This is a genomic window from Kiritimatiellales bacterium (assembly GCA_041656295.1).
Classification (GTDB): domain Bacteria; phylum Verrucomicrobiota; class Kiritimatiellia; order Kiritimatiellales; family Tichowtungiaceae; genus Tichowtungia.
The window spans coordinates 1-57,671 of the sequence record JBBADV010000012.1 but is presented as its reverse complement, the minus strand read 5'-3'; the positions used below and the strand labels follow the sequence as shown (position 1 = coordinate 57,671).

At 49.9% G+C, this 57,671-nt stretch carries 50 protein-coding genes and 1 pseudogene (1 of these 51 running past the window's edge); 24 read left to right on the top strand and 27 right to left on the bottom strand.

Going from position 1 to position 57,671, the window contains the following annotated elements:
- The 7 genes from WC959_08870 to WC959_08840 all read left to right on the top strand — a co-directional run.
- Window positions 1–814: the 3' end of a beta-galactosidase gene (locus tag WC959_08870; GenBank protein ID MFA5689242.1), read on the top strand. 3,575 nt of this gene lie to the left of the window's left edge; only the last 814 of its 4,389 coding nucleotides appear in the window; the start codon falls outside the window, past its left edge; its stop codon occupies window positions 812–814.
- A gap of 10 nt (window positions 815–824) precedes the next feature.
- On the top strand, window positions 825–2,912 hold the full coding sequence (locus WC959_08865) for a sulfatase-like hydrolase/transferase (protein MFA5689241.1): 2,088 nt from the start codon (window positions 825–827) through the stop codon (window positions 2,910–2,912).
- Window position 2,913: 1 nt separating this feature from the next.
- Complete coding sequence (locus WC959_08860; protein ID MFA5689240.1) at window positions 2,914–5,019, top strand: hypothetical protein; 2,106 nt, start codon at window positions 2,914–2,916, stop codon at window positions 5,017–5,019.
- Window positions 5,020–5,072: 53 nt separating this feature from the next.
- Entirely contained in the window at window positions 5,073–6,470 is a 1,398-nt protein-coding gene (locus WC959_08855; GenBank protein ID MFA5689239.1) for a sulfatase, read from the top strand.
- Window positions 6,471–6,612: 142 nt separating this feature from the next.
- On the top strand, window positions 6,613–6,852 hold the full coding sequence (locus WC959_08850) for a hypothetical protein (protein ID MFA5689238.1): 240 nt from the start codon (window positions 6,613–6,615) through the stop codon (window positions 6,850–6,852).
- Window positions 6,849–8,300 carry a sulfatase-like hydrolase/transferase gene (locus tag WC959_08845; GenBank protein MFA5689237.1) on the top strand — a complete coding sequence of 484 codons (1,452 nt, stop codon included), beginning with the start codon at window positions 6,849–6,851 and terminating at the stop codon, window positions 8,298–8,300. The genes WC959_08850 and WC959_08845 overlap by 4 nt, the downstream gene beginning before the upstream one ends.
- 38 nt (window positions 8,301–8,338) lie before the next feature.
- Window positions 8,339–8,533, top strand: coding sequence for a hypothetical protein (locus tag WC959_08840; GenBank protein MFA5689236.1), 195 nt, complete (start codon window positions 8,339–8,341; stop codon window positions 8,531–8,533).
- A gap of 388 nt (window positions 8,534–8,921) precedes the next feature.
- Here WC959_08840 and WC959_08835 read toward each other — a convergent pair whose 3' ends face one another.
- From WC959_08835 to WC959_08785, 11 genes are all read right to left on the bottom strand, one after another.
- A complete protein-coding gene (locus tag WC959_08835) occupies window positions 8,922–10,316 on the bottom strand; it encodes a hypothetical protein (GenBank protein ID MFA5689235.1) in 1,395 nt (464 codons plus the stop codon).
- A gap of 122 nt (window positions 10,317–10,438) precedes the next feature.
- Window positions 10,439–11,263, bottom strand: coding sequence for an aldolase/citrate lyase family protein (locus WC959_08830; GenBank protein ID MFA5689234.1), 825 nt, complete (start codon window positions 11,261–11,263; stop codon window positions 10,439–10,441).
- A gap of 28 nt (window positions 11,264–11,291) precedes the next feature.
- Entirely contained in the window at window positions 11,292–13,565 is a 2,274-nt protein-coding gene (locus WC959_08825) for a sialate O-acetylesterase (GenBank protein ID MFA5689233.1), read from the bottom strand.
- A gap of 70 nt (window positions 13,566–13,635) precedes the next feature.
- A complete protein-coding gene (locus tag WC959_08820; protein MFA5689232.1) occupies window positions 13,636–14,376 on the bottom strand; it encodes a glucosamine-6-phosphate deaminase in 741 nt (246 codons plus the stop codon).
- Window positions 14,377–14,438: 62 nt separating this feature from the next.
- Window positions 14,439–15,419, bottom strand: coding sequence for an amidohydrolase family protein (locus WC959_08815; protein ID MFA5689231.1), 981 nt, complete (start codon window positions 15,417–15,419; stop codon window positions 14,439–14,441).
- Window positions 15,420–15,421: 2 nt separating this feature from the next.
- Complete coding sequence (locus tag WC959_08810) at window positions 15,422–16,978, bottom strand: sodium/solute symporter (GenBank protein MFA5689230.1); 1,557 nt, start codon at window positions 16,976–16,978, stop codon at window positions 15,422–15,424.
- Window positions 16,965–20,489, bottom strand: a complete 3,525-nt coding sequence (locus tag WC959_08805; GenBank protein ID MFA5689229.1) for a sialate O-acetylesterase — start codon at window positions 20,487–20,489, stop codon at window positions 16,965–16,967. The genes WC959_08810 and WC959_08805 overlap by 14 nt, the downstream gene beginning before the upstream one ends.
- Before the next feature lie 73 nt (window positions 20,490–20,562).
- Window positions 20,563–21,576 (bottom strand): hypothetical protein, encoded by a 1,014-nt coding sequence (locus tag WC959_08800; protein ID MFA5689228.1) that lies wholly within the window; start codon window positions 21,574–21,576, stop codon window positions 20,563–20,565.
- An 80-nt stretch (window positions 21,577–21,656) separates the two neighbouring features.
- Window positions 21,657–22,670, bottom strand: a complete 1,014-nt coding sequence (locus WC959_08795; GenBank protein ID MFA5689227.1) for a hypothetical protein — start codon at window positions 22,668–22,670, stop codon at window positions 21,657–21,659.
- A 95-nt stretch (window positions 22,671–22,765) separates the two neighbouring features.
- On the bottom strand, window positions 22,766–23,767 hold the full coding sequence (locus WC959_08790) for a hypothetical protein (GenBank protein ID MFA5689226.1): 1,002 nt from the start codon (window positions 23,765–23,767) through the stop codon (window positions 22,766–22,768).
- A gap of 330 nt (window positions 23,768–24,097) precedes the next feature.
- On the bottom strand, window positions 24,098–24,652 hold the full coding sequence (locus WC959_08785) for a cupin domain-containing protein (GenBank protein MFA5689225.1): 555 nt from the start codon (window positions 24,650–24,652) through the stop codon (window positions 24,098–24,100).
- A gap of 682 nt (window positions 24,653–25,334) precedes the next feature.
- Between WC959_08785 and WC959_08780 the strand changes: the two genes are divergently transcribed.
- Together WC959_08780 and hpt are read left to right on the top strand one after the other, a co-directional pair.
- On the top strand, window positions 25,335–25,628 hold the full coding sequence (locus WC959_08780) for a transposase (GenBank protein MFA5689224.1): 294 nt from the start codon (window positions 25,335–25,337) through the stop codon (window positions 25,626–25,628).
- A gap of 76 nt (window positions 25,629–25,704) precedes the next feature.
- Window positions 25,705–26,244, top strand: coding sequence for a hypoxanthine phosphoribosyltransferase (gene hpt / locus WC959_08775; GenBank protein MFA5689223.1), 540 nt, complete (start codon window positions 25,705–25,707; stop codon window positions 26,242–26,244).
- A 265-nt stretch (window positions 26,245–26,509) separates the two neighbouring features.
- Here hpt and WC959_08770 read toward each other — a convergent pair whose 3' ends face one another.
- Complete coding sequence (locus WC959_08770) at window positions 26,510–27,118, bottom strand: outer membrane beta-barrel protein (protein ID MFA5689222.1); 609 nt, start codon at window positions 27,116–27,118, stop codon at window positions 26,510–26,512.
- 357 nt (window positions 27,119–27,475) lie between these two features.
- On the opposite strand from WC959_08770, the gene WC959_08765 reads away from it, so the two are divergent.
- A complete protein-coding gene (locus WC959_08765; protein ID MFA5689221.1) occupies window positions 27,476–27,643 on the top strand; it encodes a ribbon-helix-helix protein, CopG family in 168 nt (55 codons plus the stop codon).
- 348 nt (window positions 27,644–27,991) lie between these two features.
- On the opposite strand, the gene purH is transcribed toward WC959_08765, so the two are convergent.
- Window positions 27,992–29,605: a bifunctional phosphoribosylaminoimidazolecarboxamide formyltransferase/IMP cyclohydrolase gene (gene purH, locus WC959_08760; GenBank protein ID MFA5689220.1), complete on the bottom strand. Its 1,614-nt coding sequence runs from the start codon at window positions 29,603–29,605 to the stop codon at window positions 27,992–27,994.
- Window positions 29,606–29,945: 340 nt separating this feature from the next.
- Between purH and efp the strand changes: the two genes are divergently transcribed.
- Both efp and epmA read left to right on the top strand, forming a co-directional pair.
- Window positions 29,946–30,512, top strand: a complete 567-nt coding sequence (efp, locus tag WC959_08755; GenBank protein ID MFA5689219.1) for an elongation factor P — start codon at window positions 29,946–29,948, stop codon at window positions 30,510–30,512.
- A gap of 176 nt (window positions 30,513–30,688) precedes the next feature.
- On the top strand, window positions 30,689–31,591 hold the full coding sequence (epmA, locus tag WC959_08750; GenBank protein ID MFA5689218.1) for an EF-P lysine aminoacylase EpmA: 903 nt from the start codon (window positions 30,689–30,691) through the stop codon (window positions 31,589–31,591).
- Window positions 31,592–31,593: 2 nt separating this feature from the next.
- On the opposite strand, the gene WC959_08745 is transcribed toward epmA, so the two are convergent.
- The 4 genes and pseudogenes from WC959_08745 to WC959_08730 form a co-directional block, all read right to left on the bottom strand.
- Window positions 31,594–32,367: a macro domain-containing protein gene (locus WC959_08745; GenBank protein MFA5689217.1), complete on the bottom strand. Its 774-nt coding sequence runs from the start codon at window positions 32,365–32,367 to the stop codon at window positions 31,594–31,596.
- A gap of 237 nt (window positions 32,368–32,604) precedes the next feature.
- Window positions 32,605–33,169, bottom strand: a pseudogene (locus WC959_08740) (IS5 family transposase).
- A gap of 381 nt (window positions 33,170–33,550) precedes the next feature.
- Window positions 33,551–34,234 (bottom strand): IS1595 family transposase, encoded by a 684-nt coding sequence (locus WC959_08735; GenBank protein MFA5689216.1) that lies wholly within the window; start codon window positions 34,232–34,234, stop codon window positions 33,551–33,553.
- Between the two features lie 35 nt (window positions 34,235–34,269).
- Window positions 34,270–34,761, bottom strand: coding sequence for a hypothetical protein (locus WC959_08730; protein MFA5689215.1), 492 nt, complete (start codon window positions 34,759–34,761; stop codon window positions 34,270–34,272).
- Window positions 34,762–35,661: 900 nt separating this feature from the next.
- Between WC959_08730 and WC959_08725 the strand changes: the two genes are divergently transcribed.
- The gene (locus WC959_08725) at window positions 35,662–36,630 is read left to right on the top strand and encodes a WYL domain-containing protein (GenBank protein MFA5689214.1); all 969 of its coding nucleotides are present in this window, start codon (window positions 35,662–35,664) and stop codon (window positions 36,628–36,630) included.
- 241 nt (window positions 36,631–36,871) lie between these two features.
- Here WC959_08725 and WC959_08720 read toward each other — a convergent pair whose 3' ends face one another.
- The 4 genes from WC959_08720 to WC959_08705 all read right to left on the bottom strand — a co-directional run bounded on the left by WC959_08720 (window position 36,872) and on the right by WC959_08705 (window position 40,212).
- The gene (locus WC959_08720; GenBank protein MFA5689213.1) at window positions 36,872–38,122 is read right to left on the bottom strand and encodes a PEGA domain-containing protein; all 1,251 of its coding nucleotides are present in this window, start codon (window positions 38,120–38,122) and stop codon (window positions 36,872–36,874) included.
- A gap of 92 nt (window positions 38,123–38,214) precedes the next feature.
- The gene (locus WC959_08715) at window positions 38,215–39,057 is read right to left on the bottom strand and encodes an EamA family transporter (protein MFA5689212.1); all 843 of its coding nucleotides are present in this window, start codon (window positions 39,055–39,057) and stop codon (window positions 38,215–38,217) included.
- Between the two features lie 92 nt (window positions 39,058–39,149).
- Window positions 39,150–39,686, bottom strand: a complete 537-nt coding sequence (locus WC959_08710) for a hydrolase (protein MFA5689211.1) — start codon at window positions 39,684–39,686, stop codon at window positions 39,150–39,152.
- Window positions 39,687–39,765: 79 nt separating this feature from the next.
- A complete protein-coding gene (locus WC959_08705; protein ID MFA5689210.1) occupies window positions 39,766–40,212 on the bottom strand; it encodes a hypothetical protein in 447 nt (148 codons plus the stop codon).
- Window positions 40,213–40,434: 222 nt separating this feature from the next.
- On the opposite strand from WC959_08705, the gene WC959_08700 reads away from it, so the two are divergent.
- A complete protein-coding gene (locus tag WC959_08700; GenBank protein MFA5689209.1) occupies window positions 40,435–41,034 on the top strand; it encodes an HAD family phosphatase in 600 nt (199 codons plus the stop codon).
- Window positions 41,035–41,437: 403 nt separating this feature from the next.
- On the opposite strand, the gene WC959_08695 is transcribed toward WC959_08700, so the two are convergent.
- Window positions 41,438–42,094, bottom strand: a complete 657-nt coding sequence (locus WC959_08695; protein ID MFA5689208.1) for a hypothetical protein — start codon at window positions 42,092–42,094, stop codon at window positions 41,438–41,440.
- A 465-nt stretch (window positions 42,095–42,559) separates the two neighbouring features.
- Here WC959_08695 and WC959_08690 point away from each other — a divergent pair, with 465 nt between their 5' ends.
- Both WC959_08690 and htpG read left to right on the top strand, forming a co-directional pair.
- Window positions 42,560–44,482, top strand: coding sequence for an ABC-F family ATP-binding cassette domain-containing protein (locus WC959_08690; protein ID MFA5689207.1), 1,923 nt, complete (start codon window positions 42,560–42,562; stop codon window positions 44,480–44,482).
- A gap of 129 nt (window positions 44,483–44,611) precedes the next feature.
- A complete protein-coding gene (gene htpG, locus WC959_08685) occupies window positions 44,612–46,432 on the top strand; it encodes a molecular chaperone HtpG (GenBank protein ID MFA5689206.1) in 1,821 nt (606 codons plus the stop codon).
- Between the two features lie 81 nt (window positions 46,433–46,513).
- Here the strand turns inward: htpG and WC959_08680 are convergent, their stop codons facing one another.
- Window positions 46,514–47,002, bottom strand: a complete 489-nt coding sequence (locus WC959_08680) for a YhcH/YjgK/YiaL family protein (GenBank protein MFA5689205.1) — start codon at window positions 47,000–47,002, stop codon at window positions 46,514–46,516.
- Window positions 47,003–47,224: 222 nt separating this feature from the next.
- Complete coding sequence (locus WC959_08675; GenBank protein MFA5689204.1) at window positions 47,225–47,437, bottom strand: hypothetical protein; 213 nt, start codon at window positions 47,435–47,437, stop codon at window positions 47,225–47,227.
- Between the two features lie 213 nt (window positions 47,438–47,650).
- On the opposite strand from WC959_08675, the gene WC959_08670 reads away from it, so the two are divergent.
- The 5 genes from WC959_08670 to WC959_08650 all read left to right on the top strand — a co-directional run bounded on the left by WC959_08670 (window position 47,651) and on the right by WC959_08650 (window position 52,455).
- Window positions 47,651–48,913, top strand: a complete 1,263-nt coding sequence (locus tag WC959_08670; GenBank protein ID MFA5689203.1) for an L-rhamnose isomerase — start codon at window positions 47,651–47,653, stop codon at window positions 48,911–48,913.
- Window positions 48,914–49,012: 99 nt separating this feature from the next.
- Window positions 49,013–49,165, top strand: a complete 153-nt coding sequence (locus WC959_08665; GenBank protein ID MFA5689202.1) for an L-rhamnose mutarotase — start codon at window positions 49,013–49,015, stop codon at window positions 49,163–49,165.
- 209 nt (window positions 49,166–49,374) lie between these two features.
- On the top strand, window positions 49,375–50,430 hold the full coding sequence (locus tag WC959_08660) for a class II aldolase/adducin family protein (GenBank protein MFA5689201.1): 1,056 nt from the start codon (window positions 49,375–49,377) through the stop codon (window positions 50,428–50,430).
- Window positions 50,431–50,467: 37 nt separating this feature from the next.
- The gene (locus WC959_08655; GenBank protein MFA5689200.1) at window positions 50,468–51,919 is read left to right on the top strand and encodes a rhamnulokinase family protein; all 1,452 of its coding nucleotides are present in this window, start codon (window positions 50,468–50,470) and stop codon (window positions 51,917–51,919) included.
- Window positions 51,920–52,008: 89 nt separating this feature from the next.
- Window positions 52,009–52,455, top strand: a complete 447-nt coding sequence (locus WC959_08650) for an OsmC family protein (GenBank protein ID MFA5689199.1) — start codon at window positions 52,009–52,011, stop codon at window positions 52,453–52,455.
- Window positions 52,456–52,478: 23 nt separating this feature from the next.
- Here the strand turns inward: WC959_08650 and WC959_08645 are convergent, their stop codons facing one another.
- The 3 genes from WC959_08645 to WC959_08635 are packed head-to-tail and all read right to left on the bottom strand — an operon-like array spanning window position 52,479 to window position 54,946.
- Window positions 52,479–53,195 carry a hypothetical protein gene (locus WC959_08645; GenBank protein ID MFA5689198.1) on the bottom strand — a complete coding sequence of 239 codons (717 nt, stop codon included), beginning with the start codon at window positions 53,193–53,195 and terminating at the stop codon, window positions 52,479–52,481.
- Complete coding sequence (locus tag WC959_08640) at window positions 53,192–53,410, bottom strand: hypothetical protein (protein ID MFA5689197.1); 219 nt, start codon at window positions 53,408–53,410, stop codon at window positions 53,192–53,194. Before WC959_08640 ends, WC959_08645 begins: the two co-directional genes overlap by 4 nt.
- 6 nt (window positions 53,411–53,416) lie before the next feature.
- On the bottom strand, window positions 53,417–54,946 hold the full coding sequence (locus WC959_08635; protein MFA5689196.1) for a glycine--tRNA ligase: 1,530 nt from the start codon (window positions 54,944–54,946) through the stop codon (window positions 53,417–53,419).
- A 173-nt stretch (window positions 54,947–55,119) separates the two neighbouring features.
- On the opposite strand from WC959_08635, the gene WC959_08630 reads away from it, so the two are divergent.
- The 3 genes from WC959_08630 to WC959_08620 all read left to right on the top strand — a co-directional run bounded on the left by WC959_08630 (window position 55,120) and on the right by WC959_08620 (window position 57,467).
- The gene (locus tag WC959_08630) at window positions 55,120–55,425 is read left to right on the top strand and encodes a hypothetical protein (GenBank protein ID MFA5689195.1); all 306 of its coding nucleotides are present in this window, start codon (window positions 55,120–55,122) and stop codon (window positions 55,423–55,425) included.
- A 264-nt stretch (window positions 55,426–55,689) separates the two neighbouring features.
- Window positions 55,690–56,193, top strand: coding sequence for a hypothetical protein (locus tag WC959_08625; protein ID MFA5689194.1), 504 nt, complete (start codon window positions 55,690–55,692; stop codon window positions 56,191–56,193).
- Entirely contained in the window at window positions 56,193–57,467 is a 1,275-nt protein-coding gene (locus WC959_08620) for a glycosyltransferase (GenBank protein ID MFA5689193.1), read from the top strand. Before WC959_08625 ends, WC959_08620 begins: the two co-directional genes overlap by 1 nt.
- Window positions 57,468–57,671 lie beyond the last annotated feature (204 nt).

Genomic DNA, 57,671 nt, shown 5'->3' with positions numbered 1-57,671 from the left:
TGATTATCTGCGCGGCGAATTTTATTCGCCGGAAGTTCTCGTGGTCGGCTGCCGCACGGACGCATTGGTTAACGGTGAGCGCCGCGGTGTCTTCGATGACATCGCCGGAAAACAGGTTTATTCTGCGCTGTTCGAATGGGCGCAAGTGCCGGCGCACTTTGCGGATGAATATTGCGACTGGGTCGATTTCTCAAAATTCAAGCTCATTTTTGCTGAAGGCGAAATCATGCCGCAGGCGTTGATTGATAAAATTACCGCCGCCGCCGAAGCCGGCATCAAAACCGTGGTTGTCGGCGATGCCGGACATATTGCGGCGGAATCCGTCAACTCTACCGGCGTACTGAAAAAAGCGCTGCGCGGAATTTCAAATGTAAAATATATTGATCCGCCGGCGCGCATCACCGCCAGTACATCGTGGGATTCGCCGGTCGGCTGGAATGTCTCCATCGTAAACGAATGGCTGAACTGGGCCGGTGTTGAACGTCCGGTATTTGTCACGGCAGACTCACAGCCCGGCTTTCAGGTGCAGCATCGCACTGCAAACGACGGAACAGTCTATCTCGCCGTTTTCCGCAACTATTACGGCTGGTACCGTAACAACATAGAGTTTGAAGAAGAGCTGCTGGAAAAATACGGACAGGTTGCCGGAACAGTAAAACTTCCGGTGGCTGACGGCGGCATCTGGATCGTTGAAAAACTCCACCGCGACGAAAAGCTCATCGGTGAGTTTACAGCGAAAAACGGCGCGATTGAATTTTCAATCGATCCCGCCGTCGCCGGCGAAGTCCAGTTAATTCGCGTGCAGAAAAAATAAGGATACCGAAATGAATGTTGCAAGTCTGATGATCTTTGCCGCGGCAACTCCGGCTGATGATCTATCCGCCCGTCCGAATATTATCATTATTGAATCGGATGACCACCATTTCCAGGCGCTGGGCTGCATGGGCGATCCGGTGCATACACCGAATCTTGATGCGCTGGCTGCCCGGGGCATTCTCTTTCGAAATCACGTCTGTCAAGGTGCTCAGTGCTCACCTTCGCGCAATGCGCTGCTGACCGGATCTTATCCGCATAATACAGGGATTTACCATAATCAGGACGGACCATTGGCGGCGGGCGTCTGGACCTTCCCGCTGGCTCTCCGGCGGGCGGGGTACACTACGGCGTTGATCGGGAAAGATCACTTCAAGCCGGCGAAGGGCGGGTTTTCGGGGAGTCCGATGGAGATTAGAAAACAGGAACTGCAAACGATCGGGTTTGATTACACGTTCGGTATGAGCGGAAAAGTTTCGGTCGCTACAGCGCAATATATGCCCGGGAATGATCCGTATCAGGACTATCTTCATGAGAGGGGACTGCTGGAAGTATTGCAGGCGCACTATCAGGAGCATTTCACCAGTTTTTCAGGACGCAGAGGTTTTACACCGGCGGCTCTGACGGAAGAAGACCGGCAGGATACGTTTATAGCCGGTCATGCGGCGGACTGGATCGCATCGTACGATCGGCAGAATCCGTTTTTCCTATGGGTGGAATTTTTGGATCCGCATCCGCCGGCGGATCCACCGGAGCCATACGCCGGCATGTATGATTGGGAAGAGATGCGGCTTCCTCTGGGCGATACGCCGCATCCGCAGTTAAGTGTCGAGCACATCCGGCGGTTCCGCGCCGGGTACTACGCAATGATCACTGCGCTGGACGCACAGGTCGGACGGATTCTTGAGGCGTTGAAAGAGTCCGGGCAGATCGATCATACGGTGATCGTTTTTGCCGGGGATCAGGGCTCTATGCTGGGCGATCACGGGTTGTGGGGCAAAGGCGATTATTACAAAGGCTCCGTCAACTCTCCGCTCATTATCGCCGGACCGCCGGGATGGTTTATTCCGGGACAGGTGATTGACCGTCCGGTTGAAACTCTGGATCTTGCCCCGACGATTCTGGAGCTGGCCGGAGCCTCTGCCGCAGATCAGCGGAAAAGTTACGGAGAGAGCCTGCTTCCGCTGCTGACGGGAAAAGGCACCTACAGCCGGACGGCGGCGTTTGCAGAGACGGCGGAGTGGAAGGTCGCGGTGACCGACCGGTTTAAATATGTCATTCATCCCAAAGGAAATATTCTTTTTGATCTTCAGGAGTGTCCGGACGAACTGGTGAATCTCATCGGGCAGCAACCCGGCACAGAGGCAGCGATGGCGGGAGTGATCGAAGCGTGGATCTGCAACACAACGCCGCAAGCCGGCGAAGCGGGTGTCACATACACATTCGCCGGTCCGGACACCTGTAAGGCACGCCTGGAACAGATGAACGGCGTTGCAGTTTCGGAGGTCGCTTATATTCAAGGAACAGCGGCTTCCGGCGGAGGGCTTTCCGCCCCGGCATACAGGCTTGCTGATCCGGAAAACCGCCTGTTCGCCCTAAGCTCCCGGGATATCGCAGATCCTGTGGCGGCGTATGATGAAACGCACTCCCGGTTTGTGTTCAGTCTGACCGCCGCGCCGGATGTATCCATCGATTTCCGGGCGGCCTCGCTTTCGATGACCCTGCTGGGTATGGTGGCAGATACGAACGCATATACGGTGTCTGCCTATATTGCATATAACATCAATCAGACCGGATGGGTGAGCCAGGGTATCCGGCAGCGGGTCCGGAATGTTGAATATGATCGTACGGATACTATGGGCAGCGTTTTATATGACGCACAGACCGGCGCACCGCTCTCCGAATACGGGTTGCCGCCCGAAGCCAATGTGTATGCCCGGACCGTGTCTTGGTCTTTAGCCCAGGCCGATGCAATGGCGCCGGGAAGTACGGTTGAATTCGCAGTCTTTGTTTTTGATGACAAAAACGGGAACGCGCGTTACTACGCCGGGGCGGATAACATCTGTGTGGACGGGATACAAATTATAAAGGGAGATTGATATGATGCACAAAGTGATGCTGATGACCGCTTTCTTACTGACGGCACAGGCGGACGATCCGAATGACGTTTACGTCACCCGTTTTTCTGTTACCGGACCCGGAACGGCCGTGTTCCGGCTGGAAGGAGACCATGCATCCAGGGTGCATATTGTTCGTGCGGAGCCTGTGAAGGAGGGAGCTCCTGCATTGATGTGGCGCTGCAACGGGGAGGGGCTTTTCCAAATTGCTTTTCCGGAGAACACCCCGGATGGGTTTTTCCGCTTGAAACCGGAATCGGGAGATACGGTTCTGGGCATGGTTCACCGTCGAAACAACGGCCGCAGCATTCAGTTCACCTCTGAACGTGAAAAAAACACTGCGTATCCCCCGGAAATCGCGGGGTGGAGCGAAGAAGAAAAGAGCAGGCAGACCGCGGCCGCCCGGACTATGGTGGCGGACTTGAATCGACGGATTCAATCCGGAGAGAAGACGATTGTTGTTCCCGCAGACAACTACCGGTTTAAAGGATTTATGGATAACGGGAAGGACGCTCTGCTCTTTGACGGGCTGGAGGGAGTTTCCATCGATTTTTCCGGATCGACGTTCTGGGTGGCCGGAGTGAAGCAGCGGATTCTTACGATCACCGGCTGTTCAGATTTTACAATCAGCAATTATACGGTCGACTATGATCCTCTGCCCTGGGTGCAAGGCCGGGTGATTTCAGTCGGCGAAGGTGCGTATCCGCCGGTACGCTTCGAGCTGGATCAGGGGTTTGAAGAGGCTCTGGCTCAGTTTCAGGCCACTCCTCCGAACGGGTATGCACGGATTCATGTTTTTAAACCGGAACCGGGACACCCGTATAGTGCAACGTTTGTTGCGGGCCATGACCGGGGGCAGCCCGCCGTGTATGATGAAACAACCCGTACCGTGACTGTTTCCCTGCAAGGGCGCGACACCGGTCTGCCCTGGTTCGGTATCGTTGAAGGCGACGGAATTGTTCTGGCGCCGCGTTATAACGGAAACTATATGATGCTGACCAAAAGCTCGAATGTGACCTTTGACAGAGTCAATATTTACGCATCGGCCCGCCTGGGATGGATCGGCGAGTATGACGGGGAGAAACCGTATCGCCTGCAGAATGTACGGCTGATCCGCCGGCCCAATACCGCGCGGCTGATCTCCAGCTGCCTGGATGGTTTCCGCGTGAACTTCTGTAAGCACGGCCTGCAGATTTCAGACTTTGAGCTGGAAGGAGTCATGGACGACGCGGTTGCGCTGCCGTCTCATAATTCGATCGTTTTAAAATCCTCTTCATCGACGACGATGACGGCGGCTGCCCGCGATTTGGCATCCAGCTTTAATGTGGACGCCGGATCGACCATTGATGTGTATGACAGCCGGACGTTTGTCTATCGCGGATCGGCCACGGTTCTTTCGGCGGAAAAGTTGAGCGATCAGGAAGAAACCGTTCCGGCGGAGCACCCTACCAGATTGTATAAAGGGAAGAAGACGACTCCCTGGAAGCTGGTGCTTGACCGGCCTCTGGCGGTAGAGCGGGGAGACACCATTATTTCCGATCGCTGGCGAAGCGACGGATACCGGATTGAGCGGGGGTATTTTCACGTTAATTTTGCCTGTGCCATTCGGGCGACTGCGAAAAACGGAATGATCCGTGGTAACGTTTTCGAACAATCCGGCGGTATTCGCATGGAAATGGATAACGACTGGATCATAAATACGCCCATGGAGAATATCGGGATTGAGAATAATGCATTTTACGGTATACAGAGGGATCCGTCGATTACGGTTTCTGTTCTCCCTCACAGCATCTCCAATCCCCTTCACCGGCAGGTCTCTATTCGGAACAATGTTTTTTATAATACAATCCATCCCGTGATCTATGCTACTCACACTGACGGGCTGCAGATTCAGGCCAATCGCTTTACCGGAATTTCAGGAGACAGCGCCGCTTTCTTTTTACCGCCGCCTCTCCCCGGCGAGCAGGGGGCTCCCCTGAGTGCTGCGGTAATTCAGCTGGAGCGGAACGGATCCGTTACGCTTGAGAATAATGACTTTAATGATATCGCTGAAGGAGTGGAGTTTATTGCAGAAGGAAGCGCTCCCTGACGGGAACTTTTAACCGGGGAACAAACAGAACTGAAAACGGAACGGAGGAAACGATGCAAAAAAATCTGATGAAATGCGCGGCGGTTTGTACGTCGATTGCGGCGGGGTGCATACCGGCTGCGCAGGAGAAACCGAATATTCTTTTTATCTTAGTGGATGATCTGGGCTGGAATGATGTGCAGTTTCTGCCGGACTCAACGTCGCCGTATTCAACTCCGAATATCAGACAACTTGCTCGGCAGGGCATGGTGTTTACTGATGCATATGCGGCGTCTCCGGTCTGCTCGCCGACACGCGCCAGTCTGCTGACGGGAAAATCACCGGCCGCGCTGCGATTGACATCGCACATCCCCAGAACCCTGGACGGCAACTGGGCCAGAATTCCGGACAATGCGACCATGATGCCGGCGGAATTCAGAGACAGGCTGCCTCTGCCAGAGATCACATTCGCGGAGCTTTTGAAGAAAGATGGATATCGAACCGGATTTTTCGGAAAATGGCATCTGGCGGGGCAGAACGCGCTGGCATACCCCGAGGCTCAAGGAGTTATGCTCCCTGATTACCATCCCGATCGACAGGGATTTGATATTAATATCGGCGGGGCTTCCGTGGGAGCGCCGCCTACCTATATCTCTCCTTACGGGCTTGGCATGATCCGCAGCGGTCCGGAAGGAGAATATCTGACCGACCGGCTGACGAATGAGGTGATGGACTACATCAAAACATCCGGAGAAAATCCCTTTCTGGCCTATCTGTGTTATTACTCGGTTCACCGTCCGCACCATCCAAGACCGGATCTTGTGGATTCATCGTACGGGGCATTGGCGAATTATGCCGCCATGATTGCTGCTGTTGACGAGAACATCGGACGTTTAATGAAATTCCTGGATGAATCCGGGCTGACAGAGAATACGCTTCTCATCGTCACCTCCGACAACGGGGGCCTTGAAGGGAATCTTCCATTGCGCGGAGTGAAAGGAAGCCTGTGGGAGGGCGGAATCCGGGTGCCGACGCTCGTGCGCTGGCCCGGGGTGATCCGCCCCGGATCGGTATGCAATGAGCCGGTCATTTCGTATGACTTTCTACCGACTCTGCTTGCAATCACCGGCTCCGATCAGCCGGTTCCGAATGATGTAGAGGGGGTCAGCCTGCTGCCCTTATTCACCGGATCAGATTTCAAACGTTCTGAGCCGCTTTACTGGCATTTTCCTCATTATCATAATGATGGAATGTCGACGGCCATTCGTGACGGTAAATGGAAGTTGATTTATTCCTATGTGACTGAAGAGATGTTTCTGTTTGATCTGGAAGACGATTTCCGCGAACAGCGAAACCTTGCTGCGCAGTTCCCGGAAAAAGCGGAACAGTTGAAAACAAAGCTGTTCCGCTGGCTGAAAGAGGTTGATGCTTTAATGCCGGTGCGTGCGGTTGACACGGATAAAAAATCATGACACCGTCTTACAGCCATTGAAACAGTTAAGTTTCTGATCCGTTGAATATCTGAATTAGGTGCATATTATACGGTTTTTATAAAAACGGATCGGGAACATTATGAGTAAGAAAAAAGTGGATATTCTGTAGCTGATGCGAGACATGGGCGTTATTGATCCGCACGTCGGATTTTATCTGAGTCCGCCGGATGGGTTACACTGGTCAGAGCCGCAACCCGGGGATGGAAAATCGGATCTGTATTTCGGCGGCAAGCCTGAACGGTTTGAACGCCCGCAAATACTAATGAAAGACGGGCCGGCGGAATACCTTTTCTGCGCTTTGATGGGTGGGAAATATAACACATCCACCGGAGCAGTTTTAAAAACCGGAGAATGGCAATGAAACCGAATGTGTTAATTATAATGGCGGATGATATGGGGCACTGGGCGATGCGGTGCGCCGGAAATGAAGATGTGCTGACTCCGAATCTCGACCGGCTGGCAGCATCCGGCATCCGCTTCGAAAATTTCTTCTGCGTGTCGCCGGTCTCCTCACCCGCGCGCGCGTCGTTTCTCACCGGACGGATTCCGTCGCAGCACGGCGTTCATGACTGGTTGAAAAAAGGTAACATCGATGATCCGGACGGAATGTATCGCGGTGTTGACCGGCCGGTTGAATATTTAAACGGCATCCGCGGCTTCACCGATTATCTGGCGCAAGACGGTTATGTTTGCGGAATTTCCGGCAAATGGCACCTCGGCGATAACGGCGCGCCGCAAAAAGGCCATACATTTTGGAAAACTCACGCGTTCGGCGGCGGGCATTATTACGACTGGCAGATGTTTGAAGATGGAAAACTGAAAACTGAAACGCGCTACGTTACAGATGTGATCACAGAAAATGCCGTTGAGTTCCTCGAAGCGAACCAGGCCAACCGGTTTTGCTTAAGTGTTCATTATACCGCGCCGCACAGTCCATGGGATAAAGCAGAGCATCCGGAAGAAGTCTGGGACCTGTATGACTGTTGTGATTTTTCGGCCACGCCGGATCTGCCGCTCAGTCCGCTTCAGATCAACTCCGCTCCTGCCGGAGCCGGTGAACGCCGGAAAGAACTGCTGCGCGGTTATTACACGGCGATCACAGCTATGGATCACGGCATCGGCACGCTGCTCGACTGGCTGGAGGAAAGCGGATTGCGTGAAAATACGCTCATCATTTTTTCGAGCGACAACGGCATGAACATGGGACATCACGGCGTTTGGGGCAAAGGTAATGCAACCTTTCCGCTGAACATGTGGGATACCTCCGTCAAAGTTCCCGTTATTTTTTCACTGCCTGGTACCTTTGCGGGGAATGCCATCTGCAGCTCCATGCTCAGCCACTACGACGTCTTTCCCACCCTGCTGGATCTGCTCAGGATCCCGCACGATGAAGACAGTCTTCCGGGCAGCAGCTTTGCCGGCTATCTGCGGGGCGGAGAGCCGCCCGCTGATCAGGATGTAATTATCTACGATGAATACGGACCCGTCCGCATGATCCGCACGGATGAATATAAATATGTTCACCGGTACCCTTACGGCCCGCATGAATTCTATGATCTGAAAAACGATCCCGATGAAATGTATGACCAGATTTCAAATCCGCAGTTTACACTGGAAATTCAAACGCTGCGGGCAAAACTTGATGACTGGTTTTTCAAATATGTAAATCCGGCCATCGACGGCACGCGTGAAGCGGTCTACGGCAAAGGGCAGCTCAACCTCGCAGGAATTTCGGCCGCCGGAAACCCTGCTTACGCCAATGACGTTTGTTTCTATACAGACGAAAAGGCATTTCACGAAGAAGCTTAATTATAAGATGACAGCCTTGTGATCCCGAAATCCGGCAGATGGAATCCCTCCGTATTTATGAAATAGACGTAAAAATGCGCCGGCAGAAGTTCTTCAGCCCATTTCAATTTTTACTCAATCGGGTTCTGTTTAAAACGACGTCCGGTGAATCAGAAGGAATTGGATCGATAGGATTCCGGAAGCACATCTGCCGGACGCTGGATGAACTGCAGACCGATCTGGATGAACTATAACACCGGGCGAACGCATTAGGGCAAGATGTGCTATGAATGTACGTTAGAGCGTATTGAGAAAAATTATAGTCGCAAAATAAACAAAGGTGTAATGTACCGCAGGCATCCTTGCCTGCCTTGAGAAATCCGCAGATGACGCAGATGTTTAAACCACGATTCGAAACGGAGTGAAGAAAGGCTCCCAAAGGCGGACAGTGAAAACGGCAAATACACCGAATACACGGATTTTTCACAAAGAGGCAATGAAGCGCTGCATCCGTGTTCATGCGTGGTTTATCAATCATTCGGCTCATAATTATTTTGCGATTTTTGCGCATTTTTGCGGCTTTTTTTAATTTAAAATGCTTTAAAAACAGTCCGGCGCTGCGGCGGCATACCGCAACGCGGGTTATTTTCTTAAAAAATCAATGAGGCTTAATCCGGTATGATATGCCGGATCAGCATCCGGAGTTGCCGGAATGGTATTCACCGGAATTCCGTTTTTATCAATCACCTGAAACGCCATCTGATTCAGCTCCGGCTGAACATAGTTTTGAATAAATGCATTCGAGCATTTGGCGATGATCTCCTCAAAACAGGCTTTTTTTTCTGCCGGAACATAATGACGGGCAAATGCCGCGGCCCGCATTGTTTCCGGAAGAGACCACCATGGCATATCGGAGTTTATTGTTTTCCGCGAAATTAAATCAACGGCTTTAGAGATTCCCCGCCCTTCCGCAGAAAATCCGTTTGAAAAATTTTTCTTTATCATTTCAGGAAGAATCTGCTTATACATCTTAATTTTGTTTTGTTCTGCTTCGTTCAGCGCCGTGTGGTTTTCCATGGCATCGATCATGTCCATCGAAATGCCCGAAAATTCGCAGGCATGGCCCGGATCGTTCAACAGCACATTTCTCTCATCAATAAACGGATCACCGTTTTTATTCACAAATTCCCACATATCATATTTTTCCGACAGAGGTGATTTCCCGTCCAGGTTGACATAGTTGCTGAGAACATGGTCAAGGAATTCGAAGCCAGCCTGTTTAAATTCCGGATTCCCGCCGCATTTTAAAAATAATGCAATTGCACTAATGGAAATCATATACACGCCATGAGCGTTGCGATCCTCGACAAATCGGGCGGCGGTATTTTTTGGATCCAGCTGCTGCTGGTCGGTAACAAAATTGCCGGTTTTAATATCGTTGTGCAGCTTCTGAAACCACTGCATGCTTTCGATCAGTTTTTCTTTCAGCCCAAGCGTGTATGCCGCCGCCGCCATTCCTTTTATATAAAATAGATCGCTGAAATTGGACGGCGAGTCCGGCTGTAAATTATAAGGAACAACATGGCCATGGCTGTCCATGCGGAGCGCCTGACCGGCAGGCGTCATAAAAAAATAGAGACGCCCGCCGTTGAGGCTTCTCAAAGATTCCATGCTGGAAAATACTTCCGCAAGAACACGGCGGCTGCGGCGGATTAACGGACCGGTCTCTTCCGGACAAAATTCCGGATCCTGCTGGAGCCAGCGGATATGTCCCGCCAATGCTTCCAGCCCCCGCCCCTGAATCCAGGAATAGATTGTGTTTTTACCCCGGACCGGATCGTCGTCAGCAAAATCCTGTCCGGTGATCAGGCTGAATTTTGTATCGATAAAGTGATATTCCGGATTCCGATCATACCGGTCCAGAATCGTTTCCAGAATGTTAACCAGCATCGCCCTGTACCCGCTCCTGACGGACGCCATTTCACGATCGTATGAAGAACGGCCGACAAGAGAAAATAAAAATTTATCTGTATTCATTTTTTATATCTCAACGTTGCATCAAATTTACATTTTCAGGACAACCGCAAATAAACGTAAAGAACATGGCATTCATTCACTGCGAATGAATGCAAGTTCTTTACGCACGCGATGAAAGGCTCTTAATATACAGAGCAAACTTTTGTTTCTGCTTTTGCAGAACCGGCAAAAGAGCCGTCCGTCAGCGCCTTACGACAGGTTTGCGAGACAGATAATGAATTTCCGGCCAGAAGAGCGCTGTCGCCTGAACTGACGAGCATGTGATAGCCCAGCTCAATTCCTTTTTTAATTCTCTCCGGAGTTACAAAAATTCCGCCGGCAATCTTGCCGTACTTTTGCGCCGCTGCACCGACGGCGGCGATTTCACAATCGAAATGGTTTTCCGAACGGGGCTGATCCATCGGCATATTCCGTGAAAGCGCCATATCATCTGGGCCGAAAAATAATGCATCAACGCCGTCTGTCGATGCAATGGCATCGACCTGCTCAAATCCTGCCGGAGTTTCAATCTGGCAGACAACCATCGGCTGGGTACGGCCGGAACAGGCGTATGCCCTGCCGTAGAGATCGATCGGACGGCGGCCGCCATATGAGCGCTGACCCATCGGCGCAAAGCGGGCGGCGGCAACCACCGCTTCCGCTTCTTCCCGGCTCTCAATCATCGGGATCATAATAGCATGGCAGCCGGCATCCAGAATTTTGCCGATTGCGTCCCGGCTATGCCCCGGAACCCGTACCAGCGCATAGATGCCGATCAGATTACAGGCGCGTATCGCCTGAATCGTATCATGCATTCCCCATTCGCCATGCTGCATATCGATCCAGCACCAGTCCCAGTGCTGTCCGATGCGTTCAATAATTCCGGGAGACGAATACATAGAACCGAAACCCAGCAGCGGTTTTTCTTTAAGTGTTTTTTTAAAATTTCCGAAATCTCCAAAACTCATCTTCTCTCTCCTTCTTTCTGGTTAATAATCAGTTTGTTGTAAAAGGTGATGCCGGCAGGTTGGCATTCACGTTAAATAAATTTCCTTCCGCATCATTCCGCCAGCAATAACGCACGGCAACCGGCGTGCCCACACGGTCGCTGGAAACAAGAACACTGCCGCCATCAATGATTGCCGCGGCCGGATAAAACACCATGTCGGCGCCGGCAATTGTAAATTCCTTCGGAGCCTGTCCATCGTTGGTTTTTAATCCTCCATCGACCTCGTCGAATAAAATTCTGGCGGAGGAACCTTCAACGTTCATCTCCCGATAAACCGGTCCGGAATAGAGAACGTCGTGTCCATAGGTTTTTGCCAGCGCCCAGAGCGCCAGCCGTATACCGACATCAAATTTACTTTTCGGGTGGATGTCTTTCAGATCTCCGACATCCATCGTGACCGCCATACCGGTATTCGGCACAGTTTTCATGGCGTACAACTGGGCGTTCTGAAGCTCAGGAATCGGGGTTTTCCCGCCTTCCGTTTTAATGGTAAGCGGAGCAATCTGTACAAAATAAAATGGGAAATCGCCCTGGTTCCACGCATCCCGCCAGCTTTGAATCAAAGCAGGAAAAAGAATTTTATACTCCTCTGCCCGCCCCCGGTTGGACTCGCCCTGATACCAGATAGCGCCCCGGATTTTAAACGAATTGAGCGGGTGAATCATTCCGTTATACAAAGCTCCGGGAATGTGCTTACACCCTTCCGGATCGCGGGTTAAAATTTCAGAAAGCCGGGGGGCCGCCGCAATTGTGCTCAGCGGCGTCCACGGTTCGGCCGTTGTGCCACGCCATGAGCTGTGTATAAGCCCGATCGGAATATCAAGCGTATCCGCAAGCTCCCGTCCGAAAAAGAAAGCGACCGCACTGAACGAACCGATATTGTGAAGACCGGCCGTCTGCCATGTGCCAATGCAGTCATCAACAGGATTTACAGCAATATTGTTTTCAACAGTAAACAGCCGGATATTCGTGTTGATTGAAGCCTTGGCCTCGCTGGCTCCGGCGGAGCGGTCAATCGGCCACCACATATTAGACTGTCCTGAACAGACCCACACTTCGCCGATCAGCACATTGGATAGTGTTATCGCATGGCCGGCGCTATCCGTAACAGACAAGCTGTGTTTTTCTTTAGATGCCGCCGGAGTGGCTACAACAACACGCCATCTACCATCCTGATCTGCCGTGGCAACAACCGGCACGGAAAGCCAGCTCGGCTGAACCGTCACCGCACTGTTCGCAGCCGCCCATCCCCGGAGTTCGACATCGCTTTGCTGCTGCAGCACCATGTTGTCTGAAAATATCGAAGCCAATCGTAACTCCGGCGACTTCAGAATGGTTAGTCTTCTGTAACTCATCCCGTCTTCGCGATATGTATCCAACATATAATGAACGCCTTCTGCGCCGCTTGTAATATTCGCCCACCGGGAACCGGAAAGGAATTGGATATTATCCGTTCCTTCAACCAGCCGGAGAAAATCGGCCAGCGTATCGCCCTTCAAATCAGCATCATTCAGCGCCAGCATTCCGCCGGGCTCCATCCGGACAAAACACTCTTCCATCGTTAAACCGTTATTCTCGCCGATATTGATTTTAAGCGCCGTACCGGCACAGACGAGCGCCCCGTCTTTAATATACAGAGCGGCAGCGCCATAACGACCGACATAAAATTTGTCGACACAGGAAAGCTTCGAGCCGCGGCCTTCCACAGTAACGACGCCGGCGGAACCTTTGTCGAAACCGATATACACACAGTTGCCGGCGTTCGCGGCGGCGCCGGCGGAAATCGTAAGAGCGCCGGAACCTTCGCGTCCGACGGCGATGCTTTGTCCGGTTTTTAATAACGAGCCGCGCCCGTTAACCGTAACCATTCCCTTCGCACCGTCATAAAAACCTACCGTAGCGGTTTTCCCAACGTCCAGAACGGATCCCTGCTCAATGGAAATCTCAGCAGTTCCTTTGCGTCCGGCGGTTATCGACTCCTCGACCAACAGGCTTCCTTTTATAATCCGTAAAGCGCCTGAGGTTCCCGGCTCCGCCGCCAGAGACATATTATATGCTGTTCCGTTACCGCCCAGCTGCACGATTCCGCTATTGCTGATATCCACTGCATCTTTCGCAGAAGGAACACTGCCGGGATCCCAGTTATACTCTTTCGACCAGTCAGCCGTACCGGTTTTTTTCCATTTGATATTTTCAGCAAACGTAAACCCTGTTGTTAAAACAATCGCACTGAGTAGATAAACCTTTAAATTAAATTTCATATTTTCTCCTGATCTTGCTGTTAACGCTCCCGTTTTTGTTAATCTGCGCTATCAAAATATCCGTCTGTTTTTATTTCAATAAAGAGGCGGAATGACGATCCAGATAAAACGTTGCGTCGCGATGCGTCTTCAAAATAGTTGCAGGAATCTGCGGAGAAATTTCGCTGGAAAGCGTGTTATCAACCGCAACTGCTTTTTGTTTTCCCGGTATCGTACAGATGATTTTTTCAGATTTCAGCATTTGCTGAATCGACATGGAAATTGCTTTTTCCGGAACATCATTCAGCGCAGGAAACCAGCCTTCACCCAACTGCTGCTGACGGCAGGCATCATCCAGTTTCACTAAAATATAAGCACTGTCAGTTTCAAAATCCGCCGGCGGATCGTTGAATGCCAGATGCGCATTTTCTCCAATCCCGCAAAAGCAGACGTCGATGGAAACAGTTTTGATCAATTCACTGAGCCGACGGCATTCCGCTTCGGGATCGTTTTCTGTATCAATATAATGAAATGTTTTCACCGGAACGGGCAGTTTCGAATGAAATCGCTCCCACAAGTAGCGGCGGAACGATGCCGGATGAGTTATCGGAATTCCGATATATTCATCCAGATGAAAAACATTGATCCGGTTCCAGGCAATGTCCGGCTGCCGGATCAGCGCTTCCAGCATACGGAACTGCGACGCTCCGGTTGCGACAATAATGGATGCTTCACCGCGGTTATGAATGGCGGCGCGAATCGCGTTCGCACCCGCTTCGGCCGCAGCGCGCCCTGCCTCCGCCTCGGTTTCAAATTTATTTATTTTTATCATATCTGCACTTTTTTATTATGTGTTGCTCTATCGCGTGCCTTCACGCGCCACTTTTCTCTCTTCTATTGTATGAGTTCAAACATCCGCCGGTGTTCGTCCCATCTCATCGCCGGCTGACAATTAAGTTCATCCGGTTCGACACCGATCATTTTCAATGGATTATAGAATCCGACATTCAACAGCTCTTTCAGCGGCAATATGTTCAGCGATGCAAGATGGTTCATGCATTCCAGCATGGTTGACGCGGATCCGGCCATGCACTGTTTTTCCGGATTATGAAGATAGCCGTTTTCCTCAAGCACAATTGCGCTCCCGCCAACATTGTATGTTCCCGGCGGACATCCGGCGATTGACGACGCATCGCTTGTTACAATGATATCCGCCGTTTCTTTCGCATTAAAAACGGCGCGGATCACCTGTTCGGGGAGATGATGGCCGTCGGTAATAATCATTGCTTTAAGCGCTTTTATCGCCAGGCCGGAGATCAGCTGATTCCGGTGCCGCGGCACTTCATTCGGCATGCCGTTTCCAAGATGCGTCATGGCGCAGGCGCCGGCATCATAGCAGCGGCGGATCTGCCCATACTCCGCCATTTGGTGACCCAAAGAAACCGCCACGCCTTTGCTTACGGCATGAGCAATCAGTTTTTCTGCATCCTCACCTTCCGCGGCAATAGTCAGCAGTCTGATGCGGCCCTCAGAAAGCTCCCGGAGTTTATCAAAGGATGCGACCGACGGCTGTTTAGTATTCTCCGCAGCATGAGCGCCTACCGCTCCAGGACAGCTTGAGATAAACGGTCCCTCGAGGTGGATTCCCGGAATGATTTTTTTAAAATATTTTCCGGACGCTTTCGCAATGAGCGGAAGCGTCCGGGCATAGGCGTCTGAGGCGCTGGTTACCAGCGTCGGCAGGAACGCGGCGGTTCCGGTTTTCAGCAGCTCTTCACAGGCAAAGCAGAATCCCTCTTCGGCCAAATCCGCTGCAGAAAAGTTAATGCCTTTGTAGCCGTTAACCTGCAGATCTATAAATCCGGAAATCTCCATGATTAATCCCTGTCTAACGGTGGACCGCTGGTTCCAACCACCAGACTTGCAAGCACACCGGTTACAATCTGCACCAGCAGACACACAGGCATTGCCCACAGAATGCTGATCCCTTTAAGTCCGGTCGGTCCCAGAAAGAGGTCTTCCCAGAAACTGATCACGAAGACGGTGATGACGCCCGCGGCTGCGCCGATGAGCGTGCCGGCGCCGGTCGCCCGGCGGACAAATATTGCCATAAAGAAAAGGCCGAACAGCGGCGCCGTCAGCAGGTTGCAGATTTTGAACGCCATATCCAGCAGATTGCCTTTAACCATTCCGACAACAACGCTGAAGAGAACAACGACAATTCCAATACATACTGTAATTAATTTCGCCATTTTCACCGGATTGATGCTGTCTTTTTTATCTCCGCGGAACCGGCCGATAAAATCGACCATGACAACGGAACAGGATGAGTTCAGCCCGGACGAAAGGCTGGACATTGCCGCCGCTAACAGCCCTGATAATACAAGACCGCTCAGTCCGGCGGGAAGCTGGCTGGTTATATAGAGCGGAAATACTTTATCCGCTCCGGTTGTAAATCCTGCGCCCATGCCAAGCAGTTCCGGTTTTGTCTGATAAAACGATAAAAGACATAAACCAACGATGGTCAATAAAATGCCTGCAAATCCGCTGGCGGCCATGGCATAGGTCAGCGTCCGGCGTGCGGTTTTAACATCCTGAGTGGATAAATAACGCTGGATCGCGGTTTGATCCGATCCGTTTGTGCTGACAAACCAGACCACCGTTGAAATCAGCGCCGCCATAAATGTCCGCGCGCCCGGCGCTGAACCGAATCCCCACTGGAATTCCGGCCAGTGAGCAGGCCGCTCAGAAGGAATGCAGTTGCCGATGCCGCCGAGTTTAAAGGCAATGATTCCGATGGTCAGAAATGTTCCGCCGAACAGAACAAAGGACTGTACAACGTCCGTATATACGGTTGCTTTCAGGCCGCCCATAGACGTATAGGCAATGGTAATCAGTGTAATAAGAAAACAGAAATATATGGAAACGGATTCCGAAAGGCCGAAGATCGGTATCAGAACCTTCGCCGATGTGGTGTATACAATTGCGGCCATCCACATCAGGCGCAGCAGCAGAAAGAAGACTGATCCGAGCATCCGGACACCAAGCCCGAGCCGTGTTTCCAGCATTTCGTAGGCGCTGGTGATTTTTAATTTCATAATCACCGGAATCAGAAAGAAACCGACAATCAGCACAACAATCGGATACGCCGCGATTTTCCCGAGCATGAACGCCGGACCGTTTTGAATCACTTCTCCCGGGACCATCAGATACGAGATCGCGCTGAGTAAAGTGGCAAACAGCGAGAGTCCGACCCAGGCGGATTTCATCTGACGCCCGCCCAGCAAATAACCTTCAGCTGTTTTTGCCTCTTTTGAAAAAAACCACCCGATAAAAATCATGCCGAACAAATAACCGGCAATTACAAGCCAATCCAGAATGCCAAGCCCGGATCCTGTCGCGGCAACATCCATTATCACTTCATTGGCATCCATTATTTCCCGCTTCTTTTTTTACTAATTCATCCAACTCTGTTAGAGAAAAGCGCATGCTGATAATATAAGGAGCCTCTCCGCGAACCCAGTGGCCGTAGGACGTACAAATCACGGTATTATCCTGAAGCGTCTCAACGCCCGGATATCCGCAATCGTATCCCGGATACCGGGAGTCCCAACCATGCGTATTTCGGAAATTTTTTTTCAGCCGTACAATATATTGTCCCTCGCGGCCTTCTACGATGTCTTCATAGGTGCCGACCCAGCCGACCCAGTCTTTTTCAAAAATACGGGACGGGCGGGCAGACACCGGAGAGTTTGCACGAAAACTGATAAACAGCCGGCCGTCGGAAGTATATCTTCCGGTATGCCGGTCGCCCGTCAACGACAGTGGAAGTTCTCTGGGCTTGCTCCACGTAATTCCTTCATCATCTGAAAAAATAACATGAGAGCTTTTCGTCCGGCTTGAATCGCGCAGTAAAACGGCCAATTGATTCCCATCCGGAGAACGGAGTGCATAGGGTTCACAAAGAGCAGTATCCGTCGATGTAAGAACCAGCTCCGGCATAGACCAGGTCAGCCCGCCGTCGCGGCTGAAGGTTTGATACAGCCGCCGCCCTTTGATGGCTTCTCCCTTGCCTGTGAAAAGCTTTCCGTTATCATGAAACATTGCAATGTAGCACCCTTTCGTTTTCAAGGGTTCGACAAATCCCATCACCACGATTCCGCCCCAGTCACCCGCTGCGGCCAGCTCAGACCACGTTTCTCCCTTATCCTCACTATGGGCCATACGTGCCGGATAAAGTCCCGACCAGAGAATCAGCCGTTCAACACCATCAGCATCAATCACACTGTGAATGGTGGGCGTTTCCCGGCTGCTCTCAAAACTGGCGGGTGTCTTCAGGCGCCCGCTCCAGGTGAACCCGCCGTCATCACTGCGTTTAAGAACAATAGGACCGGCCCCATGTCCTTTGGGATAAGCGGCAAAAATTATTTCGCTGTCCTTAAGCCGGGTTGTTGAAACCTGGCCAAGGTATTGATCCTTCTCTTTATCAACAATCACTATCCGGTGCACATCCGAATCAAGATCAATAGCCGGAACAGTAATTGCCGGTATTATATCTGTTCGTGCATTCCGTATCTGGAATAGAACGCCCGGTTTAAGAATATCTGTTCTAAATGATGACGCAGGCAGATTGGCGTTTACATTAAACAGATTTCCTTCCGCCGCATTCCGCCAGCAATAACGCACTGCAACAGGATGCTCTACATCATCGCTGGAAACGAGAACAGTGCTGCCGTCAATTATTGCAGTCGCCGAGTAGAACACCATGTCGGAACCTGCAATAGTAAATTCATTCGGAGCCTTGCCATCGTTAGTTTTTAATCCTCCATCAACATAGTCGAATAAAATTCTGGCCCGGCTGCCCTCAACAACCATCTCCCGGTAAACCGGTCCGGAATAGAGCACATCGCGGCCATAGGTTTTCGCCAGTGCCCACAGCGCCAACCGTTGACCAACGGGCAGTTTATTCCTTGGATGAATATCCGTGAGATTTCCAACATCCATTGGGACAACCATCCCTGTATGCGGTACAGTCTTCATCGTGTATAACTGCGCCTCCTGCAACTCAGGAACTTTTGTGCCGTTCGGCTGCGGATTATTCGGATGCCCAAGAATAAAAGGTGCAATCTGTACAAAATAAAACGGTAGATCGTTTTGATTCCATTGCGTGCGCCACGAGTTGATCATCGCGGGAAACAATGCTTTATACTCCTCGGCACGGCTGCGATTGTTTTCGCCCTGATTCCAGATCACTCCTTTGATAGCATACTTCACTAACGGATGGATCATTGCGTTATAAAGACTGCTACACTCATGTTTTGCTTCTGTAACCTTGCGATCCAGAATAGGACGGAGTACGGGATCAGCCAAATATACATCCTGCGGTGTCCATGCTTCCGCCGGAGTTCCGCCCCAGGAGCTGTGTATCAGCCCGATCGGAACATCCAGCTGTTCAATCAGTTCCCTGCCGAAGTAATAGGCAACGGCGCTGAACTCCGGAAGTGTATTGTTGTCCGCGACTCTCCATGAACCGCCGCAGCTGACCAATAGTTCTTTCGATGGTTTTTGAGGCACAGTGAATAGCCGGATATTTGGATTTGCCGAAGCGATTGCGGCGGCGCCATCATCGGTTAATCTCAGCGGCCAAAACATATTGGATTGACCGGAACAGACCCATACCTCGCCAACCAGTACATTGGTAAGCGTTACAGAGTTTCCCTGATCGTCATCCAGCGTCAGCGTGTGCGGAGTAAATGACGCGGCGGGAGTCAACACCGTTGCGCTCCACCGGCCGGCGGCATCCGCAACCACAGAAACCGGAGCGGTCCAGTCGGGAGTAACCGTCACCGTACTGTTTGCTTTGGCCCAGCCCCAGATTGCAATATTACGCTGCTGCTGCAGAACCATATTGTCTGAAAACAGAGACGCCACTCTGAAATCTGTGGACGCCTGCACGGTTAACCGGCGGTACGTGACACCGTCTTCACTGTAACGATCCAGAAAATAATTTACGCCATCAATGCCGGTTTCAATATCAACCCAGTCCGAACCGGCCAGATACAGAATCTTTGAAGTCCCTTTAATGAGAGCCATGAAATCGGCCAACGAATCTCCGACGCTGCTGGTTGAGCTGTATTTAATGGCCAGCGCACCGCCGACACCAATTCGAATCGAACCCTTCTCGCCGATCGTTATTTCCCCGGCGCTCACCAGTCCGCCGTTTTGAATCGTCAGGGTTCCGGTGCCGCTGTTGCCGATAAAAAGTTTTTTCTCAACCTTCCATGCGGAGCCGGCGCCGTCAATCAACGCTGTCGCGCTCGTATTGCCTGTGTTGCCAAGATAAGCGTTGCCGCCGTTACTGATCAACTGCCCGCCATTTGTGAGATTAACCGTTGCTGAAACGGTGCCGCCGCGCCCGAAAACAGTCGAATTACCGCTGGTGGTATTAACGGTAATTTTTGAACCGCTCCCGTCAATCGTAAGCTGTTGCGAACCTGCCTGGTATCCAAAATATAACGCTGACACTGTAATCGTGCCGCCATTTAATACATTTACCGCTCCGCTTCCGTAATTGGTTCCGGTATACAGACCGGCCGCGCTGGTTACCGTTCCGCCATCAACGGTAAACGTTCCGATTGCTCCGCGGTTAATGCCGGCGCGAATCGAATCTTCGCTGTTCAGCACGCCATTGGCAGTCACGATAATTGTACCGGCGGCATCATACCCTGCCGTGGCGCTGCGCACAGATTGAGTATCTTCAACGGTTGCCGTTCCTTTGTTGTCAACATAGGCATCATCATTCACCGAGGGTTTCGTGCCGGTGTCCCAGTTCTTACCAACGGACCAGTCACCCGTCGGGCTTTTCCATCGAACATCCGCTGACGCATTCACCGACAGAAAACAACAGATAGAAACAATTCCTAATCTACATACAAATGTCTTCATATAATTCTCCTGATAAAAAGTGACAGACAACCCGAGCACCTTTGCCGCGTTTATTTACGTGAACCGCCCTCTGTTAATGCATAATAAAAAGTCCGATACGCACACCCCGCACAGTCAACTTTGTATACGTGTCGCTGCCGTGAGTATATGTATCCAGCGTATAATCACTTCCCTGAGCAGCCGTAATATCGGCCCAGCCCGTTCCGTTCCAATACTGAATCTTCTGCGCACTGCCAGTCACCAAATTCATGAAGCCGGACAGTGTGCTGACATTTCCTTTAAGCGCCAGCGCACCGCCGGCGCGGATTCGAATCATGCCCTTCGCGCCAATTGTTATTTCGTCAGCACTCACAAGTCCGCCGTTTTGAATCGTCAGAGTCCCGGAACCCGTTCCGACAGTAAGCTTTCTGCCAACCGTCCATGCTGAACCGGCGCCATCAATCACTGCTGCAACTGTCGTATTGGCTCCATTAGCAAGAAAACAATGACCGGTAGCAATCAACTGACCGCCATTCGTAATCACAAGCGCTACTGAAACGGTACCCCCTCGGCCAAAAATGACTGCATTACCGTTGGTGTTAACAGCAACTATTGACCCGTTCCCGTCAATCGTAAGCTGATGTGAACCGGATCCCGCATAGCCTGAATATAATCCTGATGATAACGTAATCGTGCCGCCGTTTAACACATTCACCGTTCCGCTTCCGTTACCGCTTCCGGAATGAAGACCGGAAATACCGGTTACCGTTCCGCCATCAATCGTCAATATTCCGGACGCGCCGGCGTTACGGCCGATATGAATGAAGTCCGTGCTGTTAAGCGTACCGCCGGTATTTACGGCGATTGTGCCGGCAACATCATGACCGGCTGTGGCGCTGTTTACAGATTGCGAATTTGTAATGGTTGCTGTTCCGCCGTTGTCAATATGAGCATCATCAGCCGATGCCGGTAATCCGCCGATCCAGTTTGAACCGTTCGACCAGTCTCCCGTGCCAACGTTCCATCGATTTGTCGCCGCAAACGTGAGATTTGCTGCTGTCACAACAAACGCAGCAAGAAACACCTGCCGGCATTTTTTATAGTTCATCAACGTTCCTCCATCTCAAAGCCGGGCAACGTGTCTGTTTCTTATAAACAGGCACGCGTATGGCATGAATAAAAAATATGTCAGCGCTTTAGCGTTACGGTTAAGCGGGAATAGCTCGTAGAATCTTCCCGAAAAGTATCCAGCGTATAATCGGTATTGATCACCGCTTTAGAAATATGAACCCACTCCGAGCCGTTCCAGTACTGAATATTACCTGAGCCGGTAACAAGCCGTTGCAGAAAGTCTTCCATCGTTTTTGCCGGTTTACCGCCATCAGCAACCGCAAGCATACCGCCGCCGCCCATCCGGACAGAACCGGGCTCGCCGATGAATATTTCCTTGGCGCTTACAAGCCCGCCGTTCTGGATGGTCAATGTTCCTGTGCCACGGTTTACAATATAAAGTTTTTTTCCGATCTTCCATTCTGAACCGGTGCCATCAATTAGCACTGTTGCTGTGTTTTTGGCTGTGTTCGCCGTATAGGCATCACCGGCACTGATCAACCGACCGCCATTCGTGATCTCTACCATGGCTGAGGTGCTGCCGGCGCGCGCGATTACGGTTGAATTTCCGTCGGATTTGGCAACAACCTTTGATCCTTTTCCGTCAATCGTAAGTTTATGCGGCGCGGCAGAGTTGCTGTAGCCCAGATGCAGCACAGAAGTCAGCGTAATGGTGCCGCCATTTAATACATTGATCGTTCCGCCGCCGCCTTCATATCCGGTATAAAGACCGACGCCGCTGATGACCGTTCCTCCATCAACAGTCAACGTCCCTATTGCCTTTGCTTTTCGGCCCAGATTAATTGATCCGCCAGTGGAATTCAGCACGCCTGTTTTCGCCACAATAATTGCGCCGGAAGCATTCCAGCCGGCATTCGCAGTCGTCACAAATTGTGAATCTGAAACCGTTGCAGTTCCGCCGTTGTCGATATAGGCTCTCTCTTCTTTTGGCGGAACCTTACCGCCATCCCAGTTTGTCTTGGCTGACCAGTCACCCTCGGCGCCGCTCCACCAGACTGCCGCTAATGCAAAATTTACCGATATCAAAACAAAAAAAGTAAGAATAGCTGCTGGAAGCTTCGAGTTTTTCATAACAGTCTCCTGAATTACAGTTTTCGTTAAAAAATGGCCGGCTCAAAAATAAAATGCCTGAAACCGGACAAATGCCGGCTTCAGGCATACTTTCGTTATATACTCAATCGCCGATATACTAGAAAAGCAGCCGACGCAATCACCCAGAACGCCGACGTAACCGGTTCAGGAATAACGGTCAGTTTTGTATAATCTTTCCCGCCATCACTATATGACGTCAGCGTATAATCAGTTCCCAGAACAGCATTGCTGATATCGTCCCAGCCTGCCCCATTCCAATACGTAATATTTTTCGCGGACCCGGTAACAAACAATCCATAGAATTCGTCCAGATTGGTGGCAGTGCTGCCGCCGTCAGCAATCGCAAGCGCTCCATCAATCCCGATCTGAATAGACCCCTTTGCACCATTTGTTATTGTCCCAGCAACGCTTACAAAGCCGCCGTTCTGTATGGTCAGTGTTCCCGTCCCGGTATTCCCGACATAAAACGTCCCGCCGAGAGATTTCCACACAGAATTCTGTCCATCAATCAGGACTGAACCTGTAGCATTGGCTGTATTTCCGAGGTAGACAGTGCCGCTGGTAGTCAATAGACCTCCTCCGGTGATAGAAACTGTTCCCGTAGTGCCGTTGTTACGCCCTACAGTGAGAGTATTGCCAGTGCCTGCATTAATAGTAACTCTTGAACCACTTCCGTTAATATTCAGTTCACCGGAACCGATATTATAAGCTACGTATAGCGTTTTCGTCAGATCAACAGTTCCGCCGTTATTAACCGTAAGAATACCCTGAGAGTTGGTAGTTGCCCCTAAATGAACAACTCCGGAACTGGCAAGCGACCCCCCGTTAACAATAACTGTGCCAACGGCACCGGAACCTGAACCGAAAACACCCTGCGTCACAGAATGCGTTCCTGTGATCGTTGCTGTTCCGGTTTTAATCAATGCGCCATCACCTGTTGATGGTGCCGACCCGCCGATCCAGTTTGAACCGGTCGCCCAGTCGCCCGTGCCGCCGCTCCACTCAATTTCCACTGCGAAGGACATCGCTGCCAGTGCCGCGATCGATATCGCGAGAAAACCCGCTTTATACCTCATAGCTACCTCCTGTTTTTTTCTGTTCCCATACATGCAGGAACCACTCCTGCATTACCCGTTTGTTTGCGTGAAATAAGACCATCTCATTTCACTTTTCAGGAAACAAAGTATCTTGAAGAGAAACATGTGTCAAATGTTTTTCCATCTAAAAACACAGAAGATATCCGGCCTCATTTCAGCGCTTACCGGCTTGCGAATACCGTCAAACGGCGCGCCGGCTCTAATGGGCTCTGCCGGAAAACAGAATCCTAATCCCGGGTTCTTTACGGGATGTAACCTGTTAATCCGCAACAGATAAGAATGAGAAATATGAATTAACGTGATGTCGGCCTAATTGTCGGCATATATACACAGAAATCGTACGGGGATGTCGCCGACTGCTTTCGCAGAATGCACGTTTTCAGAATAAAAATAAAGAGAATCCCCCGGCCCCATTTCAAAAAACTTGTCCCCGACAGAAGCGACCATCCTCCCTGATAACACATAGAAAAATTCTTCTCCGCCATGCTTAAAACGGCCGGGTGGATCGCCAGGATGAATTGTCATCAAGTAGGGTTGAGTCGCTTTGCCTGTCATTGACAACGCCAACCCTTCATACACATGCCCGATCTCGGTTCCGCCGCGCGTGACAATCTCGCCCTCTCCTGCAGGAGTAAAAACATATGCGGTTTTAGTCGGCGGTTCTGCAAAAAAATCGGATAAAGGGCGTCCCATGGCTTTCGCAATGCGTGTTAACGTTGAAACAGTCGATGAAATTTGTCCATTTTCTATTTTTGATAACGTACTTTTAGTGATTTCCGCACTTTTGGCCAAAGATGTTTGTGTTTGCCGCGACTGTTCGCGGTACATTCTAATATTTATTCCAACATTTCGTTCGCTTTTCATAGCGCATCATAGTACCTGAATTTTTATATCGTACACAATATTTTAAACCGATAAAAGAGCATCGCTTCTAAGTGGGTAAATTGTAAAAGCAAGTGTCCGGTTGTAAGCGAAGAAGTTCCATGCCAGAATGAACCTTTCTTCATTCAGTTAAAACGCGGTGGAAAGCGGTGGAAATGAGAACACAAACCGGTTCATCCAGCGATTTATTCCGAAAGGGAAAAAGCCGGGAAAATCAGTAGAAGAATGATCCAGGAGATCGAAATATGGATCAACACCTGCCCGCCTAAAACAGTGAATTTTGAAACCGTTGAAGAACGGTTCAACCGGGGCATCGCGACATGAATCAAAAAACTGATGCCCAGGGTAAGCTCAGGATTTTTATTTCACCACGGCTTCTGTCGGAATCGATCTAAACACCGCGAAGTCCCGCATTCCAGCAGTCAGGAAGCTCATTCATTCACAGCTAAAGCCGCAGAATTCTCTCTTCGACCGCACAAACGACCTCATCGGCAGTGAGCACAAGTCCTTGGGCGTACCCCATCTTTTCCATGTACTCTTTACTGGTCAAAAACCAATGCTCTGATGCCGCAGTTCGCCCGCCGCAGCATTTGTTGCGGCAACCAGCGTCCCCGGTTCGTTGACTCTGCGCTGAAGTTCCAGAGCTGAACGACCTTCGGGCTGAATGACATTACTGCACCCGCCAGGCCCAAGAACGCGGCAGCAGTTAAGCAGAAAGGATGAAACCCGGGAACTGGCCTGGACGCTGGAATTGATACCCGTTGTCCCGCTCCATCCAAACCGGAAAAATCCATGGGAACAGGATAAAATCATCTATAAAAAACGGAATGAGGTGGAGCGACTCATCCGGCAGGTGAAATCCTGTCGCCGGGTATTCACCCAGTATGACAAACTGGATATCATGTGTATGGGATTCATTGTCTTTGCGTTCACAGTGGAATTCTTGCGCCCGTGTTAACACACCCTGATACAATTAACGTTGTGCCTGCCGCCTTTCTTTTGACTTCCAGGCTTTTGACTCTACACTCCGTCCCATGAAGCTTCATCACATTCATCATGTTCTGATTTCCGCAGAAAAAATCCGGCGGCGCGTTGACGAACTGAGCGAGGAGATCGCCGGAGCGTGTAAAACTGAAACGCCGGTGATACTCGGAATTCTGAACGGCAGTTTTGTGTTCCTCGCCGATTTAATCCGCGGCTTCAACCGCTACGGCAAATATCCGCGCATCGGCTTCATTACGCTGTCGAGCTACGGCAGCGGCACCGAATCATGCGGTAGTGTAAAAATTGCGCAGGACACACCGCTGGATATTTTTGGCCGGGAAGTGATTGTGGTGGACGATATTCTCGATAGCGGACGCACACTCCGCTTTGCCAAAGAGCTGTTTCTCGCACGCGGCGCGAGTTCTGTTAAAACCTGTGTATTGCTCGATAAAAAAACCACGCGCGCAGTTGAAATAGCCGCCGATTTCACCGGCTTTGCAGTCGACAATGTATTTGTTACCGGTTACGGTCTTGATTACGACGGCCTGTATCGCGAACTGCCGCACATTGCAAAAGTTACATTTGAATAGAGGCATCCGCACCAAATGGAGCAGACGTTCCTGTCTCCTCAGTCTCATATAAAAAGGGCAGACAAGAATGTCTGCCCCACATTAACCAGTATCGCGAACTGCCGCACATTGTAAAAGTTACATTTGAATAGAGGCATCCGCATCAAGTGGAGCAGGCTTTCCTGTCTGCTCAGTCTCATATAAAAAAAGGCAGACAAGAATGTCTGCCCCACCTTTACAGCCGCCGGAATTTTCCGGCGGCTGTGATTAAGATAGAATTCAATATTTAGAATGTATAACGAATGCCTAGCTCAACCCGGTGTCCCATAATCTCGTCGACATCAAGGTTGTTACCGGCGAATTTAAAATCCGGGGCGGCAGTCATCATAAATCGATAACCAAGATCCAGGCTGACGTTTTCATCAATTTTGAAATCTACGCCGGCACCGAGCTGAAATGCCATTAGCGTATCGGAGTCGCTCCCGAGATTTTTGGTTCTGGCTTTTGCACGAACAACACCGGCACCGCTCATCACATAGGGGGTAACAGTGGATTTATTTTTAAAATCATAATAACCGTTCAGCATAAATGCCCGCGTAGATAACCGATTACCTTTATCAATAACGACACCGGTGTTATCTTTTATATGGTCCATGTCATACTGTTGATAGAAAAATTCAAATTCAACACGCACCGGTACCTCTGCAAATCCAAGCCCTGCCGCAGCACCCAGCACATATCCTGTATCAGTTCCAATATCGTCGATGCCTTGTGTATCAACATCAATATCATGCAAAGCTGCAACTCCCCCGCTCAACCGGAAATACGGTTTGAGATCGGCAGAAAAACCAAATCCGATAAGTCCCGCTACAAGAACAAGTATTAGCCTCTTCATCTAACAACCTCCTTCTGGGTTAATTTTCCTCCGGCAAAGACGGTGCGGATTCACCGCCGAGCCTCTCCTTTAGAGCATCTGTCACCTGCCCGTTACGCATATAAGATACAATTTATCACAATTGTATCAATATTAATTTCGCCCTATTTTGGCTGTTATTTGGGCTCGTGCTGCTGAGGAGACAAATACACAATTTCATTCGGTATTTTACGTAACGGTTTTTTGTGCCGAAACAATACTTTTGAACCCCAAAACTTCTTGAGAAGTTTATAAGGAAAATACACCATATTATAATTATTAAAAATCGAAATGCTTTGTGTATTCCTTTTTGATGAGAGATTTACTACATTAATTCCAATGAGTGCAACGGAATCAGTACGGATCAGCAAAGAGTTAAAGCGTCAATTAAAAGAGCTGGCACAAAATATGCACCCCCGCACCACCATTCAATATCTGATTGAAGATGCGATTGAGCAGTATCTCGACCGCGTCAAAAAAGGAATAATCCGGCAGAATGAAACGTAGACACCGCGCCCGCGCCGTGTTCCGACAACGATGTTTAACCGCAGATGTCACGGATTAAACGGATTGTGCACTGCCTCGAATGATCAGAGAAAAGAAAGCCGCAGAGCAACAGTGTTATTGAGCAACTAAACCATTGGGTTTTTTCATCGTCAGGACGCCGGCCTTTTTAAACATCCTGTAACTCTTGTTTATCCCGTCTAACTGTTTTCGTCCATCCAAAACGGAAAAAGGCGTATGCAGCGCATGAATGGAATTAATTAAAACCGCGGAGCGCACGCAGATATGAAGCAAAAGGATTTCTCTGAATCTCGGTGACCTCTGCGGTTAAAAATTCGGCGCGTGTTCCGGCTAATGTTTAAAATGACGCATACCGGTGAAGGCCATGGCAATACCGTATTGATTGCAGGCGGCGATGACTTCGTCGTCACGGATTGATCCGCCGGGCTGAACGATGTAACGCGCGCCGATGGCGTGCGCTTCTTCGATGCTGTCAGCAAACGGAAAGAACGCTTCGGAAACAAATACGCATTCGCCGATCACGTTCTGAATCTCTTCCGGCGTAATCTCCGGATTTTCCAGTTTCAGATTTTCCGCCGCTTTGGTAACGGCGAGCTTGCGCAGTGCATCCACGCGGTTCGGCTGACCGGCGCCCATCCCGAGCACACGGAACTGTCCGGGCTTATATTCCTGCACAATCACAATGGCGTTCGACTTTGTATGTTTTGCTGCGGCGATTCCGAATTCCGCCAGTGCGCGCCTGGATTCATCGAAGGCGGTTTCCGTTACATTTTTCCATTCGGCAATCAGAGCGGTGTCGACATCCTGCACAAGAATTCCGCCGTTGATCTCTTTGACCATTTTGCGCGGCGCGGCTTTGGTCAGCGGCGCACGCAGTTTAAGCAGCCGGATATTTTTACTTTTTAATTTTAACAGGTCCAGCGCACCGGCGTCAAAATCCGGCGCGATCAGCGCTTCAACAAAACGGCCTTTCAAACATTCCGCCGTTGCCATATCCACGTTCTGCGTCACGGCAATCACACTGCCGAAGGCCGACACCGGATCGCTGCTCCACGCGGCTTCAAATGCCTCGGCGAGCGTTTCGCCGGTGGCGTAGCCGCACGGATTGGTGTGCTTAATAACCGCCACACCCGGCCGGCCGGAAAGTTCTTTCACTGCTTCAAGCGCACCGTCGCCGTCGATATAGTTATTATAGCTCATCTCTTTACCGTGCAGAATATCGGTGTGCGCGATGCACGCTTCAGCGGCGGCGGCAGCCGGATAGAACCACGCCTGCTGATGCGCGTTTTCTCCATAACGCAATCCGGTGCCGTTCGCCGCCGTTTTAACAAACGGACGCGGCGTTGCACGGGTTATCTGTCCTGCCAGATAACCGGCAATTGCAGCGTTATATTCCGCCATGCGCGCAAACACTTTTTGTCCGAGTTCAAAACGAAGTTCTTCGGTGGTGTCGCCGGAATTGGCATCCATCGCTTCAAGTACGCGCGCATAATCCGCCGGATCGGTAATGACAGTGACAAACTTCATGTTTTTGGCGGCGGAGCGGATCATTGTCGGACCGCCGATATCAATCTGTTCAATCGCCTCAGCCAGCGAAACGCCGGGTGCGGCAATTGTGGCTTCAAACGGATAAAGATTCACACAGACGAGATCAATCGGCAGAAGGTCATGTCCTTTCATGGTGCTCATGTGTTCGGCATTGTCGCGCAGGTAAAGAATTCCGGCGTGCACCTGCGGCGTTAATGTTTTTACGCGACCGTCGAGCATTTCCGGGAAACCGGTAAATTCCGAAACATCTTTCGCCGGAATTCCGGCGTCACGCAGCGCTTTCGCCGTGCCGCCGGTTGACAGCAGTTCAACTCCGCGCTCATGCAGCGCTTTTGCAAAATCAACAATGCCTGTTTTATCTGAAACGCTCAGCAGCGCCCGCGTAATTTTTGCCATGTGCAACTCTCCTGAAATATTAAACACAAATTAAACCATGAAACACCGGGTGCCGGAATACTTTTTCAGAAATTTTACCCCGCTGATTTCTCGCCGCAAAAAATACGCAAAATAAAACCGCAGATATAAGCGGATTTTTCACAAAGAGAGATCCTCGCGAGACCGGAGAGTTTTTTTGACAGGATTAACAGGATAAAATAAGAAAGGTTGATTGATTCTGTAAATCCTGCGCGGGAGATATGGAACCGGCCGGAAACCGGAAAGACGGCAGGCAAAGGTCTTGTCATGCCCGGACACTTTTTGCATAATCCGCCGCTCAAGTTTTTACCGGAGAAGATTTATGTACGATGTATCAGAATTAAAAAAAGGACTGAAGGTTGAGATCGACGGTTATCCATGCATCATCACCGATTTTCAGTTTTCCAAGCCCGGCAAAGGCCAGGCGATTTACCGTTGCAAAATTAAAAACCTCGTCACCGGCACCAGCTTTGAAAAAAGCTACCGTTCCGGTGATAAAGTGGATAAAGCACAGCTTGAATCGCGCCAGCACACGTTTTCTTATGAATCCGGCGATGACTATGTTTTCTCCGACAACGATACATACGAAGAGGTTCACCTCAACGCCGAACAGCTTGGACAGAACCGTTTCTTTATTAATGAAGATATGGAAGTCGATATTCTGTTTCACAACGACAAGCCGCTCGACATTACACTGCCGACGTTTGTTGAAAAAACCGTTGCTGAAACGGAGCCCGGCGCACGCGGCAATACTGCAACAAATGTCATGAAGCCGGCAAAGCTTGCCAACGGCTATGAATTTGCCGTCCCGCTCTTTATTAATATCGGCGATATTGTCCGCATCGACACCCGTACCGGTGAATATGCCGACCGCGTTTCGAAAGGCTAGTTAAAAGCTCGAAATCCGAACTGTGATTATATCTGCCTTTCATTTTACCGCGGATTACACAGATAAAAACGGATTTAAAAGCAGACGGACACAAAAGCGAAAAACTAAAAATCAGCATGCATGAAATCCGTTTATATCCGCGGTTAACTCCTGACTGATTTTGTTTACTGATTTTTATGTTGGAACAACTAAAACAGCGCGACGCTTTGCTTCAAACCATCCGTTCATTTTTCCATTCTGAAGGTTTTACTGAAGTTGAAACACCGATCCGGATGAAAACGCCGTGCATGGAACTGCACATCGACGCGGAGCCGTCCGGCAAGTGCTGGCTGAGAACATCGCCGGAACTCTATCATAAGAAACTGCTCGCACGCGGTGCTGAAAACATATTTGAGATCGGCAAATGTTTCCGGCAGGGCGAACGCGGTGACCGGCATCATCCGGAATATACTATGCTCGAATGGTACCGCGCCGGCGGTGATTATCATTCGATGCTGGATGATACGGTTAATCTTTTGAATGCGGTTGGAATTGAAACCGGTAGGGCACTCAGTCCCTTGAGCGCCGAAACTGAAAAAGTGGACGCCGGCGGCGCGGCGCCCCTACCCTTGCAAGTTTATACCGTCGCCGGAATTTATCAAAAATTCGCCGGCTGGAATCCGGTTGAGAATTTTGACGCCGACCGTTTTGATTTGGACATGGTCGAAAAAATCGAACCGGCGCTCGAGAAAATTCCGGTGGCGGTTCTGCAGGATTATCCGGCGGAATGCTGCGCACTCGCACGCTTGAAGCCGGAAAACCCGGCAGTCGCCGAACGGTGGGAACTTTATCTGAATGGTGTTGAAATCGCGAACGCGTACAGCGAACTGACGGATGCCGACGAACAGCGCCGGCGTTTTGAAAAATGGGCGGAACAAAGAAAAGCGCTCGGCAAAGTTGTTTACCCCATTGATGAAGAATTCTTAACCGCACTCAGCTCCATGCCGCCGGCCGGCGGCTGTGCGCTCGGCATCGACCGTCTGCTCATGGCGCTTACCGGTGCAGAATCCCTCGACGAAATCTTTCTATTTAGAGATTAGCCCTATATTACAGCGGTGCCCGATGCCGGAGTCGAGTGAGTGCAAAATTCTGTATATTCACACAACTGTTTTAAATAATTACCAAGCGACTCAATTTGAATATGATTTTTTGATGCATCATTTTCTGATATAATGATAATTAATTTATCGCAGAATATTTTTTCTGAGCAGGCAGCAATAAAGGATTTTATTATTTCCTGAATGATGCTTTGTCGAGATGTTGATATTCTCGTAAACCCGCTTCCTAAAACTGGAATTATCAAATCCCCTTTTAATCCTTTATTTCCAATAAAAACCCATAATTTTGCTAAACAATTTTTTAAATCATCAAATGTTCCTTTTGCGACACCATGTTCATTGATATCTGCTATTGCAACAAAGTATCCAACGCATTCTTTTGGGGTTAATTTTACGACAGTACCCAAAGGGTATTGCTTGTTTTTTCCGACACGCGCTCCTTGTAAGGTAGTAAAAGGTATGCCATGTAATTCGGCGTCGATCTCTTTATCTAATTGACTGGAATTAATGCCGTAATATTTTTTAGAAAACTGTCCTTGAACGCTGTGCTCCGAAATGAGTTCCCTGGAAATTTTAGTATCAAATGTTGTGTTTGTTCCTACAATTATATCTCCTTGGCGAGAAAATAAGTCACCGATTGCTATTTCAATAGTGATGTCTCGATCTTTTAATTTTTCACAGACAGATAAAGTCGGTCGGCATCTAATACTAACAACTACGAGGCCTATAATAAGAAAAACATACCATAAGTTTTGCAAGAAATTGGATGCGTTGGGAAGAAAAAAATCAGTTAGCTGAATAAGAAGCCATAAAATGCCAAATGCATTAAGAAGCGAACTTAATCCTTTGGTCGATAATAAGTTTCTTAACAATGAAACCACATAATAGAAAAAAAAATTATATTCATTGTCCGATTTTCACATAAAGTGAATCTGGATAATAAAACGGTACTGCTTTTCCCTTTTTTCTCAGCTCTAAGTCCTTATTAGGGCGTGTTAACACAAACGTAAGAATTCCACGATGAACGCGAAGACAATGAATCCCAAAAACATAATGTCCAGTTTGTCATACCGGGTGAATACCCGGCGATGCGCATCAGCAGTTCTCTGCCCCGCGGCGCGTCACCCTCGTTGCCGGCAGACAAGCAGAAAATTACTGCCTGACGAGCAGTTGCGGCAACCAGATGTATCTTTGTAGTTCGTCCGCCCCGTGACCGCCCGATGGCTTGCGGGCCGTTTTTTTCAACGCCCCGCAGGCATCCGGATGAACCCGGACGCTGGTGCTGTCCAGTGACATGGCGTCGATCCGGACATAAAGCATGGCCTCTTCCTGCAATCGAACAAAAATCCGGTTCAGTACGCCGGCTTTTGCCCAGCGGCTCATGCGGGTGTAAAGGGTATGCCAGTTGCCGAATTCCGCCGGCAGCGCCCGCCATTTACAGCCGTTTTCGAGCGCATAGAGAATGGCATTCATCACAGTTAGATGATCCAAAGAGACATTGCCGCGCTGCGTCGGAAACGCATCGGCTATCCGGTCGTATTGTTCCTGTGTAAGTTTCATGCGGCATTTTTACAACCATCCATAAATAAATGCAACAGTGTTAACACGCCCTAATGGTTCCACATAATAAATCGGCTTTGATAGTCTCATTGGGAGATAATTCCGCTTTGAGAGACTCGAGTTCTGCTAAAATTAAATTCGCATTTTTTAAATAAGGATTTCTTGAATCACCTAAATTCGCAACATTTCCAATATTTTTTGTATATTTTGTAATAAAGATATCCCCGCTGTTTCTTTCAACAATAATAGCATAATAAAAAATGTAGTAAGTCGTTGCTGACCATCAATTACATCATAACGCAATAGTTTTCTATCTGCGTTAAGTGGAACCGGCTTAGACAACTGGATTGTTCCAATAAATAATGGTTCATTATTTTTGGTTCAAGACAAGTTAATGGGACGCTTTCTGAACATTTTTAACAGTATCTGATAGAGATCTTCATGGCGATGATTAAATCGGAATTCACACTCTTTCAGGTGAAGATAAAACGTGGATTGATGGATGCCTCTAAACTTTGATAAACGGACTTTTGCAATGCTCCAGAAGGTTTCGATTCCGTTGATATGATTACGTCCGGTCGCGAACTCATGTTCGCCATGATGAACTCTATAATGCTTCCGATAACCGAAATTCACCAGCCCGTCGTAGCTTTTAAATCCATCGGTATATACGGTCGAGTCGACATCAACTTTCTGTTGTATAATCGGGAGTAATTCCTTTACAGAGCAGTTCTTAACAACCTGAGTGTAGACACGGCTCTTTCGTTTGATCAGTCCGAACACGATGGGTTTCCCTTTTGCGCCACGTCCGCGAATACCTCGGACACGACGGGCGCCAAAATAGCTTTCATCCAGTTCAACTTCGCCGCATTTAAACGGACTGTCCAGTTCGCAACACTCCGCAATCCGCCGGCGTACCGCAGAAATAACCCGGTTGATGGTGTTGCGGCTCAGCCCGGTAAGAACAGCAATCTTCGATGCTTCAATATCCACCGGGAAGCAGCGGATAATACGCCGGAAATCGTGCTCCGAAATCCGTGAATGGAAAATATATTTATTACTCATTTCAAGACAACATCTTAAGGGCTATGTCAACCTAGTTAACTTGTCTTGAACCTTGAAAAAAGACCCTCTTTTTTATCATATTGAAGCAAAGATACAGTTCTCGAAGTAATATCGAACTTCCCGGTAATATCTTGTTCTATGAGAGCCTCCCAATAGTTTTCAACGCCTTTCTTTGCCAAAGGTGCACCACAAAAACGTTTTCGTGGATCTATGCGCCATGAAACTTTTTCGGTTAATAAGCGTATCTGTGCGCGGCATATCATTGTATCAGAATATATAAAATCATTTTCATCAGCGTAACGGAAAATTATATCACTGGTTGAATAGGGTTGAAATCTGGATAACGCCTTTGCTATCGCAACTGGAGTTTTTCCCTCTGTAATAACAAACAAATCACCTTCTCTTACGTTCTGACAGTCTCCCATCTTTTTGTCGTCGTCGTTACCAAAAAACAAAATACCATAATCTATAAATTTATCTAATACGGATTCTGCTCCCCATCTTGTTCCGATTTTCCATACATTCATTTTTATCCTAACTGTTTCGTATTGTTCGTACATGAATTTCATAGTGCTGGTGCGTGCCGCCCTTTTCCGGCGCCGTTCGGATGGCGGACGCACGAGCTGCTGGTCAGCGATTTTATGGACGGGCTGCGTGTGCCGCAATATTTACAGGTGTACATACTTTTTTCCGTACCCTCGTACAGTTCATGCTTCCCGCGTCCGTCTGGATGCCTAGTACATGAACACCGTATCGGTGTATTCACAGACGTAAATGGTGTACCGCAATATTTACAATAATACTTCGTCATAAAACCCCCTTTTGCTGTTTTCAGTTTAACTGCTTTGCAAACTTTGAAAAGAGCAATGCAAAATTAATTGCGATATAACAGCATAGTTCGTCGGACACAGGGCGTCTGAACAGTTTTTTTACTACCAAGACGCCAGAAGAATTTTGTCCGCAGAATTAATGGAGGGATAGCGACCTCGCTGTCCGGCAGCATCGAGATCAATTTAATTTTTAGACAAGATTAACAGGATCAACCGGGTTTTTATTTGTGGTTATTTATCCTGAAAATCTTGTTAATCCCGTCAAAATTTTCTCTTTTGTGTGTAACTGCCAAAGTGCAGGGAGAATTCATCCGCAGATAAACACAGATTACGCAGATGAAAACTTTTCAATCGGCAACCTGAACTCATCAATCGGAAATGCCGTCATCCTGTTATCCGGTCAGAAAATTTCATTTCTCCGCGATCTTTGCATCCTTTTGTTTTATTTCTCCCTTGCAACCGTGCGGGGCGCAAGGGACTGCACGCCCTGCCATTTTTTCACGCCTTTATGTGAAACATCTTATTCGTGTTCATTCGCGGTTTTAATGTGCGGGTATTGGACATTGTATGTCTGACTAATTCAATTATAGTATTTTCATGAAACGATCAAAAACTCAGGCGGAGCGGCTGCTGGATCTTGACCGGCGGGTGCGGAACGGCGAATTTCCGAATTGTACGTCGTTTGCATTGGAGTGGGAAATTTCAACCAAGACAGAGCAGCGCGATTTTGATTTCCTGCGTGACCGGATGAATGCGCCGCTGGAGTATGATGCATTGAAACGCGGTTATTATTACACGGAACAGACATTTATGCTGCCGGCGGTTCAGATGAATGAGGGCGAACTGGCGGCGCTGCTGATGGGGTCAAAATTTCTGCATGAATTTCAGGGAACACCGGTGGCGGAAAAGCTGATGGCGATTTTTGACAAGCTCTCTTCTTTGCTGCCGGAGAATATTACGCTTCGTCCGGAAGAGCTGTTTACACGTTTCAGTTTTACGGCACCGCCGGCGATGCCGGTGGCTGCAAAAACATGGGAAACGGTGGTGCAGGCGCTTGAATGCCGTCAATTGCTGGAAGTCCGTTATTGCAACTGGAAAGGCGAAAAGGTTTACCGTATTGCGCCGGTGCATCTGGCGAATCTTCAGGGCGACTGGTATCTGTTTGTTCAGTTTGAGGGATTTAAAAATTTCCGGCAGCTGGCGCTGTCTCGGATTCAGACAATAAAATTATTGAATAAACCGGTGGAAATTAAAGGGTCGTTTCATCCGGAAACCGAACTGGAAAACACCTTTTCGCGTTTTGCCGGACAGAATAAACCGTTCCGCGTCACGGTGCAGTTTATGCCGGAAACTGTCGATGAAGTTCTCGCGCGGCAGTGGCATCCTGAACAAACCGTAAAACGGCTGAAAAACGGTGCGATTGAAATCAGTTTTGAAACCAAAGGCGACCTTGAAATTAAACGGTGGGTTCTGGCATTCGGACGTTACGCAAAAGTGAAAAGTCCGAAATGGCTGAAAGAGCAGATCGACGATGAAATCCGCGCAATGTTTTCAAACCGCGAATGAACGCGAATCGAAACGAAATGAAGACCTGAAGAGTGGCTTTCTGAAAGAAAGCAGTGACCGGAGGAGCGGCAAAGGCCCGCCGAATGGCGGGCAGCGAAGCGATAATTTTCGCGAATAGTGGATTGTGTCTCGGGGTGCGTTTAAACGTGCACGGAGATCATGCCCTCGCAAGTTTCGTCGCCGCCTTAAAAAAAAGCGGCGATAACGCGTGAGCGTATCGCCGCAATTCTGAACAGCGGGATTATTTTTTCTTTTTCGCGGCGGCAGCAATAATGATTGCGAGCAGAGCTGTTGCTCCACCGATAATCCCCCACAGCATGCCTTTACTCATTCCCCCGGCGGCTTCCACCATAGCGCCGTCCTCTTCTGCCGGAATCCGGGCAAGGTCACCGCTATCACTGCCAGCCGGTGCCGCCGGTGCAGTTACGGGTTCCACCGCCGGTTCTTTAATTTTCGGTTCCGGTTCGAGCGTTACGCTGATGGATTTTCCGCCCGCCGGAACGGTAGCGGTTTTGCTGATGAAGCCGTCTTTACGAATTTCCACGGTGACAGCTTTTTCAGTGAGAATTTCAACCGGTGCGGTGCCGAGCGATTTGCCGTCGACAAATACCTGTGCATCCGCCAGTACGGCGTTGACGGTGGCATACGGCATTGGGTTCAGGGTGACGACGGTTTTTGCGGTGGATGCCGGCGTCAGAGTGACAGTTTGCGGGTAATAGCGGTCGGCGCGAAGCTCGACGGTGATCTCTTTATCAACCGTGAATTGCATTGGTGCGGTGCCGGTCTGAGTTCCGTCGCGGAAAATTTTGGCAGCCGGCGGAACGGAGTCTACCGTGATCATTGGAAATGCCTTAAGATCGACGTTCAACTGATACGGCGGAACGGCACTGACCGTGCGGGTTTCGGAGAAAAATCCGGCTTTACGAAATTCGAAGGTGCGGGTTTTGTCGATTTCCACCGAGATGGCTCCGGTGCCGATTTTGGCGCCGTTTTCAAAAATATCGGCACCGGCAGAGGTGATTGCAAGAATCGGGAGCTTCTGCATAACAACGTGCAGCGGGTGCGGTGAATCCGCTCCGATAACAACTTCTTTATCATAGTAGCCGTCAGCCTTAAACGTGAATATACGGTCTGTATTCTTCGGCATAATTTTGTTCGGAGTTTTTCCATAAGAGAGAGAATCACATGAAATTTTTGCGCCGGACGGTTCGGACGTGACCATAATCGGTTCGTATTTCATTTTGAACTGAACCGTTCGGGCAGCCATTGAATCGACGGTTACCGGAGTGTCCGCATAATTTTCGCGTTTGAGCACAAAATCTTTTGAGCTAGTAAAAATTGCAATGTCCTGCGGCGCAGCGCCGACAAACACTCCGTTGTCGTCATAAATTTCTGCACCGTCCGGAACCGTTTCCAGCGTTACCGGCACGCAGCTGCACAGCACAAGAACAGATACAAACAAAGAAAACAGACCGAACATTTTGACTTTCATCGGGTAACTCCTTTCGTTTACATACCCGTAAATACGAAACTCATATACCGTATTCAACCTCCACAAGTCAAACCGCCGGCGTAATTTATTTATCAGTTTTTCCGGCAGTTTATTATGAGCGCAAATCCCATCAGCGCACCGCCGGCAAGCAGGCGCGGCCAGTCGGCGGCTTCCCCGAAAAAGAAAATGGATACAAGGATGCCGAACGGGATTTTCAGATTATTGAAAATGGCAAGTGTGCCGGCGCGCACGCGTCGTGCGCCGATATTCCAGAGAAAGAAGCCAAAGCCGGATGCAATTGCGCCGAGATAAAGCAGAACCCGGATTTGCTGCGGTGTAATTGAAATCGTGCTCCACTCAATTCCGGCAGCAGTGAGCACGGTAGCAAATACGGCGCCGCAATAGAGCAGGGCGAACACCTGCAGATCGGAGTGCGGGACAATAAGCCGCTCCATTGTGCGCCGGTAAAAGATCTGACCGAATGCAAAGCAGAAATTAGACACCTGCATGAAAGCAAAACCGCGCCACAGTTCCGGCGACGACAGCTGCCGGTATTCAATTATTGCGCCGCCGGTAATTGCCAGCAGTACTGCCGTGAGCGTGCGGATGCAGAATTGTTTTTTAAATGCGTCGTTCAGCAGCGTGACGTACAGCGGTGTGAAGACCGTAAACAGTGCAATTTCATACGCCTGCAGATAATTGAACGCATGGATATAAGCGACGTACATAAATCCGTATTGCACCGCGCCGGTTATCATCAGTTTGATGCTTGCGCTGACTTTCAGCGTGCGCGCACGTAAAAACGGCAGAAAAATAAACAGCGCAATCGACAGCCGCGTCAGCGCTACAACTGCCGCCGGAATTCCCGCGAGTCCGTCTTTGATCAGTCCGAACGAAAATGCCCAGATCAGAGAAACGATTAGAAGATAGAACATAAGAACATTTTGCAGTCAAAGGTAGAAAGTCTGAAAGTCAAAAGTCAGTTGATTGACATGCAACTTTAAGACCTTCGGCTTTCGGCCCTGTTTCATTTCACAATTTGAAGAATGATTTTAAATTCCGGCGCTTTCGCGCTGCCGAGCAGTTCGTAGAGCAGCATTTCGACGCCGGTTAACGCCGCACCTTCCATTTCGAGCCGGCGCAGGGCAAGCGCTTTATTCGCCGGATCGCGTGACGAAACGGCGTCGGTTACAACCTGCACTGCGAATCCTTCATTCAGCAGTTCCCGCGCGGTTTGGTAAACACAAATATGCGCTTCAATGCCGCAGAGGATCACCTGATTCCGCTTCAGCGCAGTGAGCGCTTTTACAAACTCCGGTTCGCCGCAACAGCTGAATGAGCTTTTTACAACCGGCGGTATGGAAATAAATTCCTGAAACTCTGCACGCGTTGCGCCGAGTTTATCCGGCAGCTGCTCTGTAAAAATCACCGGGATATCCAGTGCCCGCATCCCTGCCAGCAGCCGGCGCAGATTGTTAAACAGCGCACCGGAATGATCTGTCAGCTCCGCCAGTTTTCCCTGCACATCAATAAAAATTAAAACCGTATCGTCGCGTTTCAACATAAAGCTCTCTTTCTGAAATATTGGAATAAAGGATTAATGGAATATTGCGCGGATGAAAGAAGAACCGCAAAAAATCTAACTATTCTTCACCGAGTGCTTCAATATCGGCGAGATCTTTGAGTCTGCCTGATACTTTTTTATTCTGCAGGAATTCGGTGCGTCCAAGAAACTGAACCGGTACGCCGGCGTATGTGCCGGGAACCCGCCCCGTCCACGCATCTTCCCATTTCACACCGTCAATTGAAGTGACAAAATCAATGCGTACCGGCGGAACGCCAAGCTGAATCACCTGATCGGCGGCAGCAAAATCTTCCGGCTTTAATCCGACGGAATCGAACCCGAATTCATTCAGTGCAGCGTGAACTTTTCCGGCATTCACCGGAGATGTTTTTATAAAGATATCAAGATCGCCGGTAAATCGCGGCGCGCCGTGAAAGGCCAATGCATATCCGCCGACAATCAAATATTCAACTCCGTGGGCGTTGAGTAATCCGAGCAGTTCTTTGAAGTCTGACTGAAGTTCCATGCCATGCCTTTCGAAGCAACTCAACCGCTGCAATTCGCTCTTCCGGCGTGCAGCTTTTCCAGTATTCGGAATCCTTTTTTGCAGAAGCATCATGCAAACGCTGCCGCTGTATGACCTTTTTAATCATGCTCATATTTTACCGGAAGAATTTTTCTGCAAAAGCTAAAAACAGCTGTAAATGAGCTTTCTTTTCGCTGGAATATTGTTTCTACTCGGTCGCTTATGAAAAACGTTTTTCTATTCGACATTGGAAATGTGCTGGTTGATTTTGATCTGGAGCAATTTCACGCGCGGATGCGCGCCGGCGGGTTTCCGGCGGAAAAACCGTCGATACACGACGTTGAGCAATACGATGCGGTTGAGCGCGGCGAGATCAGCGATCAATGTTATATTGATTATTTAAACCGGACATACGGAATATCGTGGACGGTCGAAACACTGGTCGATATCTGGCGCGATATTTTCACGCTTAACCGTGCCGGCCGGCAGCTGTTTCTGGATGCCATTGCGCGCGGTCTGCCGGTTTACACCCTCAGCAACATCGCCGAATATCATGTCTCCGCCATCGAGCGGAACTGGCCGGAATTTTTCGACAGCGCAACGGGACTGTTTCTCTCCTATCAAATGGGAACGCGCAAGCCGGAGCCGGAAATTTATCAGCAGGTACTCGCACAGCTCGGCGTTTCCGGCGGGCAATGTTTCTTCATCGACGACCGTCCCGAAAATATCGCCGCCGCCCGCGTCGCCGGCATTCATGCTTTGCAGTTTATTCCCGAAAACCATGCTGCCATTCACGACGAGGTATTGAAGTTTTTTGTGTAACGTCAGCCTTGAGGTTCGGCGAGCTTGCCCCGATCATTGGTCAAGAGCGTTTCGACACTTGCGGTAATCCGTTTCTCGGAAGAGTGTTTGCCTCTGAATATGCGAACCGATCCGAGTTCAAAATCCATAGTCATGGTCAGTGACCGGATGTGCGACAGAGAGCATCCAACCTCGTCAGACCATGCGGGGATATCCCGGGACTCAAACAGCCACTCCCGCCATCTGGTCGTCGGGATATCCGGCACTGCCGTCTTTCTGGTGAAGTCGAGATTTGAGGTGTGCACAGCGCTATGAAGGGCTTTGTACTTCGACTTTATCGGTTTCTCGTCCATCTTCCGGAGCCGAACGTTAAGCGTCACTCTGAGCCGCCGAGGCGGCGATAGAGTGAATGCGATTATTGGGATTATTTTTTTGTTGGCTTGCTTTGAAGAAAGCCTTGGCCCCAAATTGTAAAGAAATCGAAATTGATAATATCAATTATCAATTGACGCATGGCATCTGTGTCCATTTGCATATCAACTATTCCATAGCCATTAAATCGTGATTTTATTTTACTCAAGAACCCTTCCGATGGTTTTTTATTGGCCATTAGATGGTGTCCCATTCGTGAAAATTGCATATCCATTAAATTTATAGTGCTTCCGTCATGGAACGAAACACGCCCGTCAGAATAAAATTTCGTTCCGAAATACTCAAAATAGCCGATGGAATCTAATTCATTTTTTCGTTGTGTGTAACGTTTGTCCCAAGTCATCTCGCACAGATTGATATAAAATTGTCTGGGGGTGCTTATTTTTTCTGACGTATTGTAAAAACGACCAAACATACGAGGGAACCAGTAAAGTGATAGGATCTGATTTTCTTTTAGCATTGCTTCAGTTACTAAGGCGATATTGGCTTCGTGTGTGTTTCCGCCCATGCTGTACTTTACCTCGACAGCTTGCCATCCTAAATGGGTAATCTCGGAAATTTTTACCTCACGGACATCTGCTTTATTAAGTATGCGTAAAATATCACCGGAAATTTCAAGCTTGGGGTTTTCTACCACTAGAGTATCCATTTTGATTTCCTTATCCCAACATAATATTACCCGTCACTGAATTTGTGAAGACCGGAATATTGAATTACAAAAAATAGCATCGGGTCGCTTGGTTATCAACGGCTTACACAATCTCTCTGACGACTAGCATTCCTTATTTCATTTCCGACATGGTTGCCGGAACGGGAAACAGTGTAACAGGCTTCCAGACTTTGGAAAGATTTTTCCCGCAAAGGTGGAGCGGGTGCGTCGCGCACGCTTATTTGTCCGTCACAGGAAAAAAATGTACCCGACCTTTCGATAAATTCAGGGCAGGCGGTCGCGTTCCACCTGATCCGGCAAGGCCGCCGGGACGGCGGCGGTACGTACCGCAGGCATCCCGCCTGCCTTGTTCCGAACACGCACGCCATGATATTCGCGCTCATTTGCACCTGTTAGTGGTTTAGGTTTCCAAACTCTGTAGGAACCGGTACATTCCCCGGCTTCATGATCGATTTTCAAAATGTCACCAAGCGCTTCGGTACACAGGAGGTGCTTTCCGGCGTTTCGTTCTGCATCCATTCCGGCGAGCGCGTCGGCGTGGTCGGACCGAACGGCGCAGGTAAAAGCACCCTGTTTGCCTTGATTACCGGCGAACTGTCGCCGGATGCCGGCGAGGTGAGCCTGCCGAAAAATATACGGCCCGGCCATTTACATCAGCAGCTGCACGCATACGCGCAGGAGGGTTCGCTGCTGGAGTATGCCGTCGATGCGATTCCGGAGCTGAAAACGATCGCCGCTGAAGTTCACCGGCTCGAACATAATTTATCCGCCGTTGCGGAGCATGAAAAAGAGATTGCACTGCGCCGGATCGGCGATCTGCAGTACGAGTTTGAGCATCTCGGCGGGTATGACATTAAAGCACGCGCCGAAGCCGCGCTCAGCGGGGTCGGCTTTAAAGAGAGCGAGTTTGATCGTCCGTTCCGTTCATTCAGCGGCGGATGGCAGATGCGCGCCGAACTGGTACGCACACTCAGCGCACGCCCGGACATTCTGCTGCTCGACGAGCCGTCGAACTATCTCGATCTGCCGGCCGTTGAATGGCTGCAGCGTTTTCTGCGCTCATTCGAAGGCACGATGCTGCTGATTTCGCACGACCGCTATCTGCTCGAGTCGCTTACCGACCGCACGCTCGAAATTGCCGGCGGCAATGCAACTAAATATTCCGGCGGTTATGCTTATTACCGTAAAGAGCGCGGGCAGCGCCGTGAACAGCAGGAGACGGCGTACCGGAATTATCAGGAGCAGAAAGAACATCTCGAACGTTTTATCAACCGGTTTCGCGCCAAAGCGACCAAAGCGGCACAGGTACAGAGCCGTATAAAAATGCTCGAAAAACTCGAGGCTGTTAAAGCGCCGGCGGCAGCGCCGGATCTTTCTAAACTGCGGATTCCGCCGCCGCCGCGTTGCGGCGCACATATTATTGCACTTGAAAACGCCGGGTTTTCCTATGACGGCCGGTGCCGGGTTTTTTCCGGCGTAACCCTCGAAATTAATGCCGGCGAAAAAGTTGCGCTGGTCGGCTTCAACGGCATGGGAAAAACCACACTGCTGCGCCTCCTCGCCGGAACACTGCCGGTGCAGGAAGGCGTGCGGAGACTCGGGCACAACGTGGTTATCGGTTATCAGTCGCAGGATTTTGCAGAAACCATGCCGGCAGAAAAATCGCTGCTGAATATCGTACGCGAAGCCAATCCGGCGGTTCCGGAGCGTGACGTGCGCGGCCTGCTTGGATCCTTCGGGTTTTCAGGCGACGCGGTGACCAAGCCGGCCGGGGTGCTGAGCGGCGGTGAAAAAATCCGGCTCGCTTTTGCGCGTATCTTTATCAATCCGCCCAATTTTCTGCTGCTCGATGAACCGACCAGCAATCTCGACATTCACGGACGCGAAGCGCTCGAAAAAGCTGTCCGTGACTATTCCGGTACCGTGTGTCTTGTCAGTCACGATGTCACCTTTGTGCGCAACACGGCCGAACGGATTATTGCCATGACACCTGCCGGCGTTACCGGTTATGCCGGCGGATACGACTATTATTTAGAGAAACTTGAAAGCGGAAATTCAAAATCAAGCAGTTCCGGGCCTGTGAACCGGAAACCGGCAACTGATACCTCCGTGCTTCCTGCCAAAGGCAGGGAATCGCGCGTGCAGCGCGCACAGGAGCGCGAGGCACAGAAAGGACTGCGGATAATGGATGCTGAAATGGAGAAGTTGCACGCCGAGCAGCAGTTGTTATTCAAAAAACTTTCCGCCGGCGATCCGCTTGCCGATTACACCGCGCTCAATATTGAACTTGCCGCCGTCATCCAGAAACTCGCTGCTCTCGAAAGCCGCTGGCTGGAAGAAGCCGACCGTTTGTCTGCCGGTAAATGATGTTTGCATCGGTGGCGCAGACATTCCTGTCTGCGCAGGGCAGGCCGGCACGCTCACGATAAAATTTTGCTTTCCCGCCGCCGGAAAATTCCTATCCTGTCCGGCTGAATTTTAACTGGAGGAATTGTCATGGCTGAAAAACAGATGGAGTTTAAAACAGAACTGTCGCAACTGCTGCACCTGATTACGCACTCACTCTATTCGCACCGTGAAATATTTCTGCGCGAACTGATCAGTAACGCGGTGGATGCGATTGATAAAATCCGGTTTGAGTCGTTGAAGAATACATCGCTGCTGGATGGCGATAGCGACTGGGGCGTGCAGCTGAAGATTGACAAGGAGGCAAAGACGCTGACGGTTTCCGATAACGGGATCGGCATGGATGAAGCGGCGGTAGTCCAGAGTCTCGGTACGATTGCACACTCCGGCACGAAAACATTTCTGGCGAAGTTGAGGGAAGAGGGTGTGAAAGACCATCCCGACCTGATTGGTCAGTTCGGTGTCGGCTTTTATTCATCGTTTATGGTAGCGGATCGTGTGACGGTGGAGTCAAAAATGCACGACAAACCGGCGGTGCGCTGGGAGTCTGAAGGCACCGGTACATTTACGATTTCAGAGGGGGTGCGTGAGGCGCGTGGAACAGATATTACACTGTATCTGAAAGAGGATGCGGCGGAGTTTCTGGAAGAGTACCGGCTGCGTGCGCTGGTGAAAAAGTTTTCGGATTTTGTCGAATATCCGGTGAAGCTCGGCGACGAAACGGTGAATTCGCAGAAAGCAATCTGGCTGCGTGCGAAAGATGAAATTACGCCGGACGAGTACACCGAATTCTATAAGCTGATTTCACACGACTTCAGTGACCCGGCCGAGGTGATTCACTATAATGCGGAGGGCGCGATCGAATTCCGTGCGCTGCTGTTTATTCCGGAGAAAAAGCCGTTCGATATGCTGATGACGAATGAGTACAAAGCGCATTTGAATCTGTATATTCAGCGCGTTTTCATCAGTAACGAATTCGATAATCTGCTGCCGGCGTATCTGCGTTTTGTGAAAGGTGTGGTGGACGCGTCGGATCTGCCGCTGAATGTATCGCGTGAAATTCTACAGGAAAACCCGCAACTGGATAAAATCAGGAAAAATCTGACGTCGCGCATTCTGAAGACGCTCGGTGAGCTGAAATTGAGGGATTATAAAAAATATCTGGCGTTTTTTGCCGAATTCGGTGCAATGCTGAAAGAGGGACTGCAGAGCGATTATGAAAATCGCGAAAAAATTGCCGACCTGCTGCTGTTTGAATCCACCGCTGCCGCTGCCGGCGAAATGCGTTCGTTTGCCGATTATGTTGAGAGTATGAACACGGAGCAGAACGAAATTATTTATCTCGCCGCCGAACGCCGTGCGCTTGCTGAAAACTCCCCGTTCATTGAAAGCTATAAAGCGAAAGAATGGGAAGTTCTGTTTATGCTCGATCCGATCGACGAATTTGTAATTCCGCCGCTCGGTGAATATAAGGGCAAAAAATTCAAAGCGGCGAATAAAGGCGAGGCCGGCAATGAAAAGGAGCTGAAAACTGAAAAGAAAAAATTTAAGAATTTTCTCGAATTCGCGAAAGAAAAACTGAGCGGTATCAGCGAAGTAAAACTATCGGCACGCCTGAAAGAGAGTCCGGCAGTGCTGGTGGGAGATGAATACAGCATGAGTCCGCACATTGAAGCGATGATGCGCCGCATGGGACAGCCGGTACCGGAACAGAACCGCGTGCTTGAGCTGAATCCGAACCATCCGGCGGTAAAAGCGGTACAGACGATGTACGAAGAAGATAAAGAGAATCCGAAAATCGTTGAAAACATCGAACTGCTGCGCGATCTCGCGTATGTCGCCGAAGGTTCGAAAGTTGAAAATCCGGTGCAGTTCGCCGCGCGCGTTGCAGCATTGATAGCAGGCGAATAATTTGCAGGGCGGGAAAATGGTCGACAACCTTCTCTCCGCTTAATTCTGGGCGAAGGTCTAAAGATCGGTTGCTTCCTGCATTTAATGTTTCAGCCGGAATCCGGTGTGCATCAGTTCTGTTTTGATTTTCACAACGGCTTTTTTGATACGTTGCGGTGTATCACCGGACATGAGGCAGGGCATGTGCGCGTCTTGCGGAAAATAGACAGCGAATTCTCCGGTGCGCAGTGTGATGAGCGATGAAGAAAATTCCGGCAGATAGAAAAACGACACGTCTTTTTCTGGGTCATACGGCGTTTGCGCTGAAAGGGTGAGCGCCGAATGTATCTCATGGACTTCTTCTTTGTCGATCATGAATTGAATATCGATATATTTTGCATGCGTTTCCAGTTTTGCGGCGGAGCGCGCTTTTGTTTCATAGCTGTCCACCATCACGTAAAGGTCATCACCCAGCAGCTCATAGCGTCTGGTTTCAGTTTCCGGCGTCAATGTTTTTAGAAATTCAAACGCCTTGTTCCACGCGTCGCCGTACGGGTAGTCGGCAAAATTTTCAATGCGATCTACAATCATGATGTGTCTCCGGAATCGCGGTTTAAGTGTATGCTCAAAATAATACCGGAAACGCGCGGCGAATCAATTGCATGTATAAAATGTTTATCGAACCCCGGCACCGGATATCTCTCATGGCCTGCCGCGGGGGATTTCATCGCTTCTAAATACAATATCTCGTTTTTCCGGCGATAACGCAGCGGTGTTCCACCGGTGATTTTGCGGAACTGACGCGAAAAATAGTTACTGTCCGTTTACTTCATGAATCGCCGTTCCGCGAAAAATGATAACCAGCTCATCAAAGCCGTACGTGTGCAGCGGAAATTCCGGCTGCGGATCGCGGATATGCATCTGCAATGGCAGCATTGCGTCTTTAAAATAATCGCGTTGTTGTAATTTTTTCAGCATAACGCGATCGTGCGTGAACGCACAGATTCCGGCAATCACATTTTTCATTACGGCGCATACACCGATTCCTGCTTAATTTTTTACAGGATTTACAGGAATGTAAAAATTGACTACGGATTGCGCAGGTATAAACGGATAAACGGCTCTCCAAAATATTGCTTTCTTTGGCGTGATTATGCTAGCTTCCATCTTCGCGTTTAAGGTGCCGGAATTTCTGATTTATTATATTTGTACTGTTTTGGAAATGAACAGGAGGAGTAAATGAAACATATAGAAAAAGTGTATAAGCTTGCGGAGGAGCGTTATGCTCAATTCGGGATTGATACGGATGCGGTAATCGATGCGGCATTGAAGCTGCCGATTTCTCTGCACTGCTGGCAAAGTGATGATATCACCGGTTTTGAAACGAAGCCGGACGGACTTTCCGGCGGCGGCATTATGACCACTGGCAATTATCCGGGTCGTGCCCGTAACGGCAAGGAAGCGCGCGCAGATATTGAAAAAGCGATGGCGCTGATTCCCGGTGCACAACGCGTGAACGTGCATGCGTGCTATTCTGAAACAGATCAATTTGTTGATCGCGATCAGATGACTCCGGAATGTTTCCGGCAGTGGATGGACTGGGCAAAAGAAAAAAATATCTGCCTTGATTTTAATCCGACGTTTTTTGCTCATCCGAAAGCGGAAGACGGGTTTACGTTATCAAATCAAAATGATGATATTCGCGCATTCTGGATCCGGCACGGTAAAGCGACGCGCAAGATTGCACAGGCAATGGCAGAGAATCAGGGCTCGCCGTGTTATGTCAATTGGTGGACGCCGGACGGCGCCAAAGATTTCCCCGCGGATCGCTGGGCACCGCGCCGGCGGATGATTGCGGCATACGATGAAATCATGGCGGACAAATCGATTGACCGCACACAATGCGTCGATTTTATCGAAAGCAAGCTGTTCGGCATCGGCTCCGAAGAATATGTGGTTGCGTCTGCTGAATTCTGTTCTGATTACGCAATCAATCGCGGCATGGGTTTGACAATGGACATGGGACATTTCCACCCGACGGAAACGATTCACGATAAACTTTCAAGCCACCTGCAATTCATGGATCAGATTCTGCTGCACGTCAGCCGGCCGATCCGGTGGGATTCTGATCACGTTGTAATTTTTAACGATGATCTGAAAAATGTGTTTCTCGAAATTCAGCGCGGCAACGCGTGGGATCGCGTAATTCTCGCGCTTGACTTTTTCGATGCGTCTATTAACCGCATCGGTGCTTACGTCATCGGTACGCGTGCGGCGCGCAAAGCGATCCTGTATGCGATGCTTGATCCGACAAAACAGCTTAAAAATTATGAAGCCGCCAGGAAAAATGCGCAGCGGCTGGCCTTGATGGAAGAATTTAAATCGATGCCGTTTGCTGCCGTATGGGATATGCTGTGTGAAAAAGCCGGCGTACCGGTGGGATCTGACTGGATCGCTGATATGGAAAAATATGAAGCTGACGTTCTTTCTGAACGCGTCTAAGGTCTAAACGTCTAATGTCTGAAAGTCAGAGGATTTTTGACCTTTGACTTTCAGACTTTTGACAAAAATGGAGTTTTTATGATTCGCAGTGCATTCAGAATGAAACTGAAACCAGGCACAGTTGAAGAGTATAAAAAGCGGCATGACGAAATCTGGCCGGAACTTTCCAAAGTGCATCTGCTGCCGGAATTTTTGATTATTCAATTTATTTTGATGAGGAAACACTGTGTCTGTTTGCATTTCGCAAACTGACAGATGACTATACGGACGGCAGTCTGAAAAATGATCCGCTGGTTCGTAAGTGGTGGGATTATATGGCGAATTTGATGGAAGTTCATCCGGATAATGAGCCGGTTTGTGTTACACTGCGCGAAGTGTTTCATATGGGCTAAGGGCATTTACGATTGCTGATTTACAATTGCCGATTGAACGGAGATTTTTCAGCAGCAAATGAAAATAAAATGATGAACGATTTAAAAACAATTACAGAACTGTCTCACGAATTCGGCAGCGTGGATTATGTTAAAGGCGGCGGCGGCAATACATCGGTAAAAAATGCAACCACGCTGTGGGTGAAACCGTCCGGCACAACGCTTGGCGGATTAACCGAAGCAGCATTCGTTCAGATGAACCGTGCCAAAATTGACGGGCTCTACACGGTCGACACGCCTCCGGATTCTGCTGCACGCGAAGAGCTCGTGAAAAATATGATGGCGGCGGCGGTTGAAAACGGCGCCGGACGCCCTTCAGTGGAAGCACCGCTGCATAACGTGTTCACTGCAAAATTTGTGGTGCATACACATCCGGCAGCAGTGAACGGCATGACGTGTGCGAAAAACGGCGAGGCCGCGTGCAAAAAACTTTTTCCTGATGCGCTGTGGATGGAATACGTCGATCCGGGCTATACGCTCTGTATGGAAGTCCGCCGGCGGATTAAAGATTACGAGGCGGCGCACGGCAGAGAACCGGCGCTGCTCATGTTAAAAAATCACGGCGTATTTATTGCCGGTGAAACACCGGAAGAAATCCGCGCATTGTATCGGCATATCATGGACGTACTCGCCGGCGAATACCGGCGTGCCGGCATTTCACAAACGCTGGACATTGCGGATACACCGGCAGCGCCGGAAACAGAAAAACAGATTAAAGCACTGTTGGGCGATGACGCCGCATACAGTACGTCGTCCGGCCTGTTTACGGTTGCGCCGGGGCCGGTTTCGCCGGATCATCTGGTGTACGCGCGCGCGTTTCCGTTCACCGGTGAACTGACGCCGGAACATACTGCACAGTATAAAACTGTGCGCGGGTATGCGCCGAAAATTATTGTCGCCGGTTCGCGCATTTATGGAATTGGCACATCGCAGAAAAATGCCGCTCTTGCTTTGGAACTCGCGCAGGACGGCGCACTGGTGATCAAACTCGCGGCGGCGTTCGGCGGCATTGAATATATGACGGATGCTGCACGCGAATTTATTGAGCACTGGGAGGTTGAGTCGTACCGGCAGCAGCAGGTATAAGAAAACCTGTTAGAGGGTTTAAATTTTGGGAGCAGCTATGAGCAGAAATTTTGTCGCTGTAGATCTCGGCGCGTCGAGCGGCCGCACAATTCTTGGGACATTCGATGGCGAAAAACTGACGCTGAAAGAGACCAACCGCTTTTGGAACGGTCCGACGGAAATCAACGGCACGCTCTACTGGGATCTTATACATCTCTTTCGCAACATCCAGGAAGGCATTGCGGCAGCGCGTAAAGATTCCGGCGACAAAATTGTTTCCATCGCAGCGGATACCTGGGGTGTTGATTTCGGATTGATTGATTCACAGGGAAAATTACTCGGCAATCCGGTGCACTATCGCGACTCACGTACTGATGGCATGCTGCAAAAAGTATTTGATGCCGTCGGCAAAGAAAATGTGTTCAACGCCAGCGGCATCCAGTTTATGCAGCTCAACACGCTCTATCAGCTTTACGCGCTCGCGCAGGCTGATGATGTTCAATATCTCACCGCTGATAAACTTCTGTTTTTGCCCGATCTGCTGAACTACTGGCTCACCGGTAAAATGGCCGCCAACCGCACCTTCGCCAGCACATCACAATTTTATAATCCGGTGACTAAAGACTGGGCGATTGACCTGCTCAAAAAATTAAATATCCGCACTGATTTTTTTGCGCCGTTTGCCGATGCCGGCACGGTGCTCGGTGAATATAACGGAACGCCGGTCGTAAACGTCGGCAGCCATGATACTGCCAGCGCGTTTGCCGCCGTGCCGGTAACGGAAGGCGAACAGTGCGCGTTTTTAAGTTCCGGCACATGGTCGCTGCTCGGCACTGAATTAACAGCGCCGGTAATTAATACTGAAACGCTCGCCGAAAACTTTACCAATGAAGTTGGCGTATGCGACACCATTCGCTTCCTAAAAAATCTTTCCGGCCTCTGGATTATTCAGGAACTCCGGCGCGTCTGGGCGGAGCAGGGGCATTCCTATGCATGGAAAGATATGGACGATCTTGCCGGCACCGCTGTGCCGCTGCAGTTCTTCATTAATCCCGGTGACGATATTTTCCTGCCGCCCGGCGACATGGTAAAACGGATGCGGGATTACTGTGTGCGTACCGGACAAAAATCGCCGGAAAGTCACGGTGAAATTATTCGCGCCGCGTATGAAGGACTTGCACTGCTTTATGCCGACACGTATGACGCGCTCGAAAAACTCAGCGGACAAAAACTCAACACACTGCGCATTGTCGGCGGCGGTTCAAAAAACTTTGCACTCAATCAATTTGCCGCCAATGCCACCGGCCGCACTGTTATTTCCGGACCGGTCGAGGCCACTGCTATCGGCAATATTATCATGCAAATGCTAGCAATGGGTGACATAAAAACGCTCGCCGAAGGCCGCACAGTGATCCGCAATTCTTTTGCCAGCGAAGCCCGTACGTTTAAACCGCAGAACCGCGAACAATGGCAGAACGCTCTTAATGTTTGGCGTCAATTTTGTAAATGATGAGCTCACGGGGGATCTCGAGAAAAATACATTCATCAGTTGCAATATTCTGTGTCCATCTTTTATATTCCTAAAAACAGGAGGATATTATGTCAGAAAAAAAGTTGACCCTTGAATTTGTCATGGATGAAAAATTTAAAATTGAAGGCGATGCGAACGGTCATAAAATTGTTATCGACCAGCCGGTGAATGCCGGCGGGACAAATGCCGGGCCGACGCCGCTTGACTATCTTTTCGCCGCGCATGCCGGGTGCCTTGCAACCGTAGCCCGGATTATTGCAATGCAGAAACAACTGCCGCTGCGTGGCATGAAAATCACGATTTCCGGTGACGTCAATTTGAATGCGCTGCTCGGTAAGCCGAGTGATGATCCGGTGGGATTTAAAGGAATTTTTATCATGGCTGACATTGACGGCGACATGACACTGGAACAAAAAGAAGAGCTGCTGCGCCTGGCGGATAAACGCTGCCCGGTTTCATATAATTTACAGCACGCTACGCCGGTAAAAATTTCTATATCCGGCGGGGTAGAATAAAAGGCCGGATGAGAGATATCCGGCTACGCATCAGGAAGTTTCTTCAGAACATACTGTTCCAGCCAGACCGGCGATGTTTCGCCGATGAGCTTTAGTGTCCGGTCGGGCAGCATTTCAGCGACGAGCTTCATTTGCTGTGAATTATCAAACAGATAAGCACGGTATGAAAGCTGGATGGCTTCAAACAGGTTTTCCAATGACTGTTCGTAGCGTTTCCGGATTTTTTTTACCAGCACATCGTGTCCGCCTTCAATTACCCGCTGCCGCACCCGCTCAATACAGATCTCCTGCGAGCTGATGGCGGCAAAGTAAAGATAGCAGTGATAACCGTTCTGGTTGGCCTGACGCATAAAGTCCAGTTTAGACGGATGGGAAAAGACAGTTTCAAAGGAGAATGTCCGGCCGGTTTTTATCAGTTGTGACCGGAGAAAATCAGTGAGAATGGCGGCGTCATAGGAGGCCGGATACCCTTTCACTACCAGAATGTTGTTTTCAACGTAGCTGGTTTTCAGCAATGGTGCTTTCCGGTGCAACTTATGCGCTTTGTAAAAAGTATCCCAATCCGACTGCCGGACGAAGATGCCAAAGTGATTCAAATCGAGCAGGTTGGTATTGCTGATGCGCAGCTGCAGTTTATCCGGATTAAGGTAAAGCCCGCATGAGCACTCCTCTTTTACTTTCATGTATAAGGAGGACTTTCCTGACCCGTTCGGTCCGGCAAAAATTCTTAAACGGTTCATTGCGGCGGGATCCGGTAGGATTTTTGTGATGGTTTAACAAAAGCTTTTTTCAGCTGACCGATAATTTTCTTTTTCCCGTCCGGCTGATGCTGCACAATTCTTTTCCCCTCCTGCACAGTATAGGAAATTTTCATCGCGCGCGCGCGCTCGACTGCGCGCTTTGATGCGGCGCGCGCGAGGGATTTCAGTTCATCGCTGGAAAGATCATGTTTCATTATTTTCTAGAATTTTACTCGTTGTGTGATAATGGATTCGAGTTCATCAATGGAGACGCGGATCTGTTCCATCGTGTCACGGTCGCGCAGTGTAACAGTGTTGTCTTCGAGCGTCTGGAAGTCAACGGTAACGCCGCACGGCGTACCGATTTCATCCTGCCGGCGGTAACGGCGCCCGATAGCACCGGCGTGGTCATAGAAGCAGTTCCAGCGGTCGTTGAGCTTTTCGAACAGTCCGCGCGCTTTGCCGACGAGTTCCTCTTTGTTTTTCAACAGGGGGAATACCGCAACTTTATACGGTGCGATGCACGGCGCAAAGCGCATGACGGTGCGGGCTTCGTAACCTTCCGGCGCCGGTTTGCCGGGTTCGGCGGTGAGGACGGTGCCGCCGTCTTTTGGGATCCACTCTTCGCGGTAGGCTTCGCAGAGCAGGGCAAGTGCAATGCGATCGACACCGGCAGACGGTTCGACAACGGCCGGCAGGAATTTTTCTTTGGTTTCTTCGTCGAAATATTCAAGCGTTTTACCGCTGATGTTCTGATGCTGCGTGAGGTCAAAGTTTCCGCGCGCGGCGATCCCTTCGAGCTCCTGCGTGCCGAACGGGAAGTCGTACATAATATCGGTGCAGGCGCTGGCATAGTGCGCAAGTTTTTCCGGCGGATGAACATCAAGATGCATGCGGCCTTCCGGCAGTCCGACCTGTTCGTACCATTTCAGGCGCTCGGCAACCCAGTATTCATGCCATTCGGCGTCGGAGCCGGGCTTGATGAAAAATTCGAGTTCCATCTGCTCAAATTCGCGTGAACGGAAGGTGTAGTTGCGCGGATTGATTTCGTTGCGGAAGGCTTTGCCGATCTGTGCGATGCCGAACGGGACTTTCTGACGTGAAACGGCGAGCACATTGCCGAACTGAGCAAAAATTCCCTGCGCGGTTTCGGGACGCAGCCACGCAATGTTTGAACTTTGCTCGATGGGGCCGACATAGGTTTTAAACATGAGATTAAACGCGCGCGGTTCGGTGAGCGTACCGGGCCTATCGGTATCCGGTCCGACAAGACGTTCATACGCGTCAAGCGGAATAGACTCGAGTGTAACAGACTCATACTCCGCCGGATTTCCTTTGCCGATTTTTTTTACTTTTTTTTCCGCCGGCTGCTCATCTTCCGGATAGGCAAACATCAGTGCGGCGGCATCGGATTTATGCTTGAATACGAGCAGTTGATCGGCGCGGTACCGGTTTTTTGTTTCGCGGCAGTCAACCATCGGGTCTTTAAAGTTGCCGACGTGACCGGACGCTTCCCAGACGCGCGGGTGCATAATAATAGCGCTGTCGAGTCCAATAACATTCTCGCGTGACTGCACAGTGGATTTCCACCAGCTCTCTTTGATGTTGCGCTTCAGCTCAACGCCGAGCGGGCCGTAATCCCAGAAGCCGTTGATACCGCCGTAAATTTCGGAGGTCTGAAAAATAAATCCGCGCCGTTTGCACAGCGAGGCAAGCGCATCCATCGAGACATGATAGTCATTTGGTTTCATACAAAATTCCTTCTTAAAATTTTAATTCCAGAATATCCAAATCTACCGGAATCCCGGATTCGGAAATCAGGCGTTGAGCATTGTTATTTCGTTTTCATTATATAGGGACGCAGTATACTGCCGGAAGAGCTTTAGGGTTGAAAGAACAAACTGAAACGGTGAAAATGTATGTGATGAAAATAAAAACAGCGAAACAGCGGTTTGACCTGGTGGCAATGCTGGCAGTCTTCGGCTGTCTGGCAGTTGTGCTGTTCGAAAGTATTTTTATTTTTGAACTTTACCGTTTTGTGCCGGACACTGTACTCCGGCGAATTTCCGGTGCAGCACAGAAAACAGAAATTCCGGTGCCGGAAGCTCCGGCGGACGAAAGCGGTGCACAACCGGCGACAGGTACTCCGGAGGAACTGCCGGAGCCGGAACTTGAACCTGACCTGCCGGTGGAAAAATCAGCGCCTGTTCCGCTATCGCCGGTTGGATAATTACGCCGCTGATCTGTGACAAGCTGCTGCTACTCTCCTCAGTGGTCGCTTTTTTTAAAAGCCGCTCTTCGAATTTTTGAGCGCAGTACAGAAAAATCTGTTTTTATCTGCGCGTGATTGGGAGGAAAACTTCGACTCTTAATATCCGGTTTCCCTCGTTTTCTCTATGGGAATTCTCCTGTTATTCGGGGTGTAATGGGAACGTCGCGTCTGCGTTCCCACTTTTTTCTTCCGTCACCGCCGGATTTTATCAATGATTCACACATGAGTTTTTTCCGACGGAAATTTACGGTGATGATTGTCTGTTCGGCGAACCGGACGCGCAGTGCGTATCTCGCCGGCTATCTGCGCCATTTTCTTACTCAGTACCGCCCCGGTGCACAGCGGCGGATTAAAATTATTTCCGCCGGTACGCATGCGATTAACGGAGCGCGCGCGAATGATGTGGTTGCGCTGATCGCACGCAATAACGGCTTCAGTCTGCGCAACCACGCAGCGCAGAGAATTAACGGCAGGCTGCTCCGCACAGCCGGCCTGGTGCTGGTGATGGAGCAGGAACACAAAGATTATATTTTAAAAAAATTCCCCGAAGCGCGATCCAGGACATTCCGGCTGATGGAATACGGCTGGCAGGGCGAGGATGATTCAGATCTGGATGTGCCCGATCCGACAGGGAAAGACGCTGACGATTTTAAAGCGTTTCTTGCCACTGCACATGCGGAGGCCGACCGCATCATTCACGAGTGGGTTTATCAGGAGATCATCTAATGAAAAAAGCCGACGGGTCAAAACACCGGATCTTGATTCTTTCAGTGAGCGCCGGCACCGGACACATTCGTGCGGCGGAAGCGCTGGAAAAAGCGGCGCATGCACATCCGGAAGTCGGCGACGTGCTGAATATCGATGCACTGAAATATACGAATAAGCTGTTCCGGCAGTTTTACGGCCAGTTCTATCTTGATCTCGTCAAAAGCGCGCCGGTGCTGCTCGGCTGGTTTTACGATTCGCAGGATGAACCCTGGAAAACCGAAAAAATGCGACTGATGCTCGACCGCATGAACACCGGCCCGCTGATCCGGCAGATTAAAAAATTCCAGCCGGACATCACCATCTGCACGCACTTCCTGCCGGCGGAAATTCTTTCGCATCTGATTAAACACGATAAAGTGGATACGCAACTGGCTATTACCATCACTGACTATTATGCGCACGCGATGTGGCTGTCGCGCACCGTCAACCATTACTTTGTCGCGAACGAGGAATCGAAAGTTCAGCTTGAAAACATCGGCTTCCCGCCGGAAATTATCACTGTTTCCGGCATTCCGATTGACCCGGTATTCGCTGAAGAACGCGATCGTGTGAAACTGCGCGGGGAATATGAATTGACCGGCAGTGAACCGGTGATTCTGATTTCTGGCGGCGCGCTTGGCGTCAGTTCCGCCGGGCGCATGGCAGAGGTGATGTGCGATGTGAAACACCCGGCGCAGATAATTGTTATTTGCGGCAAAAATGAAAAACTGCAGAAAACCGTTCTAAAGGAAGTCGCCAGCCTGCCGGCGGGTTGCAACCATCTGAAATTCACTGTGCTCGGTTACACGAACCGCATGCACGACTGGATGAAGGCCGCCGATCTGTTCATCGGGAAACCCGGCGGACTCACCACAGCCGAAGCAATGAGCTGCGGACTGCCGATGGTTATTTATCAGCCGATTCCCGGACAGGAAGAACGCAATAGCGATTATCTGTTAGAAAACGGCGCCGCCGTAAAATGCAATCAGCTTTCAACTATGGCATATAAGGTCGATCTGCTGTTGAGTGATCCGGCACGGCTCGCACGTATGCGCGAGCAGGCGAAACAGCTCAGTCATCCCGATTCGGCGGCAATAGTCATTCAAACGCTGATCGACAATTACGGTATCGGCAGGGCGGTGACGATTGGACGCGCAAGTTATACCGATAAAACCAAAGCGGCATTTCGGAAAATCGGACATAAAATTGTTTATGCCAAAGATGATCTGCTCAAACCGCTGCTGCCGTTTTAAAAAAGTGGAAGCGGCATCTTGCCGCCGGCCAGAGGCTGGAAGCCTCTTCCACTTTATGCGGTCGAAGACAGAACACCACGGCTTTAGCCGTGGATGAATGAGCCTCCTGAATGCCGCGAACGCAAAGTTTCGCGGCGTTCAGGTCAGCTCCGGGAGGAGCTGTGATGAAAAAAAGAACCCCGAGTTTACTCGGGGGTATCTATT

What these genes read in the sequence shown, in the direction of transcription:
- WC959_08830 (MFA5689234.1), bottom strand. Translation starts at nt 11,263, where the DNA reads ATGAGTTTTGGAGATTTCGGAAATTTTAAAAAAACACTTAAAGAAAAA.
- efp (MFA5689219.1), top strand. Translation starts at nt 29,946, where the DNA reads ATGTACGATGTATCAGAATTAAAAAAAGGACTGAAGGTTGAGATCGAC.
- WC959_08715 (MFA5689212.1), bottom strand. Translation starts at nt 39,057, where the DNA reads ATGTTCTATCTTCTAATCGTTTCTCTGATCTGGGCATTTTCGTTCGGA.
- WC959_08850 (MFA5689238.1), top strand. Translation starts at nt 6,613, where the DNA reads ATGGGCGTTATTGATCCGCACGTCGGATTTTATCTGAGTCCGCCGGAT.
- WC959_08675 (MFA5689204.1), bottom strand. Translation starts at nt 47,437, where the DNA reads ATGAAAAATGTGATTGCCGGAATCTGTGCGTTCACGCACGATCGCGTT.
- WC959_08725 (MFA5689214.1), top strand. Translation starts at nt 35,662, where the DNA reads ATGAAACGATCAAAAACTCAGGCGGAGCGGCTGCTGGATCTTGACCGG.
- WC959_08620 (MFA5689193.1), top strand. Translation starts at nt 56,193, where the DNA reads ATGAAAAAAGCCGACGGGTCAAAACACCGGATCTTGATTCTTTCAGTG.
- htpG (MFA5689206.1), top strand. Translation starts at nt 44,612, where the DNA reads ATGGCTGAAAAACAGATGGAGTTTAAAACAGAACTGTCGCAACTGCTG.
- WC959_08835 (MFA5689235.1), bottom strand. Translation starts at nt 10,316, where the DNA reads ATGAATACAGATAAATTTTTATTTTCTCTTGTCGGCCGTTCTTCATAC.
- WC959_08660 (MFA5689201.1), top strand. Translation starts at nt 49,375, where the DNA reads ATGATGAACGATTTAAAAACAATTACAGAACTGTCTCACGAATTCGGC.
- WC959_08640 (MFA5689197.1), bottom strand. Translation starts at nt 53,410, where the DNA reads ATGAAACATGATCTTTCCAGCGATGAACTGAAATCCCTCGCGCGCGCC.
- WC959_08820 (MFA5689232.1), bottom strand. Translation starts at nt 14,376, where the DNA reads ATGATAAAAATAAATAAATTTGAAACCGAGGCGGAGGCAGGGCGCGCT.
- WC959_08730 (MFA5689215.1), bottom strand. Translation starts at nt 34,761, where the DNA reads ATGAATGTATGGAAAATCGGAACAAGATGGGGAGCAGAATCCGTATTA.
- WC959_08865 (MFA5689241.1), top strand. Translation starts at nt 825, where the DNA reads ATGAATGTTGCAAGTCTGATGATCTTTGCCGCGGCAACTCCGGCTGAT.
- WC959_08795 (MFA5689227.1), bottom strand. Translation starts at nt 22,670, where the DNA reads ATGAAAAACTCGAAGCTTCCAGCAGCTATTCTTACTTTTTTTGTTTTG.
- WC959_08860 (MFA5689240.1), top strand. Translation starts at nt 2,914, where the DNA reads ATGATGCACAAAGTGATGCTGATGACCGCTTTCTTACTGACGGCACAG.
- WC959_08770 (MFA5689222.1), bottom strand. Translation starts at nt 27,118, where the DNA reads ATGAAGAGGCTAATACTTGTTCTTGTAGCGGGACTTATCGGATTTGGT.
- WC959_08840 (MFA5689236.1), top strand. Translation starts at nt 8,339, where the DNA reads ATGGAATCCCTCCGTATTTATGAAATAGACGTAAAAATGCGCCGGCAG.
- WC959_08805 (MFA5689229.1), bottom strand. Translation starts at nt 20,489, where the DNA reads ATGAAGACATTTGTATGTAGATTAGGAATTGTTTCTATCTGTTGTTTT.
- WC959_08690 (MFA5689207.1), top strand. Translation starts at nt 42,560, where the DNA reads ATGATCGATTTTCAAAATGTCACCAAGCGCTTCGGTACACAGGAGGTG.
- WC959_08655 (MFA5689200.1), top strand. Translation starts at nt 50,468, where the DNA reads ATGAGCAGAAATTTTGTCGCTGTAGATCTCGGCGCGTCGAGCGGCCGC.
- WC959_08705 (MFA5689210.1), bottom strand. Translation starts at nt 40,212, where the DNA reads ATGGAACTTCAGTCAGACTTCAAAGAACTGCTCGGATTACTCAACGCC.
- purH (MFA5689220.1), bottom strand. Translation starts at nt 29,605, where the DNA reads ATGGCAAAAATTACGCGGGCGCTGCTGAGCGTTTCAGATAAAACAGGC.
- WC959_08670 (MFA5689203.1), top strand. Translation starts at nt 47,651, where the DNA reads ATGAAACATATAGAAAAAGTGTATAAGCTTGCGGAGGAGCGTTATGCT.
- WC959_08845 (MFA5689237.1), top strand. Translation starts at nt 6,849, where the DNA reads ATGAAACCGAATGTGTTAATTATAATGGCGGATGATATGGGGCACTGG.
- WC959_08765 (MFA5689221.1), top strand. Translation starts at nt 27,476, where the DNA reads ATGAGTGCAACGGAATCAGTACGGATCAGCAAAGAGTTAAAGCGTCAA.
- WC959_08625 (MFA5689194.1), top strand. Translation starts at nt 55,690, where the DNA reads ATGAGTTTTTTCCGACGGAAATTTACGGTGATGATTGTCTGTTCGGCG.
- WC959_08650 (MFA5689199.1), top strand. Translation starts at nt 52,009, where the DNA reads ATGTCAGAAAAAAAGTTGACCCTTGAATTTGTCATGGATGAAAAATTT.
- WC959_08720 (MFA5689213.1), bottom strand. Translation starts at nt 38,122, where the DNA reads ATGAAAGTCAAAATGTTCGGTCTGTTTTCTTTGTTTGTATCTGTTCTT.
- WC959_08790 (MFA5689226.1), bottom strand. Translation starts at nt 23,767, where the DNA reads ATGAGGTATAAAGCGGGTTTTCTCGCGATATCGATCGCGGCACTGGCA.
- WC959_08735 (MFA5689216.1), bottom strand. Translation starts at nt 34,234, where the DNA reads ATGAGTAATAAATATATTTTCCATTCACGGATTTCGGAGCACGATTTC.
- hpt (MFA5689223.1), top strand. Translation starts at nt 25,705, where the DNA reads ATGAAGCTTCATCACATTCATCATGTTCTGATTTCCGCAGAAAAAATC.
- WC959_08815 (MFA5689231.1), bottom strand. Translation starts at nt 15,419, where the DNA reads ATGGAGATTTCCGGATTTATAGATCTGCAGGTTAACGGCTACAAAGGC.
- WC959_08785 (MFA5689225.1), bottom strand. Translation starts at nt 24,652, where the DNA reads ATGAAAAGCGAACGAAATGTTGGAATAAATATTAGAATGTACCGCGAA.
- WC959_08810 (MFA5689230.1), bottom strand. Translation starts at nt 16,978, where the DNA reads ATGGATGCCAATGAAGTGATAATGGATGTTGCCGCGACAGGATCCGGG.
- WC959_08665 (MFA5689202.1), top strand. Translation starts at nt 49,013, where the DNA reads ATGAAACTGAAACCAGGCACAGTTGAAGAGTATAAAAAGCGGCATGAC.
- WC959_08855 (MFA5689239.1), top strand. Translation starts at nt 5,073, where the DNA reads ATGCAAAAAAATCTGATGAAATGCGCGGCGGTTTGTACGTCGATTGCG.
- WC959_08645 (MFA5689198.1), bottom strand. Translation starts at nt 53,195, where the DNA reads ATGAACCGTTTAAGAATTTTTGCCGGACCGAACGGGTCAGGAAAGTCC.
- epmA (MFA5689218.1), top strand. Translation starts at nt 30,689, where the DNA reads ATGTTGGAACAACTAAAACAGCGCGACGCTTTGCTTCAAACCATCCGT.
- WC959_08630 (MFA5689195.1), top strand. Translation starts at nt 55,120, where the DNA reads ATGAAAATAAAAACAGCGAAACAGCGGTTTGACCTGGTGGCAATGCTG.
- WC959_08700 (MFA5689209.1), top strand. Translation starts at nt 40,435, where the DNA reads ATGAAAAACGTTTTTCTATTCGACATTGGAAATGTGCTGGTTGATTTT.
- WC959_08695 (MFA5689208.1), bottom strand. Translation starts at nt 42,094, where the DNA reads ATGGATACTCTAGTGGTAGAAAACCCCAAGCTTGAAATTTCCGGTGAT.
- WC959_08635 (MFA5689196.1), bottom strand. Translation starts at nt 54,946, where the DNA reads ATGAAACCAAATGACTATCATGTCTCGATGGATGCGCTTGCCTCGCTG.
- WC959_08780 (MFA5689224.1), top strand. Translation starts at nt 25,335, where the DNA reads ATGACATTACTGCACCCGCCAGGCCCAAGAACGCGGCAGCAGTTAAGC.
- WC959_08710 (MFA5689211.1), bottom strand. Translation starts at nt 39,686, where the DNA reads ATGTTGAAACGCGACGATACGGTTTTAATTTTTATTGATGTGCAGGGA.
- WC959_08800 (MFA5689228.1), bottom strand. Translation starts at nt 21,576, where the DNA reads ATGAACTATAAAAAATGCCGGCAGGTGTTTCTTGCTGCGTTTGTTGTG.
- WC959_08680 (MFA5689205.1), bottom strand. Translation starts at nt 47,002, where the DNA reads ATGATTGTAGATCGCATTGAAAATTTTGCCGACTACCCGTACGGCGAC.
- WC959_08825 (MFA5689233.1), bottom strand. Translation starts at nt 13,565, where the DNA reads ATGAAATTTAATTTAAAGGTTTATCTACTCAGTGCGATTGTTTTAACA.